General features: G+C 70.9%; 51 protein-coding genes and 5 pseudogenes (1 of these 56 only partly in view). 32 read left to right on the top strand and 24 right to left on the bottom strand.

Features of this window, described 5'->3' with window-relative positions; genetic code table 11:
• The 3 genes in view from JFB92_RS05285 to JFB92_RS05275 are tightly spaced (each overlapping or abutting the next) and all read right to left on the bottom strand, a layout consistent with a single transcriptional unit that may run on beyond the window.
• Positions 1-149, bottom strand: the beginning of a protein-coding gene (locus tag JFB92_RS05285; RefSeq protein ID WP_199035595.1) for a hypothetical protein. The gene continues 1,129 nt to the left of window position 1, outside the view; the window shows 149 of its 1,278 coding nt (coding positions 1-149); its start codon is at positions 147-149; its stop codon lies beyond the left edge, outside the window.
• Entirely contained in the window at positions 146-1,372 is a 1,227-nt protein-coding gene (locus JFB92_RS05280) for a sensor histidine kinase (RefSeq protein WP_199035593.1), read from the bottom strand. The genes JFB92_RS05285 and JFB92_RS05280 overlap by 4 nt, the downstream gene beginning before the upstream one ends.
• Positions 1,372-2,061 (bottom strand): response regulator, encoded by a 690-nt coding sequence (locus tag JFB92_RS05275; RefSeq protein ID WP_199035591.1) that lies wholly within the window; start codon positions 2,059-2,061, stop codon positions 1,372-1,374. Before JFB92_RS05275 ends, JFB92_RS05280 begins: the two co-directional genes overlap by 1 nt.
• A gap of 113 nt (positions 2,062-2,174) precedes the next feature.
• Between JFB92_RS05275 and JFB92_RS26845 the strand changes: the two are divergent.
• From JFB92_RS26845 to JFB92_RS25265, 4 genes and pseudogenes are all read left to right on the top strand, one after another.
• A pseudogene (locus JFB92_RS26845) lies at positions 2,175-2,618 on the top strand (TIGR04282 family arsenosugar biosynthesis glycosyltransferase); the annotation flags it as partial.
• 183 nt (positions 2,619-2,801) lie between these two features.
• Positions 2,802-3,467: a glycosyltransferase family 2 protein gene (locus JFB92_RS26840; protein WP_372451576.1), complete on the top strand. Its 666-nt coding sequence runs from the start codon at positions 2,802-2,804 to the stop codon at positions 3,465-3,467.
• A gap of 10 nt (positions 3,468-3,477) precedes the next feature.
• On the top strand, positions 3,478-4,251 hold the full coding sequence (locus JFB92_RS05265; protein ID WP_199035589.1) for an MTAP family purine nucleoside phosphorylase: 774 nt from the start codon (positions 3,478-3,480) through the stop codon (positions 4,249-4,251).
• A gap of 56 nt (positions 4,252-4,307) precedes the next feature.
• A complete protein-coding gene (locus JFB92_RS25265) occupies positions 4,308-4,880 on the top strand; it encodes a hypothetical protein (RefSeq protein WP_233162365.1) in 573 nt (190 codons plus the stop codon).
• A gap of 41 nt (positions 4,881-4,921) precedes the next feature.
• Here JFB92_RS25265 and JFB92_RS26835 read toward each other — a convergent pair.
• The 3 genes and pseudogenes from JFB92_RS26835 to JFB92_RS05250 form a co-directional block, all read right to left on the bottom strand.
• Positions 4,922-5,212 (bottom strand): annotated as a pseudogene (locus JFB92_RS26835) (HIT family protein); the annotation flags it as partial.
• A 90-nt stretch (positions 5,213-5,302) separates the two neighbouring features.
• The gene (locus tag JFB92_RS26020) at positions 5,303-6,445 is read right to left on the bottom strand and encodes a toll/interleukin-1 receptor domain-containing protein (RefSeq protein WP_199035585.1); all 1,143 of its coding nucleotides are present in this window, start codon (positions 6,443-6,445) and stop codon (positions 5,303-5,305) included.
• Positions 6,446-6,803: 358 nt separating this feature from the next.
• On the bottom strand, positions 6,804-7,490 hold the full coding sequence (locus tag JFB92_RS05250) for an HD domain-containing protein (RefSeq protein WP_199035577.1): 687 nt from the start codon (positions 7,488-7,490) through the stop codon (positions 6,804-6,806).
• Positions 7,491-7,949: 459 nt separating this feature from the next.
• Here JFB92_RS05250 and JFB92_RS05245 point away from each other — a divergent pair, with 459 nt between their 5' ends.
• The 6 genes and pseudogenes from JFB92_RS05245 (at position 7,950) to JFB92_RS05225 (ending at position 13,116) form a co-directional block, all read left to right on the top strand.
• Positions 7,950-8,408 carry an NUDIX hydrolase gene (locus JFB92_RS05245; RefSeq protein WP_199035575.1) on the top strand — a complete coding sequence of 153 codons (459 nt, stop codon included), beginning with the start codon at positions 7,950-7,952 and terminating at the stop codon, positions 8,406-8,408.
• A gap of 56 nt (positions 8,409-8,464) precedes the next feature.
• Positions 8,465-8,851: pseudogene (locus JFB92_RS26830) on the top strand (hypothetical protein); the annotation flags it as partial.
• Between the two features lie 51 nt (positions 8,852-8,902).
• Positions 8,903-9,346, top strand: coding sequence for a helix-turn-helix transcriptional regulator (locus tag JFB92_RS26825; RefSeq protein ID WP_199035617.1), 444 nt, complete (start codon positions 8,903-8,905; stop codon positions 9,344-9,346).
• 10 nt (positions 9,347-9,356) lie between these two features.
• Positions 9,357-9,767 carry a VOC family protein gene (locus tag JFB92_RS05235; RefSeq protein ID WP_199035573.1) on the top strand — a complete coding sequence of 137 codons (411 nt, stop codon included), beginning with the start codon at positions 9,357-9,359 and terminating at the stop codon, positions 9,765-9,767.
• Between the two features lie 104 nt (positions 9,768-9,871).
• Positions 9,872-12,283 (top strand): ATP-binding cassette domain-containing protein, encoded by a 2,412-nt coding sequence (locus tag JFB92_RS05230; RefSeq protein WP_233162361.1) that lies wholly within the window; start codon positions 9,872-9,874, stop codon positions 12,281-12,283.
• A 176-nt stretch (positions 12,284-12,459) separates the two neighbouring features.
• Entirely contained in the window at positions 12,460-13,116 is a 657-nt protein-coding gene (locus tag JFB92_RS05225) for a hypothetical protein (RefSeq protein ID WP_199035569.1), read from the top strand.
• Here the strand turns inward: JFB92_RS05225 and JFB92_RS05220 are convergent.
• From JFB92_RS05220 to JFB92_RS05190, 7 genes are read right to left on the bottom strand one after another with little or no spacing between them, the layout of a single operon-like run.
• Positions 13,094-14,104, bottom strand: a complete 1,011-nt coding sequence (locus tag JFB92_RS05220; RefSeq protein ID WP_199035567.1) for a sugar phosphate isomerase/epimerase family protein — start codon at positions 14,102-14,104, stop codon at positions 13,094-13,096. The two genes, JFB92_RS05225 and JFB92_RS05220, sit on opposite strands and share 23 nt — an antisense overlap.
• Positions 14,097-14,942, bottom strand: coding sequence for a sugar phosphate isomerase/epimerase family protein (locus JFB92_RS05215; RefSeq protein WP_199035565.1), 846 nt, complete (start codon positions 14,940-14,942; stop codon positions 14,097-14,099). Before JFB92_RS05215 ends, JFB92_RS05220 begins: the two co-directional genes overlap by 8 nt.
• Entirely contained in the window at positions 14,939-16,141 is a 1,203-nt protein-coding gene (locus tag JFB92_RS05210) for a substrate-binding domain-containing protein (RefSeq protein WP_199035563.1), read from the bottom strand. The genes JFB92_RS05215 and JFB92_RS05210 overlap by 4 nt, the downstream gene beginning before the upstream one ends.
• A 15-nt stretch (positions 16,142-16,156) precedes the next feature.
• The gene (locus JFB92_RS05205) at positions 16,157-17,173 is read right to left on the bottom strand and encodes an ABC transporter permease (protein WP_199035561.1); all 1,017 of its coding nucleotides are present in this window, start codon (positions 17,171-17,173) and stop codon (positions 16,157-16,159) included.
• On the bottom strand, positions 17,170-18,177 hold the full coding sequence (locus JFB92_RS05200; protein WP_199035560.1) for an ABC transporter permease: 1,008 nt from the start codon (positions 18,175-18,177) through the stop codon (positions 17,170-17,172). Before JFB92_RS05200 ends, JFB92_RS05205 begins: the two co-directional genes overlap by 4 nt.
• Entirely contained in the window at positions 18,174-19,637 is a 1,464-nt protein-coding gene (locus JFB92_RS05195) for a sugar ABC transporter ATP-binding protein (RefSeq protein WP_233162387.1), read from the bottom strand. The genes JFB92_RS05200 and JFB92_RS05195 overlap by 4 nt, the downstream gene beginning before the upstream one ends.
• 20 nt (positions 19,638-19,657) lie before the next feature.
• Positions 19,658-20,755 carry a Gfo/Idh/MocA family protein gene (locus JFB92_RS05190; RefSeq protein ID WP_199035558.1) on the bottom strand — a complete coding sequence of 366 codons (1,098 nt, stop codon included), beginning with the start codon at positions 20,753-20,755 and terminating at the stop codon, positions 19,658-19,660.
• Between the two features lie 107 nt (positions 20,756-20,862).
• On the opposite strand from JFB92_RS05190, the gene JFB92_RS05185 reads away from it, so the two are divergent.
• From JFB92_RS05185 to JFB92_RS05170, 4 genes are all read left to right on the top strand, one after another.
• Positions 20,863-22,053 (top strand): ROK family transcriptional regulator, encoded by a 1,191-nt coding sequence (locus JFB92_RS05185; RefSeq protein ID WP_233162359.1) that lies wholly within the window; start codon positions 20,863-20,865, stop codon positions 22,051-22,053.
• 62 nt (positions 22,054-22,115) lie between these two features.
• Positions 22,116-22,658 carry a maleylpyruvate isomerase family mycothiol-dependent enzyme gene (locus tag JFB92_RS05180; protein ID WP_199035557.1) on the top strand — a complete coding sequence of 181 codons (543 nt, stop codon included), beginning with the start codon at positions 22,116-22,118 and terminating at the stop codon, positions 22,656-22,658.
• 26 nt (positions 22,659-22,684) lie between these two features.
• Positions 22,685-23,221, top strand: coding sequence for a maleylpyruvate isomerase family mycothiol-dependent enzyme (locus JFB92_RS05175; RefSeq protein WP_199035556.1), 537 nt, complete (start codon positions 22,685-22,687; stop codon positions 23,219-23,221).
• Positions 23,218-23,610 (top strand): NUDIX domain-containing protein, encoded by a 393-nt coding sequence (locus tag JFB92_RS05170; RefSeq protein ID WP_199035554.1) that lies wholly within the window; start codon positions 23,218-23,220, stop codon positions 23,608-23,610. Before JFB92_RS05175 ends, JFB92_RS05170 begins: the two co-directional genes overlap by 4 nt.
• Before the next feature lie 748 nt (positions 23,611-24,358).
• Here the strand turns inward: JFB92_RS05170 and JFB92_RS05165 are convergent.
• The 4 genes from JFB92_RS05165 to JFB92_RS05150 all read right to left on the bottom strand — a co-directional run bounded on the left by JFB92_RS05165 (position 24,359) and on the right by JFB92_RS05150 (position 28,086).
• A complete protein-coding gene (locus tag JFB92_RS05165) occupies positions 24,359-24,814 on the bottom strand; it encodes a hypothetical protein (protein ID WP_199035552.1) in 456 nt (151 codons plus the stop codon).
• Positions 24,815-25,195: 381 nt separating this feature from the next.
• The gene (locus tag JFB92_RS05160) at positions 25,196-25,828 is read right to left on the bottom strand and encodes a GNAT family N-acetyltransferase (RefSeq protein WP_199035550.1); all 633 of its coding nucleotides are present in this window, start codon (positions 25,826-25,828) and stop codon (positions 25,196-25,198) included.
• Entirely contained in the window at positions 25,825-27,333 is a 1,509-nt protein-coding gene (locus tag JFB92_RS05155; protein ID WP_199035549.1) for an APC family permease, read from the bottom strand. Before JFB92_RS05155 ends, JFB92_RS05160 begins: the two co-directional genes overlap by 4 nt.
• Before the next feature lie 54 nt (positions 27,334-27,387).
• Complete coding sequence (locus JFB92_RS05150) at positions 27,388-28,086, bottom strand: GOLPH3/VPS74 family protein (RefSeq protein ID WP_199035548.1); 699 nt, start codon at positions 28,084-28,086, stop codon at positions 27,388-27,390.
• A 689-nt stretch (positions 28,087-28,775) separates the two neighbouring features.
• On the opposite strand from JFB92_RS05150, the gene JFB92_RS26015 reads away from it, so the two are divergent.
• From JFB92_RS26015 to pcaD, 3 genes are read left to right on the top strand one after another with little or no spacing between them, the layout of a single operon-like run.
• Positions 28,776-28,904: a hypothetical protein gene (locus JFB92_RS26015; RefSeq protein WP_269847800.1), complete on the top strand. Its 129-nt coding sequence runs from the start codon at positions 28,776-28,778 to the stop codon at positions 28,902-28,904.
• The gene (locus JFB92_RS05145) at positions 28,897-29,088 is read left to right on the top strand and encodes a hypothetical protein (RefSeq protein WP_199035547.1); all 192 of its coding nucleotides are present in this window, start codon (positions 28,897-28,899) and stop codon (positions 29,086-29,088) included. Before JFB92_RS26015 ends, JFB92_RS05145 begins: the two co-directional genes overlap by 8 nt.
• Positions 29,085-29,843: a 3-oxoadipate enol-lactonase gene (pcaD, locus tag JFB92_RS05140; protein ID WP_199035546.1), complete on the top strand. Its 759-nt coding sequence runs from the start codon at positions 29,085-29,087 to the stop codon at positions 29,841-29,843. Before JFB92_RS05145 ends, pcaD begins: the two co-directional genes overlap by 4 nt.
• A 156-nt stretch (positions 29,844-29,999) precedes the next feature.
• Here pcaD and JFB92_RS05135 read toward each other — a convergent pair whose 3' ends face one another.
• Together JFB92_RS05135 and JFB92_RS05130 are read right to left on the bottom strand one after the other, a co-directional pair.
• A complete protein-coding gene (locus JFB92_RS05135) occupies positions 30,000-30,479 on the bottom strand; it encodes a DUF1269 domain-containing protein (RefSeq protein ID WP_199035540.1) in 480 nt (159 codons plus the stop codon).
• A gap of 135 nt (positions 30,480-30,614) precedes the next feature.
• Positions 30,615-31,478 carry an alpha/beta fold hydrolase gene (locus tag JFB92_RS05130; protein WP_199035538.1) on the bottom strand — a complete coding sequence of 288 codons (864 nt, stop codon included), beginning with the start codon at positions 31,476-31,478 and terminating at the stop codon, positions 30,615-30,617.
• Positions 31,479-31,580: 102 nt separating this feature from the next.
• Between JFB92_RS05130 and JFB92_RS05125 the strand changes: the two genes are divergently transcribed.
• The 7 genes and pseudogenes from JFB92_RS05125 (at position 31,581) to JFB92_RS05100 (ending at position 40,006) form a co-directional block, all read left to right on the top strand.
• Positions 31,581-33,539, top strand: coding sequence for an AfsR/SARP family transcriptional regulator (locus tag JFB92_RS05125; RefSeq protein WP_199035537.1), 1,959 nt, complete (start codon positions 31,581-31,583; stop codon positions 33,537-33,539).
• A gap of 128 nt (positions 33,540-33,667) precedes the next feature.
• Positions 33,668-34,255 (top strand): annotated as a pseudogene (locus tag JFB92_RS05120) (lytic polysaccharide monooxygenase auxiliary activity family 9 protein); the annotation flags it as partial.
• Positions 34,241-34,504: a carbohydrate-binding protein gene (locus JFB92_RS27210; protein ID WP_504778701.1), complete on the top strand. Its 264-nt coding sequence runs from the start codon at positions 34,241-34,243 to the stop codon at positions 34,502-34,504. The pseudogene JFB92_RS05120 and the gene JFB92_RS27210, both read left to right, overlap by 15 nt.
• A 147-nt stretch (positions 34,505-34,651) precedes the next feature.
• Positions 34,652-36,136, top strand: a complete 1,485-nt coding sequence (locus JFB92_RS05115) for an ABC transporter substrate-binding protein (RefSeq protein ID WP_199035533.1) — start codon at positions 34,652-34,654, stop codon at positions 36,134-36,136.
• Between the two features lie 6 nt (positions 36,137-36,142).
• Positions 36,143-37,876, top strand: coding sequence for an ABC transporter permease subunit (locus tag JFB92_RS05110; RefSeq protein ID WP_199035531.1), 1,734 nt, complete (start codon positions 36,143-36,145; stop codon positions 37,874-37,876).
• Positions 37,873-39,273: an ATP-binding cassette domain-containing protein gene (locus JFB92_RS05105; protein WP_199035530.1), complete on the top strand. Its 1,401-nt coding sequence runs from the start codon at positions 37,873-37,875 to the stop codon at positions 39,271-39,273. Before JFB92_RS05110 ends, JFB92_RS05105 begins: the two co-directional genes overlap by 4 nt.
• 103 nt (positions 39,274-39,376) lie before the next feature.
• The gene (locus JFB92_RS05100; protein WP_199035529.1) at positions 39,377-40,006 is read left to right on the top strand and encodes a PaaI family thioesterase; all 630 of its coding nucleotides are present in this window, start codon (positions 39,377-39,379) and stop codon (positions 40,004-40,006) included.
• An 81-nt stretch (positions 40,007-40,087) separates the two neighbouring features.
• Here the strand turns inward: JFB92_RS05100 and JFB92_RS26820 are convergent.
• Both JFB92_RS26820 and JFB92_RS05090 read right to left on the bottom strand, forming a co-directional pair.
• Positions 40,088-40,348, bottom strand: a pseudogene (locus JFB92_RS26820) (DUF2218 domain-containing protein); the annotation flags it as partial.
• A 447-nt stretch (positions 40,349-40,795) separates the two neighbouring features.
• Positions 40,796-42,037 (bottom strand): cellulose binding domain-containing protein, encoded by a 1,242-nt coding sequence (locus tag JFB92_RS05090; protein WP_199035528.1) that lies wholly within the window; start codon positions 42,035-42,037, stop codon positions 40,796-40,798.
• Positions 42,038-42,292: 255 nt separating this feature from the next.
• On the opposite strand from JFB92_RS05090, the gene JFB92_RS05085 reads away from it, so the two are divergent.
• Positions 42,293-46,906: a tetratricopeptide repeat protein gene (locus tag JFB92_RS05085; protein ID WP_199035527.1), complete on the top strand. Its 4,614-nt coding sequence runs from the start codon at positions 42,293-42,295 to the stop codon at positions 46,904-46,906.
• A 27-nt stretch (positions 46,907-46,933) separates the two neighbouring features.
• Here the strand turns inward: JFB92_RS05085 and JFB92_RS05080 are convergent, their stop codons facing one another.
• Both JFB92_RS05080 and JFB92_RS05075 read right to left on the bottom strand, forming a co-directional pair.
• Entirely contained in the window at positions 46,934-47,950 is a 1,017-nt protein-coding gene (locus JFB92_RS05080; RefSeq protein WP_199035526.1) for a zinc-dependent alcohol dehydrogenase, read from the bottom strand.
• 46 nt (positions 47,951-47,996) lie between these two features.
• Entirely contained in the window at positions 47,997-48,806 is an 810-nt protein-coding gene (locus tag JFB92_RS05075; protein ID WP_199035524.1) for an IclR family transcriptional regulator, read from the bottom strand.
• Between the two features lie 49 nt (positions 48,807-48,855).
• On the opposite strand from JFB92_RS05075, the gene JFB92_RS05070 reads away from it, so the two are divergent.
• Both JFB92_RS05070 and JFB92_RS05065 read left to right on the top strand, forming a co-directional pair.
• Positions 48,856-50,568, top strand: coding sequence for an IlvD/Edd family dehydratase (locus JFB92_RS05070; RefSeq protein WP_307789024.1), 1,713 nt, complete (start codon positions 48,856-48,858; stop codon positions 50,566-50,568).
• Positions 50,569-50,599: 31 nt separating this feature from the next.
• Entirely contained in the window at positions 50,600-51,286 is a 687-nt protein-coding gene (locus JFB92_RS05065) for an SDR family NAD(P)-dependent oxidoreductase (protein ID WP_199035520.1), read from the top strand.
• Here the strand turns inward: JFB92_RS05065 and JFB92_RS05060 are convergent.
• Positions 51,280-51,846, bottom strand: coding sequence for a maltokinase N-terminal cap-like domain-containing protein (locus JFB92_RS05060; RefSeq protein WP_199035518.1), 567 nt, complete (start codon positions 51,844-51,846; stop codon positions 51,280-51,282). The two genes, JFB92_RS05065 and JFB92_RS05060, sit on opposite strands and share 7 nt — an antisense overlap.
• A 291-nt stretch (positions 51,847-52,137) precedes the next feature.
• Here JFB92_RS05060 and JFB92_RS05055 point away from each other — a divergent pair, with 291 nt between their 5' ends.
• From JFB92_RS05055 to JFB92_RS05035, 5 genes are all read left to right on the top strand, one after another.
• Positions 52,138-52,407, top strand: coding sequence for a metal-sensitive transcriptional regulator (locus tag JFB92_RS05055; protein WP_199035516.1), 270 nt, complete (start codon positions 52,138-52,140; stop codon positions 52,405-52,407).
• 76 nt (positions 52,408-52,483) lie between these two features.
• Positions 52,484-52,798 (top strand): rhodanese-like domain-containing protein, encoded by a 315-nt coding sequence (locus JFB92_RS05050; protein WP_199035514.1) that lies wholly within the window; start codon positions 52,484-52,486, stop codon positions 52,796-52,798.
• 75 nt (positions 52,799-52,873) lie between these two features.
• Positions 52,874-54,217: an MBL fold metallo-hydrolase gene (locus JFB92_RS05045; protein WP_199035512.1), complete on the top strand. Its 1,344-nt coding sequence runs from the start codon at positions 52,874-52,876 to the stop codon at positions 54,215-54,217.
• A complete protein-coding gene (locus tag JFB92_RS05040; protein WP_199035510.1) occupies positions 54,214-54,780 on the top strand; it encodes a rhodanese-like domain-containing protein in 567 nt (188 codons plus the stop codon). Before JFB92_RS05045 ends, JFB92_RS05040 begins: the two co-directional genes overlap by 4 nt.
• Positions 54,777-55,538, top strand: coding sequence for a sulfite exporter TauE/SafE family protein (locus JFB92_RS05035; protein ID WP_372451575.1), 762 nt, complete (start codon positions 54,777-54,779; stop codon positions 55,536-55,538). The genes JFB92_RS05040 and JFB92_RS05035 overlap by 4 nt, the downstream gene beginning before the upstream one ends.
• The last annotated feature ends 592 nt before the right edge of the window (positions 55,539-56,130 follow it).

The following is a 56,130-nucleotide window of genomic DNA, read 5'->3' as shown; positions in this document are numbered from 1 at the left end:
TGCCATTCCCACTCGCCGAACAGCGGCATGGCCCCGAGCTTGAGGCTCGTGTCGGTGATCGCTTCCTTCCACTGGCCCAGCAGCCAGGCGACGGCGAGCAGCGCCGCCCATCCGGCGACCGCCAGGGCGGCCCGTCTCCGGTCGGTCACCGGCCGCCCCCGCTCGGCAGTCGGACGGTGAAGCTGCATCCGCCCTCGCCGTTGGCGACGGTGACCGTCCCGGCGTGGGCCTCGATGAGGCCGCGGGTGATGGCCAGGCCGAGGCCGCCGCCCCGGTCGTCCCTCTGGCGGGCGTCGTCGCCGCGGAAGGCGATGTCGAACACGCGGGGCAGGTCGGATTCGGGGATGCCGCCGCACTGGTCGCCGACCCTGATCACGGCTGCGTCGGGCTCGCTCGCGGCCTCGACGGTGACCGTCCTGCCCGGCGGAGTGTGGCGGATGGCGTTGTCCAGGAGGTTGTCGACGGCCCGGCAGAACTCGCGGGCCGAGACCTCGACCGGCGGGGTGGGGCCGAGCCGTTCGACCATGCGCACGCCCTTGAACTCGGCGGCGGTCCCGGCCCCGGCCAGGGAGTCGGCGAGCGCGTCGCACAGGTCGATCTTCTCGCTGCCGAGGCGCAGGGAGCCCGAGTTGATACGGGAGAGCTCGAACAGGTCGTCGACCAGGGCCGTCAGCCGTTCGGCGTCGGTGCGGATCTGGGAGTGGTAGCGCTTGACGGTCGAGTCGTCGTCGACCACGTCGTCGTCGAGGGCCTCGGCCATGGCCCGGATCGTGGCCAGGGGGGCGCGCAGGTCGTGGGATACCCAGGCGATCAGTTCGCGCCGGGAGGCCTCCAGGGCCCGCTCGCGCCGCTGCGACTCCTCCAGGCGGCGGGAGACGTCGGCGAGTTCGGCGGCGAGGGTGGCCAGCTCGCCGGGGCCGGTGACGGCGGCGGGGGCGCGCTCGGCGCTGATGCGGCCGTCGTTGCCGACCATGGTGCGGGCCCAGTCGCCGACCTGCCGGGCCCCGGTTCCGATGTCGTCGCCGAGCTGCCAGGCCGCGCCGAGGGCGACGCCGGTGGCGACGGTCAGGACGATGAACAGCACGACCAGGTCGTGCAGGGAGATGAACATGGCCAGGGCCGCGGTGACGACGCCCGTGGCGGCGACCAGCACCGAGGACAGGGCGGCGGTGAGGGTCTGGACGCGGGCGGGGCGGCTGCGCAGCAGCCGCAGCACGACGCCGCCGATGACGCTGGCCACGGCCGAGGCCGCCGAGGCGATGGCGATCAGGACGATCACGTCCTGGGCCGGGAAGTCGAAGGCGATCGCGATCGCGCCGGCCACCATGATGGCGGTGACCAGGAACAGGGCCGAGCCCAGGTAGCGTCGCATCATGGCTCCCACCGGTATCCGACGCCGCGCACGGTTCTGAGGTGGCGCGGCGCCGAGGCGTCGTCCTCTATCTTCTCTCGCAGGCGGCGGACGTGGACGGTCACGGTCGAGGTGTCGCCGATGCGCCAGCCCCACACCTTCTCCAGCAGCTCCTCGCGCCGGAACGCCCGGCCCGGGTTGGCCAGGAAGCACACCAGCAGGTCGAACTCCTTACCTGTCAGGGCCAGCAGGTCGCCGCCGCGGCGCGCCTCGTGGGCGCGGGTGTCGATCTCGATGCCGCCGCCGGTGAGGTTGCGGGCCTGGTCGGCGCCGCCGGAGGCGCGGCGCAGGACCGCGCGGACCCGGGCGGCCAGTTCGCCCGGCGAGAACGGCTTGGTGACGTAGTCGTCCGCGCCGAGGTCGAGCCCGGAGATGCGGTCGTTCTCCTCGCCGAGGGCGGTCAGCATGACCACCGGGATGGAGGTTGCCTCCCGCAGCCGCCGGCACACCTCGAACCCGTCCATGCCCGGCATCATCAGGTCCAGGACCACCAGGTCGGGGCGGGTGCTCAAGGCGCGGCGCAGACCGTCGGCGCCGTCGGCGGCGTAATCGACCTCGAATCCCTCCCGTCGCAGGTAGCGGGCCACTACATCGGCCAGCGCGGCGTCGTCGTCAACGACCAGCACACGCGGATCGGCCTCGAAACTCATGGGAATACCTTGACCGATGCGGACCGCCTCCGTCACCTCGCCGTGCCGAACTTTCGCGAACCGTAAGGAATTTTCGCCGCCTGCCGGGCCGCGGGCTCCGTAGCATCGGCCAGATGAAGCCGACCTGTCTCCTCGTCATGGCCAAGGCCCCGGTCCCGGGCCGGGTCAAGACCAGGCTCTGCCCGCCGCTGACCGAGGAGGCCGCCGCGCGGGTGGCCGAGGCGGCGCTGGCCGACACCCTGGAGGCGGTGGCCGCCTGCGGAGCCGACCGTCGCCTGCTGGCCCTGGAGGGCGAGCCGGGGCCGTGGCTGCCCTCCGGTTTCGAGGTGATCGCGCAGGAGGGCGAGACGTTCAACGAGCGGCTGGCCTCGGCGTGGTCGCACGCGGGCGGGCCGAGCCTCCAGATCGGGATGGACACTCCACAGGTGACTCCCGAGTTGCTGGACGAGTGCCTGGCGGTCGTCGCCGAGCACGGTGCGGCGCTGGGGATGGCCGAGGACGGCGGCTGGTGGGCGATCGGGTTCGCCGATCCGCACCCGGAGGCGTTCAAGGAGGTGCCGATGAGCCGCGACGACACCGGGGCCCGGCAGCTCGAACGGCTCCGCGAGCTGGGCATGGACGTGGCCGAACTGCCGGTGCTGCGCGACCTGGACGACATCGGCGACGCGCGGGCGATCGCCGAGGCGGCCTCGGGGACGCGCACGGCCGGCGCGGTCCTGGCGCTGGACTCGCTCCCGGCGGTGGACGTGGTGCTGCCGGTCCTCAACGAGCGGGAGGCGATCCCGTGGGTGCTCGGGCGCATGCCCGAGCAGTTCCGGCCGATCGTGGTCGACAACGGCTCCGACGACGGCTCTGCCGAGGTCGCCGCAAGGCTGGGGGCCGAGGTCGTGGTCGAGCCCAGGCGCGGGTTCGGGGCGGCCTGCTTCGCGGGCCTGGTCGCGGCGACCGCGCCGATCGTGGCGTTCATGGACTGCGACGCCTCGCTGGACCCGGCCGATCTGCCGCTCGTCTGCGGCCCGGTGGCCCGGGGCGAGGCCGACCTGGTGCTGGGGGCGCGGCGGGCCGAGGCGGGGGCGCTGCCGGTGCACAGCCGGATGGCGAACCGGTACCTGGCACGGCGGGTGCGGCACCTGGCCGGGGCCGAGGTGACCGACATCGGACCGATGCGGGCGGCCCGGCGGGAGGCGCTGCTGGACCTGGGGATCACCGACCGGCGCTCGGGCTGGCCGCTGGAGATGGTGCTGCGCGCGGGCCTGAGCGGCTGGCGGGTCACCGAGTCGCCGGTGCCCTACCGGGCCAGGGTCGGAAAGTCCAAAGTGACCGGGACGGTCGGCGGCACCCTCCGCGCCGTCCGCGACATGCGCGCCCGGCTCGCCGAGGCCGGCCGGGCCGCGAGACGACGATGAGGAGCAGACTGTGAATCCGAACCTCCCCCGAGCCGATGTGGGCGTCTTCGGCGGCACCGGCTTCTACTCGCTGGCCGAAGCGGTCGAGACCGCGGAGATCGCGACCCCTTGGGGCGCGCCGAGCGCGCCGGTGACGATCGCGACCTTCCCCGGCGAGGTCAGGGCGGCGTTCCTGCCCCGGCACGGACCCGACCACCGCTTCCCGCCGCACCGGATCAACTACCGGGCCAATGTGGAGGTCATGCGCATGCTCGGCGTGCGGGCGCTGGTGTCCCCGTTCGCGGCCGGGTCGCTCCAGCCGGGCATCAGGCCCGGCGAGTTCGTGGTCTGCGACCAGATCGTGGACCGGACCTGGGGCCGGGCCTCGACCTTCTACGACGAGTTCACGGACGGCCCGACGCACGTCCCCTTCGCCGACCCGTACGACCAGGGCCTGCGCGAGGTGCTCCTCGAAGCGGCCGGCGAGGTCGGCGTGAGGGCCCACGACGGCGGCACGGTCGTGGTGATCAACGGCCCCCGCTTCTCCAGCCGCGCCGAATCCCAGTGGCACCGGGACGCCGGCTGGCACGTGGTGAACATGACCCAGTCCCCCGAGGCCCCTCTGGCGATGGAGGCGGGCATCCCCTTCGCGGGCATAGCCCTGGTCACCGACTACGACGCGGGCCTGGAGGGCGACCCCGACATAGAACCGGTGACCCAGAAGGCGGTCTTCAAGGTCTTCGAGGCCAACCTCGACAAGGTCCGTAACCTACTCACCACCGCCCTCCCAAGACTCGCCCCTTGACCGCTCGGTCCGGTCGGTCCGCGCAGAGGGCGAGGACCGCGTGCGATCATCGATTGATGAGCGGTCCACCACACCTCGACGATGACCAGCGAAAGCACCTCGACTTCATCCAGGCGGTGATCGCCAGGATGTCGGGGCTGTCATCGACGACGAAGGGGTGGGGTGTAGCGGTCTCAACGGCGGCCTACGGGGTATCGGCTGCGGGATCGATTCCATTATTCTCGATACTCGGCTTGACCGCGGTCGGCTTCCTCTGCTATCTGGACTGCCGCTATCTTCGAGAGGAACGCCTGTTCCGCTGCCTGTATGAGGACGCACGCCACGGAAGACTCGAAGTGTACTCAATGGATCGAAGCGCCTATCTCGCTTGCTGCACTTGGTCCTCGGTGCTCAAGTCGTGGTCAGTAGTCGGCTTCTACACGCCTTTGGCGATCGCCGGAGGCGGAGCGCTGGCCTGGTCGCTCGTGCGGTTAGCCGAGGGGCAGGCGGTTCTCGGTCCGATTCACCGCATCAGCTTCAGATTTCTTCGAATAGCCGAACCGACCGATCTGAGCCGCTCCTCTGACATCGCCGTCCGCGGGGGCCAAATGCTCGGCAGCCTGTCGCCTTCCCACCTGGGGACCAAGTGAATGTGCAGGTGCATCACAGTCTGCGAGGCGACCGCGCCGTTCGACTGGATGACCGAGAGCCCGTCGGGATCCAGGACGGATCGTATCGCATGCGCCACAGCCAGGCTGGCCTCTGCGAGTGCCCCGGCGAGCCCGCTCTCGAGTTCCCATATGTCGGGGACGTGTTCTCGCGGAATTATCAGGGTGTGGCCGACCGCCGCCGGGTGCCGGGGGAAGAATCCCACGGCGGCATCGGTTCGCAGGACTTCCTCTGTATCGCTCGAGCCGGAGCCGATTCGGCAGAAGTCGCAGTCGACGCGATCGGGGTCGCCCTCCAGATCTGCGGGACGCATCGGATTCCTTCCTGGCACGGACATCGGTCTACTATGCCTGACGGCGCCGACGCCTCCCGACCTCGTGGCGGCGGAATCGCGCGACGCGCGCTAGCGAACTCGACCGCCGCGGATTCCAGTCACCTTCTGTATGACCACTTCGGCGAACTCGCGCGGTGAGACGTGGTCGGAGGAGAGAAATCCGATAGTCGGGTTCAGACCCGGGACCTCCACATCTTCCAGGAAGTAGGGCAGGAGGTATCCCTGCTGTTGATTGTTCATCCGAGCCAGGACCGCCTTCCACTCCCAGTTTCCCGCCCACTTCGACTTCAGGAACGACTTCGACAGGACCGCCACCGCATAGCGACTGCGGCGGAAGTAGATGTCCTGGAGCGTGACCGCAAGGTCCTCTCCGAGCAGAGCATGCCTGAAATCGGTGTCGAAGAAGACCCGGAGCCCGGCTGCCACGAGGTGGTCGCGAATCTCCTGAGCCACCATTCGGTCCGGTCCCCCGAAGGAGATGACTATGTCGAACCGCCTGCGGGTCCGCGCCGACTCCGCCGACCTCAGGAACTCTCTCGCACTGATGTCGGCGGCCGAGAGGTCGCGGGCCAGCAGATAGACATTGAGCAGCCCCAGGGACGAAGCCCACGAACAGGCCGTCCCGGCGGTCCGGGAGGGACCGAGCCAGCCGTTCTCCGCCGAGTCGTATGTTTCTATCAGTCGGTCCGCTATCTGGAGATTGTGGCCGGACCGCACACCGCCCCACGCCCTCGAGCATGCGTACAGCAGCGGGCTCCAGGTCACCGAATGCCAGCGCGGCTGGAGTTCGTTCTGGAGGTACAAGTCTTCGAGTCGCAGGTCGCCCGCGTCGTCGACCAGGCACGACTGCAACCGTGCCTTGCACGCCAGATACTGCGTGTGCTGCGGACCGGTCAGTTCTCCCAGTTCGGAGATACGGTCCAGAGCCGAGACGGCGAGGACCATATTGGTCGGGGCCGTCGACGGCGCGACATCGAGCAGATGCCGGGCCGTCGACCGCAGGGGCTCTGCCACCACCTCGGCGGGCGCGGCGTCAGAGCGCAGCAGGCGGTCGAACAGCAGGACCGGATAGAAAGCGAAGGAGATGTCTTCGACGTCTCCTTCGCGGAGGAGCCAGGCTCCGGTACCGCGATCCTGGAATTCGAGCAGGCGCGACAGCGCTCTGCGATAGCGAGACGACCTGACGAATCTCGAATCGGCCGCTTTCGACACCCCTAGGAGAACCTGCGCGAGAGACCAGCTGGTCGTGCCGTCGTCGGGCTGCTCATCATGTCCTTTCAAGCGCCCGTCGGGGCCGATGAGCGAGTATCCGAGCTTCTGTGTGCGCCGGCGGACTTCATACGGTACACAGGGGATCGATGCCACACCGTTCAGCACTGCCCCGGCCGACGCCGAGGAGTGCTGATCCCGGCCGAATCGTCCGGCCTCGAATCGTCCTTCGCCGAGGAGGCAGCGTTCCAGCACCGACAGGCAGAGTTCTCGGAACGACTCCACCGAGAGTAATCTGGAAGCGGTATCGAAGACCGTCTCCGACATCGCACCTCCTCACTAGCGCGACCAAACGGAACGCTCAGGCGCGAGAATCCCATTCGGCATAGAACTGCTCGAGATACGCCTCCATGAATGCGTGCCGCTGCTCCGCAATTTCTCGAGCCGATTTCGTATTGAGTCGATCTTTCAGCAGGAGCAGCTTTTCATAGAAATGGTTGATGCTCGTCCCTCGATGATCGAGATACTGTTTGGTCGTCGAGTGATGCTGGACCGGTATCAAAGGGTCATGCAGGTCGCGGCCCTTACTGCCGCCGTATGTGAAGCACCGGGCTATACCGATGGCGCCGAGGGCGTCGAGTCGGTCCGCGTCCTGCACGCACTCACCCTCCAATGTCAGCGGCATCGTGACGGTGTCCGCGCCCTTGAATGAGATCCCCGCGACATTCCCGGAGACGAGTCCGGCCATATCCTCGTCCACGCCCTGCTCGAGGAGCCAACGCTTGGCCTCACGGGCACCGGACATGTCATCGCCGGTGAACTTGAAGTCGCTGACGTCGTGCAGTGCCGCGATGAGCTCGACGGTCTCGAGGTCGGCGCCCTCGGCCCTCGCCAATCGCTGCGCCATCCGGAAGACCCGCATCACATGGTGTAGGTCATGCCCGGTGGTGTCGCCTTCCAGTTCTCGGAAAGCATGATCAATTGCCGCTTGCACCAACTCGGTCGAACCATCGATTTCATTCGCATACTTGGCTTTGAAGGTACTCATCTCTATAGCTTATAACGAGATGCTCGATCACTCGGCACAGCCGCAGTTCGAGCGTGTTGGGACTCCCTGATCTGAAGAGTCGCAACACATCACAGTGGCCTTGAATTTCGCCGGGGAAAAGTGATCAAGCAGGGGCGGTTCCGGGCTATCGCGAATGAGGCACTTGGGACACGCGATACAGGAGTTCCAATCGTATTGCCCGTTCGATATGCGCATTTCCGGCTCTGAGCGGAGCCGACTCCCGCCGCACTGTCGCCGATCCGACAGCGACCGACGGACCGGATCCCGTTCGGCCGCAACACCGCGCCTGCCTCCCCGTCGCACAGATCTCCCGTGCCCTTGTGCGGCACCGCGCGAGGCTTCGAATGCCCGTGGCAGGATGAGGCCATGCCGATTAGCCACGCCCATCTGCGTAGCGTTCTCACCTCTTATCGGGAACGATGGCCCGCTGACCGGTCGTTGATCGATGAGCTGCTCATTCACGAGTATCCGCGGTGCCTCACGCGGCAGGCCATGTCCGGCCACTTCACAGCGTCCGCGATCATCCTCGACGGACGGGGACGCCTCCTCCTGGTCCACCACCGGTTTCACAAACGGTGGCTGCAGCCCGGGGGCCACCTCGAAGCGACGGACGAATCCCTCGTGGGAGCCGCGCTCCGGGAGGCCAACGAGGAGACTGGGGTCGATCCGATGGGTCTCGAGATCCTCGACCGGGACCCGATCCTGGTAGACGCCCATTCGATCCCGGAGAACCCGGACAAGGGCGAAGGCCCGCATCGGCATTTCGATGTCCAGTACCTTTTCCGGGCAAGCCGGACGGAACTCGACCCCAGTGCGGATGAGGTGCATGCCGCCGAGTGGCGACCGCGAACCGACCTCGACCGTCCGAGGCTGCTCGAGCGGATCGCCGGCCGATAGGACTGCTGCGGCCATCGGCCTGATCGGACTGATCGGCTTTCATCGGCCCGCTGTCGATGCCGACCGCCGGGCGCATCGTCGACCGGGGCCACGCCAAGGCCGTCATGACCGCCGGCCTGATGCTGTCGATCATCGCCTGGCTGGTGATGATCCCGGCCCACGACGGCCGGATCGCCTGGCTCATCGCCGGGATCGTCCTGATCAACGTCGGGCACACCTCCATGCTCAACGCCTCCCAGAGCACCTGCTACGAACTGCGTCCGGAGGCGCGCAGCCGCCTCAACGCGGTATTCATGACCCTGTTCTTCGCGGGCGGCGCGGCCGGCGGGGCCGCCGTGTCGCCCGTCTGGTCCGACTACGAGTGGATCGGCACCTGCGTGCTCAGCGCCGCCTGGCCTGCCTGGGCCTGCTCGCGGCCCCCTCACTCCGCCGGGACTGAACGGAGGGCTCCGAGGGGCGGACGGTCGTCGGCCGGTTGTGGCATCATCGTGCGTGTGGGCAGCAGATCGGTCGATGACCAGCGGCTTCGGGATCTCGCGTTGCTGCGGCGGGTGCGGGATCGGATGGACCGGGAGTACGCGCGGCCGCTCAACGTCGCTGCGCTGGCGCGCGGAGTCAACATGTCGGCCGGGCACCTCAGCAGGCAGTTCCGGGCCGCCTACGGCGAATCGCCGTACTCCTATCTCATGACGCGCCGCATCGAGCGCGCCATGGCGCTGCTGCGGCGCGGCGGCAAGTCGGTCACCGAGGTCTGCTTCGAGGTCGGATGCTCCTCGCTGGGCACCTTCAGCACCCGCTTCACCGAGCTGGTCGGCATGTCCCCCAGCGCCTACAAGGAGCGGGAGACCGACCCGATGGAGGGCATGCCGCCGTGCGTCGTCAAACGGGTCACCAGACCGATCAGGAATCGAGAAGCGCAGGTCCCCGGCGCTGCCTAGAGTTGCTGCCATGGACATCACGATTCACACCACGTTCCTGCCGCACGACGACCCGGAGGCCTCCCTGGCCTTCTACCGCGACACCCTCGGCTTCGAGGTCCGCAAGCAGGTCGAGTACGGCGGGATGCACTGGAACACCGTCGGCCCCGCCGGTCAGCCCGAGGTCAACCTCGTCCTGCACCCGCCGGGGGCCGAGCCCGGCATCACCGATGAGGAGCGCAAGACCATCGCCGAGATGATGGCCAAGGGCACCTATCAGAGCATCATGCTCGCCACCGGCGACCTCGACGACGTCTTCGAGCGCGTGCAGGCTTCCGGCGCCGAGGTCATGCAGGAGCCGACCGACCAGCCGTGGGGCTCGCGCGACTGCGCCTTCCGCGACCCGGCCGGCAACACGGTCCGAATCCAGGAGCGCGGCTAGCCGAAAACGTCGGACCCGGAGCGGATGCTCGAAACCGAACCAACCAGGCCAGGAAACCCCGGCGGGGCCGCGCGGGCGGCCCCGCCCTACGGATGGAGAGAAGATTGAGCAAGGCCAAGCAGGCGGACAGCGCACCCCACGCCGCCGACAGCCACGACCTGATCAGCGTCCGCGGCGCGCGGGAGAACAACCTCAAGGACGTCAGCGTGGAGCTGCCCAAGCGGCGCTTGACGGTGTTCACCGGCGTCTCTGGTTCGGGCAAGAGCTCGCTGGTGTTCGACACGATCGCCTCGGAGTCGCAGCGGCTGATCAACGAGACCTACCCGGCCTTCCTCCAGGGCTTCATGCCCTCGCTGGGCCGGCCGGAGGTCGACGTGCTCAGCGGCCTGACCACCGCGATCATCGTCGACCAGGAGCGGATGGGCGCCAACCCGCGCTCCACGGTCGGCACGGTCACCGACACCAACGCGATCCTGCGGGTGCTGTTCAGCAGGACCGGGACGCCGCAGGTCGGCCCGCCGACCGCCTTCTCGTTCAACGTCCCGGCGCGCAAGGCCAGCGGGGTCATGACCAACGAGGCCACCGGCGAGAAGACGGTCGTCAAGCAGGCGGTCTACCACGGCGGGATGTGCCCGGAGTGCGAGGGCCGCGGCACGGTCTCCGACATCGACCTCGCCGAGGTCTTCGACGACTCCAAGTCACTCAACGAGGGCGCGATCACGATCCCCGGGTACAAGGCCGACGGCTGGATGGTGCAGACCTACAGCGAGTCCGGCTTCCTCGACCCCGACAAGCCGATCCGCGACTACTCCGAGCAGGAGCTGCACGACTTCCTCTACCGGGAGCCCGGCAAGATCAAGGCCAAGGGCATCAACATCACCTACGAGGGCCTGATCCCCAAGATCCAGAAGTCGATGCTGTCCAAGGACGTCGAATCGCTCCAGCCGCACATCCGCAGGTTCGTCGAGCGGGCCGCGGTCTTCAAGTCCTGCCCTGCGTGCGGCGGAACCCGGCTCAGCGAGTCGGCCCGGTCCTCGAAGATCAGGGGCAAGAACATCGCCGACCTGTGCGCCATGCAGATCACCGACCTGGCCGAGTGGATCCGCGAACTCGACGAGCCGTCGGTGGCGCCGCTGCTGGCCGGGCTCCGGGACAACCTCGACTCGTTCGTGGAGCTCGGGCTCGGCTACCTGAGCCTGGAGCGCCCCTCCGGCACGCTCTCGGGCGGCGAGTCGCAGCGCATCAAGATGCTCCGGCACCTCGGTTCCTCGCTCACCGACGTCACCTACGTGTTCGACGAGCCGACGATCGGCCTCCACCCGCACGACATCCAGCGGATGAACGACCTGCTCATGCAGTTGCGCGACAAGGGCAACACGGTGCTGGTCGTCGAGCACAAGCCGGAGGTGATCGCGATCGCCGACCACGTGGTCGACCTCGGCCCGCGCGCCGGCGCCGACGGCGGCGAGATCGTCTTCGAGGGCGGCGTCGAGGCGCTGCGGGCGGCCGACACCCTCACCGGCCGGCACCTGGACGACCGGGCCACTCTGAAGGAGTCGGTGCGGAAGCACGCCGGGGCCCTCGAGGTGCGCGGGGCCTCCTCCCACAATCTCCAGGGCGTCGACGTCGACATCCCGCTGGGCGTGCTGACCGTGGTCACCGGCGTGGCCGGGTCGGGCAAGAGCTCCCTGATAGAGGGCTCGGTGTCCGGCCGGGAGGGCGTGGTGACGATCGACCAGGGCGCGATCAAGGGCTCGCGGCGCAGCAATCCGGCGACCTACACCGGTCTGCTCGACCCGATCCGCAAGGCGTTCGCCAAGGCCAACGGGGTCAAGCCGGCGCTGTTCAGCGCCAACTCCGAGGGCGCCTGCCCGACCTGCAACGGCAACGGCGTCATCTACACCGAGCTGGGCTTCATGGAGACGGTGGCCACACCGTGCGAGGACTGCGGGGGCAAGCGGTTCGAGGCCTCGGTCCTGGAGTACAAGCTGGACGGCCGCGACATCAGCGAGGTCCTGGCGATGTCGGTGGCCCAGGCCGAGGAATTCTTCGGCGAGCGTGCGAGCCGAAGCAAAGGGCGAGGTTCCTCCGGCGAGGCCCGCACGCCCGCCGCGCACCGGATCCTCGACCGGCTCGCCGACGTCGGGCTGGGCTACCTCAAGCTCGGGCAGCCGCTGACCACCCTGTCCGGCGGGGAGCGGCAGCGGCTCAAGCTGGCAACCCACATGGGCGACAAGGGCGGGGTCTACGTGCTGGACGAGCCGACCACCGGCCTGCACCTGGCCGACGTGGAGCAGTTGCTCGGCCTGCTCGACCGGCTGGTGGACTCCGGCAAGACCGTCATCGTCATCGAGCACCACCAGGCGGTCATGGCGCACGCCGACTGGATCATCGACCTCGGCCCAGGCGCCGGCCACGACGGCGGCCGGATCGTCTTCGAGGGCACCCCCGCCGACCTCGTCGCGGACCGCTCGACCCTCACGGGCGAGCACCTGGCCGACTACGTCAAGTCCTGACGGGGGCGCCTTCTGCTAGGCGCGGGCCGCGACCGGACCACCGCCACCACCTGGGCCGAGACCGCCACGCGGCTGGTCGACGCGATCGTGGCGCTCTCGGCGGCCCCGGTGACCGAGACCGCGTGAGCCTCGACGCGCGGGCATAATCGGGCTCGGCCCCCACGGAAGGAACACCCATGCCCGACGACGACGCGATCACGGTCAGAGACCGCGTTCAGTGGCCCGGCTGGTTCGGGCTGGCGCTGGGTGTCGTGACACTCGTCGTCACTCCGCTCGCCATGATCGACGCCGGGTCCGGCACGGTCTACTACTGGAACGAGGTCACGATGGGCTACGACGACGAGTCGTGGGCCTGGACCAGACCCTTGTACTCGGGCACGGCCGCGCTCGGTCTCTCGCTGGTGCTGGTGGTCTTCTCCTTCCGGCGCTCCAAGGTGCTGCGAGCCGACGCCGAGGGGGTCCGCCTGCACGGCAAGGGCAACGCCCACGTGAAGTGGGAGGAGCTCGACCGGGTCGTGGTGTGGCGCAGGAGGGTCAGGCGGTTCGGTTTCCTCCCCGGGTGGCGGCCGCAGGTGGGGCTGGTGCGGGACACCGAGCGGACCAGGGCCTTCCAGCGGACTGCGGACGCGAAGCGGTGGGGCCCCGAGGACCTTCGCGGCAACGGCGTCCCCGAGTGGCTGCCAGGAGGGATCCAGAAGCACAGCGCCAGGCTGTCGCACCGTCTCGCCCCGGAGGTGGCGGCGGCCGTGTCGCGGTTCGCGCCGCGCCTCCGGGTGGTCGACCAGCGGGCTCCGGGCCGGCCGGTGCCGGTCAGTTCTCCCGGTCGGAGCTGAACGCCGAGTCGAAGGACGCTTCGGGCTTGTCGAAGGCCAGGTTCCTCACGTATTCGACCGCCTCGGCCGCGCCCCGCAGGCGGTCCATGCCCGCGTCCTCCCATTCGACGGAGATCGGGCCGGTGTAGCCGATGGCGTTGAGGACGCGGAAGCAGTCCTCCCAGGGGACGTCGCCGTGGCCGGTGGAGACGAAGTCCCAGCCGCGGCGGGCGTCGCCCCACGGCAGGTGGGAGGAGAGGCGGCCGTTGCGGCCGTCGAAGCGCTGGCGGGTGTCCTTGCAGTCGACGTGGTAGATGCGGTCGCGGAAGTCGTAGAGGAACGCGGCCGGGTCGATGCCCTGCCAGACCATGTGGCTGGGGTCCCAGTTGAGGCCGAACGCGTCCCGGTGGCCGACCGCTTCGAGCGCGCGGTGGGTCGACCAGTAGTCGTAGGCGATCTCGGAGGGGTGGACCTCGTGGGCGAAGCGGACGCCGACCGAGTCGAAGACGTCGAGGACCGGGTTCCAGCGGTCGGCGAAGTCGGTGTAGCCGGCGTCGATGGTGGTCTCCGGGACCGGCGGGAACATGGCCACGTACTTCCAGATGGCCGAGCCGGTGAAGCCGATGACGGTGTCGACGCCGAGGGCGGCCGCGGCGCGGGCGGTGGTCTTCATCTCCTCGGCGGCCCGCCGCCGGACGCCTTCGGGTTCCCCGTCGCCCCAGACGTGGCCGGGAAGGATGTCCTTGTGCCGCTGGTCGATCGGGTCGTCGCAGACGGCCTGGCCGACCAGGTGGTTGGAGATCGCCCACAGGCCCAGCCCGTGCTCTTCGAGCGTCGCGCGGCGCCCGGCGGCGTAGCCGGCGTCCTCGGCGGCGCGGCGGACGTCGAGGTGGTCGCCCCAGCAGGCGAGTTCGAGTCCGTCGTAGCCCCATTCGGAGGCGCGACGGCACAGCTCCTCGAAGGGAATGTCCGCCCACTGGCCGGTGAAGAGGGTGATGGGTCTAGGCATCGGTCAGGCTCCTCAGGAAGTGCAGGCCGTCGACGGCGAGGGCGTCCTGTGTGGGCGCCAGTGGTCGCCAGATCGAGGCGGCGGTGGCGATGGTGGCGTTGTGCGCGGTGAACGATTCGATCACCAGCGGCCCGGTGTACCCGGACCGGTCCAGGGCGCCCAGTATGCCGGTCCAGTCGAGGTGGTCGCGCCCGGGCGTTCCGCGGTCGTTGGCGCAGACCTGGACGTGGCCGATGCGGCCGCTCGCGCGCTCGATCGCGGCCGGGATGTCGGTCTCCTCGATGTTGAGGTGGTAGACGTCCAGGGCCAGCGCGCAGCCGCCGAGGCCGTCGAGCGCCTCCAGGGCCTGGTCGACGGTGTTGAGGACGCTGGTCTCGTAGCGGTTGAGCGGTTCGACGGCGACGGTGACCCCGCGGGCGGCGGCGTACTCCCCCACCGGCGCGAGGTGCTCGCGCAGTTCGGCGTAGGCGGCGGCGCGGTCCTCGATCGGCCAGGTCCGGCCGACCGAGGCGTAGGCGGGGCCGGCGATGACGGTCGAGCCGACCGCGGCGGCGGCGTCGACGACGCCGCGCAGGTAGTCCTGGGTGTCGGCCACGGTCGCGGAGTCGGCCTCGACCAGTTCGCGGCCAGGGCCCATGACCAGGACGACGGTGGCGTCCAGGCCGAGCTCGGCGAGCAGGTCGGCGGCCCGGCCCGGGTTCCAGTCCCCGAGGTTCTCGACGGGGAGCTCGATCGCGTCGAAGCCCCAGTCGCGGATGGTCGGGGCGAGCCGGGCCAGGGCCTCGTCGTCAAGCGGCGAGGCCCAGACCCAGGTGTTGACTCCTAGCTGACGCCTCAACGGTCCCGCCAGGCGTCGGGGAAGCCGGGCAGGTCCTCGCCGCCGAACTTGGCGTAGTGCAGCGAGGGCATGTCGGCGTTGCGGTCGAGGTAGTCGTCCAGTTCGGCCTCGGTGATCGGCTCCTGGGGCAGGACCCACTCGGCGGGGACCTCCTCGCCGGAGAGGATCATGCTCGCGGCCAGGACCGGGGTGCGCCACTGGAAGTTGGAGTAGACCGGGGCGATGGCGGTCATGCCGGTCTCGTCCCACTTGCGCATGAACGACAACTCGTCCTCGCCGGACATGACCGGGTAGGGCTGTCCGGCGTCCTCGAACGCCTCGACGGCGGCCACGGCCCCGTCTCCGGCGTCCATCCAGATGCCGTCGACGTCGCCGCGCTGGAGGTACTGGGTGACGATGTTCTTGATCTCGGCGGCGTCGCCGCCGGTGAACTCGTTGCCGAGGATCTCCAGGTCGGAGTCGGCGAAGACCTCCTGGGCGGCGGCCCAGCGGTGTTCGAGGACGTCGACGCCGGGCAGGATGCGCAGCGCCAGCACCGTCGAGCCGGGTTCGAGCTCGTCGACCAGGAACTCGGCGGCGTCGGCGCCGAAGGCGTAGCCGCCGATCGGGTGGATGAAGGTGACCGCGCAGTCGGTGTTGACGCCGCGGTCGAAGACGACGACCGGGACGCCCGAGGCGCAGGCGGTCTCGACCGCGGGCGTGAGCGTGGCGGTCGTGGACGGGGAGATGATGATCGCGTCGCAGTCGCCGGAGTCGACGAACGCCTGGATGTCGGAGATCTGCTGATCGTCGTCGTCGGCGGCGTCGGAGTGCCGGAACTCGCCGATCCGGCCCTCGTCCTGGAGGACCTCGACCTGCTGCTGCATGGTGATCCAGCCGGTGACGCGCCAGGGGTTGGAGACCGAGGCGTTGGAGAAGCAGACCGTGTGGTCGCCGCCCTCCTGGGCGTACTCGGCAGTGTCGACCCATTCGGGTTCGATGGCCTGGAGCCAGGGCGCGGCGGGGTCCCCTTCGGGCTCGATGCCGCGCTGCTCCAGTTGGCGATCGTATTCGGCCTGGTCGAACCATTCGTCGCCGCTTTCGGCGGTGGACTGGTCGTCTTCCGGTGCCGGTTCGTCCGGTGTCTCGCTGGTGCAGGCGGTCGCGGCGAGCAGGCCGATGGCGGCCGCTGCGGCGAGGGCTTGGCGGGTTCTGTGCATGGTCGGACCTTCTTCTTATGAGGGAGTTGCGGTTAGTGGCCGGGCCTCGCGTTGAGGCTTGCGGGACGTGAGTCGGCGCTGCCTGGCGGCGTAGGCGACGGCGGCGATGATGATGGCGCCCTGGACGCTGGGACGCAGCGAAGCCGGGAGCGCGAGCTGGTTGAACAGGGTGAACAGGGCTTCCAGGGTGAGGGCCCCGCCCATGGCGGCGACGACCGAGCCCTGGCCGCCGCCGAGCACGACGCCGCCGAGGACGACGGCGGTGATGACGGTGAACTCCATGCCCTCGCCGACCTGGGCGCTGACGCCGGCGAAGCCGCCGATGAGGATGCCGGCGACGGTGGCCGAGAGTCCGGAGAGGACGAAGGCGGTGGTGCGGACGGTGTCGACGCGCCCGCCGGAACGGGCGGTGGCGAGTTCGTTGTCGCCGGTGGCGATGAGGACTCGTCCGAAGCGGGTGCGCATGAGCTGGACGGCTCCGGCGCCGAGGGCGAGCATGATCAGCAGCGCCCACGGGATCTGGCCGAGCAGGGGGACGTTCTCGATGCCCATGCGGCCGGCCTCGCGGAAGGACTCCGAGAGGCTGCCGGTGGGCGCGCCGCCGGTCCACAGTCGGATCGCTCCGTACAGGACCAGCAGCATGCCGAGGGTGGTGATGAAGGACTGGACCTTCAGGGCGGTGGTGATCAGGCCGTTGGCCAGGCCGACGGCCGCGCCGAACAGGAGCATGAGCCCGATGACGGGGAGGGTGCGGGACTCCTCGCCGTCGATCAGGCGCGCGGCGATGACGACCTGGGCGCCGACCAGGGCCCCGACCGAGAGGTCGAAGTTGCCCGAGACGATCACGAAGTACTGGCCGGCCGCGAGGATCACCAGGGGCGCGGCCTGCTTGAGGAAGGCCATCAGGGAGGGGGCCTCGAAGAATCCCGGGTTGACCGCGGCCACGACCGCGAAGATCGCGATCAGGAGCGCGAAGACGGTGCCGGTGCCGCCTCCGGCGAGCGCGGCGGCGGCGCTGCGCAGTCGGCTCATGCGGGCCTCCCGGGGGTCGGTGCGGCGTCGGCCGCGGTGAAGCGGGGCCGGCGGGCGCTGCGGTCGATCTGGCGGCGGGCGTAGATGGCGACGGCGGCGATGATGATCGCGCCGCGCAGGACGTCCTTGGCGAACGGGTCGACTTGGAGGACGTTGAACACGGTGTCGAGGACGGCCAGGATGGCGACTCCGGCGACGGTCCCGGCGACGCCGCCCCGCCCGCCGAGCAGGAGGGTGCCGCCGAGGACGACCGCGGCGATGGCGTCCAGTTCGTACAGGTTGGTGTAGACCTCGGCCGAGCCGGTGCCGAAGCGGGAGGCCAGGAGGAGCCCGGCGAGCCCGGCGCACATGCCGCACAGGATGTGGGCGGTCATGAGGGTGCGGTCGGTCCGGATGCCGGACATGCGGGCGACGTCGATGTTGCCGCCGACGGCGTACATGTGGTGGCCGGTGCGGGTCGAGCGCAGGAACCAGATCCCGGCGGCGGCGACGGCGAGCATGACGAGGGTGGAGACGGGGATGTGGGCGATGCCGTCGTAGCCGAAGCGCTGGAAGTCGCGCGGGACGTCTCCGGCGGGGCCGCGGTACTGGGTGTCGAGGTAGCCCTTGATGATCAGGCCGACCCCGAGGGTCGTGATGAACGGGTTGACTCCCAGGTAGGCGACAATGGCGCCGTTGGCGGCGCCGACGAGCCCGGAAACGAGGAGGACCGCGGCGATGCCGAGGGGGATGTTCGCGACCTGTCCGTCCATGGTGGTGGCCGCGACGAGGCTGGACAGGGCGGCGGTGTAGCCGACCGACAGGTCCAGGGAGCGGCACAGGATCACCAGGGTCATGCCGATGGCGAGGAAGCCGGTGAGGCTGGTGCGGGTGAACATGTCGCCGAGGTTGGCCGGGCTGAACAGGTTGCCGCCGTCGGCGGCGACGGCGATGCCCCCGACGGCGACGACGCCGAGCAGGGCGAGGTAGATCAGGGCGGTGGTGTCGAGGCGGCGGACGCTCATCGGGGGCTCCGTCCGGTCGCGTAGGCCATGACCTGCTTCTCGGTGGCGCCGGCGGGGAGTTCTCCGGCGATGCGGCCGTCGTGGAGGACCGCGATGCGGTCGGCCAGGCCGATGACCTCGATCAGTTCGGAGGCGATGAGCAGGACGGCCAGTCCTTCGGCGGCGAGGGCGCGGATGGCGGTGTAGAGCCGGTGCTTGGCGCCGACGTCGATGCCGCGGGTGGGTTCGTCGAGGACGATCACGCCCGGTTCGGTGGCGAGCCATTTGGCGACGACGACCTTCTGCTGGTTGCCGCCGGAGAGGTATCTGACCTCCTGGTCGGGTCCGCGCGCGACCAGGTCGAGGCTGGAGAGGATGCTGGGGATCCTCTCGACGCGGGCCCGGGAGTGGGCGCGGCGGTTGGCGTCCAGGACCATGCGGGCGTTGGCGCGCACCGATTGGCGCAGGGCCAGGCCGTGGGCCTTGCGGTCCTCGGTGACCATGGCGATCCCGGCGGCGATGGCCTTGCGGGGTCCGGTGAGCTTGACCGGTCGGCCGTCGACGGCGACCGTCCCGCGGGTGAAGGGCGCGATGCCGAAGACCGCTTCGGCGATCTCGGTGCGGCCCGAGCCCTGGAGTCCGGCCAGGCCGACGATCTCTCCGGCGCGGACGGTGAGGTCGATGCCGTCGAGCCAGGCGTTGCCGCCGCCGCTGATCTCCAGGCGGACGTCGCCGTGGTCGGTGTCGGGTAGCGGTTCGGGGAAGGCGGCCTCGATGCGGCGTCCGACCATGAGGGTGACCAGGTCGTCGGGGGTGATGTCGGCGGCGGCGACGCTGTCGACCAGTTCGCCGTCCTTGAGGACGGTGATGCGGTCGCACAGGTCGAAGATCTCGCGGAGGCGGTGGGAGACGTAGAGGACGGCCACGCCGCGTTCGCGGAGGCGCTCGACGAGCCGGTAGAGCAGTTCGACTTCGGCGTCGGCGAGCGCGGCGGTCGGCTCGTCCATGCACACCAGGTCGGCGCCCTGGCTCATGGCCTTGGCGATCTCGGCGATCTGCTGGTGCGCCACGGACAGGGATCCGACCTTGGCGCCGGGGGCGAGGTCGTCGACGCCGAGGTCGGACAGGAGGTCCGCGGTGCGCTTCGTCATGGCGCGGCGGTCGATCATGCCGCGGCGTCTGGGTTCGCGGCCCAGGAAGATGTTCTCGGCGACGCTGAGGTCGGGCAGGAGGTTGAACTCCTGGAAGACGGTGGCGACTCCGGCGTGCTGGGCCTGGAGGGGGTGGGTGAAGGAGACGGCGCGGCCGCCCAGGGTGATGGTGCCGGCGTCGGCAGTGTGTACGCCGGCGAGGATCTTCATCAGCGTGGACTTGCCGGCGCCGTTCTCCCCCACCAGGGCGTGGACCTCGCCGGGGCGCACGTCGAGGTCGACCGAGCGCAGGACCCGGACGCCGAGGAACGATTTGTCGATGCCGCGCATGGTCAGCACCGTCGATTCGGTCACTGGGCCACCTCCACCCACTGGCGGTTCCGGGCCGAGGCGGCGACGGCCTCGGCGATGCGGGCGGCGCGCAGTCCGTCGGCGAAGACCGGTAGCCCGTCGGGGGCGCGTCCGGCGACGGCCTCGCCGACGTCGGCGACGAAGTCGTCGAAGCATTCCCGGTAGCCCTGGGGGTGCCCGGCCGGGACATGGGCGAGGCGGGCCGCGTCGGGGCTGAGGTGGTCGGGGTCGCGCATGACCACGGCGTTGGCGCCTCGGCCGCCGACCCACAGGGTCTCGGGCTGCTCCTGGTCGAAGGCGACGGTGTTCTCGGTGCCGGAGACTTCGAGGTAGAGGCGGTTCTTGCGTCCGGCGGAGACCTGGCTGACGACGGTGGAGCCCACCATGCCTCCGGCGGTGGCGAACTGGAGGATCACGATGTCCTCGGTGGACACGGCGCGGCCGCCGCGGCGCTCGTTGGCGGTGGCCAGTTGGGCCGAGACGGCGCTGATGCGGTCGCCGGTGACGAATTCGAGCAGGTCGCACCAGTGGGATCCGATGTCGCCGAAGGCCCGCAGGGCCCCGCCCTTGTCGGCGTCGACCCGCCAGTTGTCGTCGTCGGGCCGCAGCAGCCAGTCCTGGAGGTAGGAGCCGTGGGCGAGGGTGAGGCGGCCGATCCGGCCGGCGGCGACGCGGGCGCGGGCCTCGCGGACCATCGGGTGGAAGCGGTAGACGAAGGGGACGGCGGCGACCACTCCGGCCGCGGCGGCGGCCTCGGTCATGGTCTGGGCCGAGGCGGCGTCGACCGCCAGCGGCTTCTCGCACACCACGTGCTTTCCGGCTTCGATCGCGGCCAGCGCCAGGGGCGCGTGGAGGTGGTTGGGGGTGCACACGTGGACGACGTCGGCGGCCTCGATCAGCTCGGCGACGTCGTCGAAGACCGCGTCGGCCCGGAGCGAGGCGGCGGCGGCGCGGGCGCGCTCGGGGCTGGATCCGGAGATCCCGGCGACCTGCCCTCCGGCGGCGGCGATGGCGCGGGCGTGGACCCTTCCCATGAAGCCGGTGCCGATGATGGCGGCGCGGTACGTCGTCGGCCTGCTGATTGTGACTGGAGCCATACGGTGAGCCTAGGGCGGACTTATGACATCGAGCAAGCAAAAGTTGTGCGTCGTTATGAAATAGTTACGTCATCTCGACGTCGCAGAAGGTGTGATTCACTAGCAGAATGACGGAAGATACGGCCGCAACGCACCGACCGGCGGCTCCGACCGGGGCCGGCCCGCTGCTCCAGCTGCTGCGCGACGGCACGCCCCGTACCCGGTCGGAGCTCGCCGCCCTCACCGGCCTGGCCCGCTCGACCGTGGCCGGTCGGGTCGACGCGCTCCTGGCGGCCGGGCTCATCGCCCCATCCGGCGAGACGGCCTCGACCGGCGGCAGGCCCCCGGCGACGTTCGCGTTCAACCCGCACGCGCGCATCGCCCTCGGCGCCGACCTGGGCGCGACCCACGCCCGGTTGGCGATCACCGACCTGGCCGGGACCGTGCTGGCCCAGACCAACGCCGACCTCGACATCGCCCTGGGCCCGGAGGCGGTCCTGGACTGGGTGGTCGACCACGGCCACAAGCTGCTCGACGAGGTCGAGCGGCCCGCGTCGGACCTGCTCGGGGTCGGTATCGGCCTGCCCGGGCCGGTCGAGCACTCCACCGGGAAGGCCGTGAACCCGCCGATCATGCCCGGTTGGGACGGCTTCGACGTGCCCGCGTACGTGCGCGAGCGGTGGCCGGTGCCGGTCCTGGTCGACAACGACGTCAACATCATGGCCCTCGGCGAGCACTTCACCTCCTGGTCCGAGGCAGAGCACCTGCTGTTCATCAAGGCCGCCACCGGCATCGGCTGCGGCATCATCGCCTCCGGGCGCGTCTACCGGGGCGCCCAGGGCGCGGCCGGGGACATGGGGCACATCAAGGTCGCCGGTTCCGAGGAGGCGCTGTGCCGCTGCGGCAACACCGGCTGCCTGGAGGCCGTGGCCTCCGGCGCGGCCATCGCGGCGCGGCTGAGCGAGCGGGGCATCGAGGCGCACGGCTCGCTCGACGTGGTCGAACTGGCGCGCTCGGGCTCGGTTCCGGCCCTCAGGCTCATCCGCCAGGCCGGCCGCGACATCGGCGAGGTCCTGGCCGGGGCGGTCAACTTCTTCAACCCGTCGGTCATCGTGATCGGCGGCTCCCTGGCCCTGGCCGGGGACCACCTCCTGGCGGGCGTCCGAGAGGTCATCTATCAGCGATCGCTCCCCTTGGCCACCAGGCATCTGCGCATCGCCGCAGCCCGCACCGGGGAGACCGGCGGCGCGGTCGGGGCCGGCGTCATGGTCATCGAACACGCCCTCGACCCCGACCGCCTGGACCTCCTGCTGCGCTAGCGGCGAGCGGCCGCCTGGCGCCGGACCTTCCTGTGCGGCTGGAAGATGGCTAGGATGCGGCCATGACCACTCAACGAGCCGAGCTGCTGCGGGTGCTCCGCGTCGCCACGGGACGGCTGATCACCGCCACCGCGCGGCTGACCGACGCCGAGGCACGCGAACCCTCACTGCTGCCGGGCTGGAGCCGCGGGCACGTCCTGACCCACGTCGCGCGGAACGCCGACGCCATGCGGAACCTGCTCTCCTGGGCTCGTGACCGCATCGAGACCCCCGCCTACGTGCGCGCCGACGTCCGCGACGCCGAGATCGAGGCCGGGGCCGGCCGCTCGGTCGACGACCTGCGCGACGACGTGGCCGAGAGCGCCGAGGCGTTCGCCGCCGACGCCGAGATGCTCACCGACGCCGCCTGGCGCACCGAGGTCCGGGTCTTGGACGGCCCGCTCTTCCGCGCCGAGCTGCTGCTGCCCCGGCGGCTGACCGAGATCGAACTGCACCACACCGACCTGGGCGTGGGCTACGGCGCCGCCGACTGGATGCCGGAGTTCGCCGCGCTGGACCTGCCCGAGCCGATGCGGTCGTGGAGGGACGAGCGCCGGGGCTGGTGAGCCCGAACGGGGACTACGATTCGGGAGTGGATACCGAACGCGCCCGAATCATGGAATGCATCGACGAGGCGACCGACCGCCTGATCGCGACGGTCGACTCCCTGAGCGACGAGCAGGTCCACGAGCCCTCGCTGCTGGAGGGCTGGACCCGCGGTCACGTGGCCACGCACGTCGCGCGCTCCGGCGACGCGCTGTCCAACATGCTCATATGGCTCCGCACCGGCCGGGGCGTCCCCGGCTATCCGAGCGTCGAGGTGCGCGAGGCCGAGATCGAGGCCGGAGCCGGCCGGACCGGCCGCGAGCTCGTGGCCGACATCGCCGAGTCGGCCTCGGTCCTCACCGGTGAGATCGCGGCCAACGAGGACTGGGAGACGCTGATCGAGACCCCCACGGGAGTCCAGATCCCGGCGGTCGAGATCCCGTCCCGCCGCCTGGTCGAGGTCGAACTGCACCACACGGACCTGGGGCTGGGCTACACCCCGGAGCACTGGACCGACCTGTTCGCGTCCATCGACCTGGGCGAGCCGATGCGCACCTGGAGGGCCGATAGGCTCGACCGGTGAGCGAACTGCAAGCCGTCGTCGCGGTCATCCGGCGCGGCGAGAAGATCCTGATCATCAAGCGCGGCCCCGAATCCCGCAGGCAGGGCTACTGGGGACCGCTGTCGGGCACTGTGGAACCCGGTGAGACGCAGGCCGAGGCGCTGGTGCGGGAGATCCGCGAAGAGGTCGGCCTGGAGGCCCGGGCGGGACGCAAGGTCTGGGAGTCGGTCACCGACGACGGCCGGTACGTGCTGCACTGGTGGACCGCCGAATCCGAGACCGGCGAGCCGGAGCCCGACCTCCACGAGGTCAGCGAGGCCCGCTGGGTCACGTTGGCCGAGTACTTCGAACTGGAGCCGATCTTCTCCGGCGACAACGAGTTCTTCGAGCGAGTCCTCCCGAGTCTCTGACCTCGGAGCGGTGCCGCCGCGAGGTCGTCGGCGGCGTCGAGGATGCCGCCGGGCCGCCCGATGGACATCATCACCGCTCGCGACTCGTCGCTCGCCTGGACGTAGGGGCCGAGATCGGGGAACATCCGAGTGAAGCGGTCGGCCCGTGCCTGGAGCGGACCGGGTCCGTGCTGGGCCTCGGCCAGCCGGGAGGCCCCGAGCCCGAGGACTCCGGCCGCCCCGACGCCGACGCCCCCGAGGAACACCCGCCGCGAGAACTGCGCTCGGGCCCGTTCGCGTCGCCGTCTGGTCGAGTGCATTCTGTGGTGTGCGGACATGGCCGCCTGCCTCTCGTCATTCGAGGGAGCTTGCACATGGCACGAGGGCACTGGCACCAGGAGGTCCGAGGCGGCGCGCCCGACGAGAGCGCCCGCGACAGCAGATTGTATTTACTGCCATCAATAGACTATTTCCGATATGCCATCATGACAAGAGGTCAGACCGACAAATTTCAGTCCCGATAAGACATTCCCGCCCCAACCGACACCCTCCGCACCAGCCGGCGGAACCGCCCCTACTGACGTGCTCGTTTCAATCTCGAGTGGCGGCCTGGGTTCTCCCGGTTTGTCCTCGATCATGGGAGGTGGCGCCGGGCCGGGGGTCTGACTGAGCTGATGCGGCAGGCCGGGCGCGAGAGCGCCCCCTCCCGTGCGGCGTGGACCGACACGGGAACGGGCGCTCTTTCGCTCGGGCTTCTGAGGTTCCGAGATCAGGTGCGCCCGCCGTCACCCCAGTGACAGACTGCATAAGGATCCTTCGAGTCGCACACATAGAGTTTCACCGACAACCCTTCCGGGTAGGCCAGGTTGTGCCCGAGGCAGGTGCTGGTGCCCCTGCTCTCGAGTGTCCTCTTCGGGTAGCCGTAGACGTGCAGGTCCACTTGGGTTCGAGCGCCGTTCGGGTAGTAGTCACAGATCACGAGCCACTCGCCGTAGGCTTGGAAGGTCGCGCTGAAGGACTGCCCTTCCGAGTTCCAACACCTGGCCCAGGAGTCGTATCCGCCTGTGTCCTCTGCGGAAGGGTACGAGTCGTCGTCGCAAGGCAGGATTAGAGCGCCGACGTCCCCGTCGGTGGGGTCTCCTGGCTCGGCCGCAGCGTACAGCGGCCCGGAGAATGCGAACAACATGACCGTCGCGGCGAACACGACGAGGAGCCGTTTTCTCATCGACTACTCCCTTGCTGAGATTTCCTTGGTCTCCCTCAGCATGGACGACCCCGGCACGCCGACCGCACGTCCGAGGCACGACCTCGGCACGGCGTACCTCGACAAGGCGGATCCGTAGGCACGGCACGCTCGCCTGGATCGGTCCCGGTATGCCGTGGGTCATCCGAAAGGAGGTCGACGGCCGCCGCCTTCACGGCGCCCCATCCTGGACGCCCCTGCCCAAGCCCATGCCCGAAGAATGGGACCGGTCGGCCGCTTGGAAGGCTTCTTCCGGGGGCTAGGAGGATGCCGAGGAGGCGTGGGCGCAGAACGCGGCGAGCAGGGCCTGGAGGATCCACGTTTTGGCCCCGGCACGGCCTCGCGGCCGTGCCGGGGCGGAGGTCAGCGGCACATGTCCGCGAGCGGACGCCGCCACATCGGGAACATCGACGGTCCGCCGGGGAGCTTGAGCTCCTGTTCGGACCGTTCGAAGCCGTGCTGGCCGTACCAGGCCGTCAGGCGGTCGTTGGCCGCCTCCAGGTATCCGGCGACCCCGGCCTTGTCGAGCCGGTCCAGCCCCAGGCGCAGCAGCACCGAGCCGATGCCCTGTCGCTGGCTGGACGGGTCGACCGCGCAGAACAGCAGGTGGTGGTGCGGCGAGTCGACCGGATCGGGATGGTGGCTCTCGAAGGCCGCGTCGAGCGCCTCGAACCGCGGCAGGTGGGGCCCGCACAGTTCTTTCAGGCGCCGGTCGTAGTCGTCGGCCGGCGCGACCGACCGCTTGGTGTTGTCGTGCCACACGGCGACTCCGACGGGGTGTCCGGTGTCGTCGAGGACCGCGTCGACATGGCCTTGCCCGTTCAGGGCCGGGGCCACGAGCATCTCGAACTGCCCGGCCATGATCCGGAACCGCTCGGCCTTGTCGTCGGGAACGAGCCATTCGGCCACCGTGAGGGTGTTGAAGGCGGCCGCTACGCGCTCGGCGACGGTGCGCGCCGAGCCGGTGTACCCGCTCTGGATGATCACGCTGCTCACCGCACCGCCTCCTGGACGGGTTCGGGCTCGGCCGCGCCCTCCTCGATCGCGGCCCGCGGGCCGTCGCCGATGCGGCGGTACAGCTCGGGCCGGGACGAGCGCAGGATCAGGCCCCACACGACGCCGATCACCGCGACGGCGGCGTAGATGGACAGGACCGCCGTCGGCAGCGGCGAGTCGGGGCCGACGCCGAGCAGGTCGGGGAAGGACACGACGGCCATCGTGGTGACCCCCAGCAGGATCAGCGTGGACAGCACCGGGGCCCAGCGGCTGCTCCAGGCGGTCTCGCCGCGTCCGTCGCGGGCGAAGAACGCGACCACGGCCGCCGAGGCGAGGGTGACCAGCATCAGGATGCCGAAGCCGCCGGAGGTGCCGAACAGGTAGAACAGGTCGACCAGCGGGTCGAGGTCGGCGACGGCGTAGACGACGAGCACGATCAGCGCGACCGCCGACTGGACCAGGGAGGACCGGGCCGGCGCCCCGGTGCTGGGCGAGGTGCGCCCCAGCGACCTCGGCAGGACGTTCTCGCGCCCCAGCGCGAAGGCGTACCGGGCGACGGTGTTGTGGAAGGAGATGGCCGCCGCCACGACGCTGGTCACCAGCAGGACCTCGGCGGTGGTGGCCACGGTCGGCCCCATCTGCTCGGCGACGAGCCCGAAGAAGACGCCGATGTCGGCCTCGCGGGCGGCGGCGACGATCTGGTCGGAGCCGACCGCGACGGTCATCGACCAGGCGGCGATCGTGTAGAGCACGGCCAGGATGAGGATGGCCAGCACGGTCGCGATCCGCACGGTGCGGCGCGGGTTCTTGGACTCCTCGGCGTAGACGGTCGGCATCTCGATCCCGATCATGCCCAGGAAGCCCAGGACCAGCAGCGCGCCGGCCCCCGAGGCGACCAGGAGGGTCGGGTCGAGTGCGTCGAGGCTGAACCCGCCCTCGGCCGGGTGGCCGAGGTTGGAGGCGCTGAAGATGACGATGATGGCCATCTCGGCGGCCAGCAGGACGGCCAGGAACTTGCTGTTGAGGTCGACCGCGCGGGTGCCGAGGACGGCCACCAGCGCCCAGAGCGCCAGCGCCGGAACCCACCAGGGCGCGGCCCAGCCGGTCGCCGATTCGATCAGCGGCGCGGCCGCCTGCCCGAGCAGGCCGTAAAGGCCGATGGACAGTCCGGTGTAGGCGACCAGGGCGATCAGGGAGGCCGTGACGCCGACGACCGGCGACAGGCCCTTGGCGGCGAAGGCGTAGAACGCCCCGGCGTTGGAGATGTGGCGGGCCATGGTCGTGTAGCCGATGGAGAACAGCACCAGGATGGCGCCCATGACGGCGAAGGCCACCGGGATGCCGAGCTGCCCGGTGAGGGCCCAGCCGGTGACGGTGACCCCGGCGATCACGGTCAGCGGCGTGGCCGCGGTCAGCGAGAAGTGAAGCAGGCCCATGACGCCGAGTCGGTCGGCGGCGAGGCGGTCGGCGATGGAGCCGACCATGGGTTGTGGGGTGACGGACACAGAGAAGTCCCTTCTTGTTCCGATCAATCGTTTGGGATGGGAGGGGGGATCGGTTCACGGACGTCCGGTCATGGCGGCCTCGCCGATGAGGACTCCCAGGTGGCCCAGGAGTCTTCGGACGGCGGGGTCCAGACCGGCGGCGACCGCCTCGATGCGGCGGCGGCCGGTGTCGGTGTCGGCCAGGCGCTGCCCGAAGCCCATATGGGAGAGCAGGCCGGTGAGGAAGGCGTCGCGCCCGGTCGGGGCGTCGAGCTCTTCGCGGTTGAGGGTCTGGTGGATTCTGGCCAGCGGCCAAGCGGCCGCGGTGGGGTCGACGGGCATGTAGGCCGTGCGGCGGCCGAGCAGGCCCTGGCGTTCGATGTCGATCAGGCCGCGGGAGGCCATGCGCTCGGTGACGCGGGCGAAGATTCCTCCGGTGCCCATGCCCTGCTCGGTGAGGTACTGGAGCCAGGTCTTGACCGGCTGCGGGGTGTGCTCGGCCTTGACCGCCTCCCAGACCTCGAGCGTCAGGACCGTGGAGGGCGGCTGCGCGGTATAGGACATGACCAGCAGGTCTTCGACGATCTGGACGCGGGCGAAGGCGAGCAGCTGCCCGACCAGGCAGGCCGAGAGGCCGAGGCCGATGATGCCGGGCCTCGACATCGGTCTCCAGGTCATCTGGTCGAGGCTGCACAGTACGAGCTCGTCGGCGAGCTCGAGCGCCGCCGCCCGCTGCGCAGGGCTGCCCAGGGGTGATTCGTGGGGTGGATTCATGGACTTCAATCGAGTGGGTTGCTGTTCTCGGGGTATGTGCGCTGTGTCGCAGAGTGGCCTACTGTGTACAGCTAACCGCCCGTTGTCGGTCTTGGCAACCCCTCGAGCCAAAGAAATCCGCATGTGCGTTTTGCCGCACGATCGTTTTAACGGTATTAGACCTCGTAGTCGCCATAGGGCAGGCCCACGTAGTTTTCGGCGAGCGCAGTGGACTGTGACCGGTACTACACCACGTGGTCGAGCTTGGCACGCTGGAGACGGCGGCGCTGTCGACGATCGCTTCACCGCGGGTGGGCTCCAGGAGTCCGGCCACGCACCGAAGCAGCGTCGCCTTCCCGCGGTCCGCGGGCACCACCAGGCAGAACAATCCTTCCTCGGCGACCTCGAAGACGAGCGACGCAATTGCAGTGAAGATCCCGGTATCGGTTGAATAGTCCTTACCGAGATCATTGGCTTTCAGCACCATGGAGTCTTATCTCCACATCTTATGATACTGATTCAGGATGCTTCGGTCGAAAAGATGGAACATTGCAGCCAGGGCCCCTCCGAGCAGGCCCAGCAGGAGCGCGCCGCTCCACATGGCCGGGACGCGGTAGCTCGTCTGGAAGACCGTGGGCCAATGCGCCACCGGCTACCGTTAGGACATCGTCCTGCGCGGACCGGACCCTGTTCGAGGAGGTGGACGACTGATGGCGGAACAGGAACTCACTCCAGCCCAGACCGTGGGCCCCTTCTTCGGCTTCGCACTGCCCGACGGCGGCCTGCGGTTCGACATCCGCCCGCAAGGGCCGCAGGAGAACGTGTTCTTCGATGTCTGAACTGTTCGTCGCCGTCTTCGCGCGAGGCAGGACCGCCGAGGCGGTCTCGGACGCGGCATGGATTGAGGCGATGCTGCGCGCCGAGGCCGCCTCGGCCCATGCCGCCGCCTGGCTGCGCGAGTCCCTCGAGAACCTGAACATCCACCCAGAAGCGATGGAACGCAACCTCAGGGAGGCTGAATGATTCCCAGTTACAGCATCACCGGCTCCGGCTACCCGGTGGTCCTGGTCAATTCGCTCGGGACCGTCCGCGAGATGTGGGGTCCGCAGGTCGAACCGCTGTCCAAGCGGTTCCAGGTGGTCCGCTTCGACGCCCGCGGCCACGGCCCCACCCCGGCCCCGCTCGGCGAATGGACCGTCGACGACCTCGCCGGCGACATCACCGACCTGCTCGACGGCCTCGGCATCGAACGCGCCCACGTCGTCGGCGTCTCCCTGGGCGGGGCGACGGCCATGCGCCTGGCGGTCCGCGACCCGGACCGGGTCGACCGGCTCGTGCTCGCTTCGGCCGCACCGAGATTCGGCACGCCCGACGCCTGGCGTGAACGCGCCGCGACCGTGCTCGACTCCGGCACCGCCGCCATCAGCGGGGCCACCATGGACCGCTGGTTCAGCCCCGGCTTCCAGGCCGAGCGTCCAAAGGTGGTCGCGCAGTTCCGCGAGGCGTTCGACGCCTGCGACGCGCGCGGCTACGCCGCCTGCTGCGGGGTTCTCGAACGGCTCGACCTGAGCGACCAGGTCGACAGGATCGCCGCACCGACCCTCGTGGTCGGCGGCTCCGACGACCCGTCCACGACCGCCGCCGACGCCCGGGCCCTGGCCGCCCGCGTCCCCGGTGCCCGGCTCAAGCTCTACGAGGGAGCCCGGCACCTGCTGACCGCAGAGGCCGCCGAGGCGTTCAACGTCGACCTGATCGACTTCCTCGATGAGGGCGCATGAGCGATCGCCTGGTGGCCGAGTTGCGCGAGTCGGCCTCGATCACGTAGATGGGCCGGGTGCTGCCGGCGACCGCGGCCCGCATCGAGGCGGATCTGGCGGATGGGTCGCTGACCGGCCGGTCACGCGGCCTGGAGGACTATCGCGATCCCCGGGCCGCTACTCGGCGAAGGCTTGGCGGAGCTTGGCCTCCTGGTCGGGGCTGAGGCTGGCCGAGACCAGCTCGCCGTCGGCGAAGGCGTCCTTGAGCCGGTCGCCCACTTCGTTCTCCGAGAGCAGGAACAGCGCCGAGGTGCCGGGCGCGACCTCCTTGCCGACCCGCTCGATGAAGTCGGCCTCGATACCGACGTGGGCGAAGTGGCCGGCGACGCCGCCGAAGACGGCCCCGGCCGCCGCGCCGATGAGCGGCATGAAGAACAGGATGCCGAACAGCAGCCCCCACAGCGCGCCCCAGGACACCCCGGCCCCGGTGAGGTTGGCCAGCTGGCGGGTGCGGGGCTTCTTCGCGTCCGGTGGCCAGGAGACGGTGGCCGCGTCCAGGACGGTGATCAACTCCTTCTTGCTGAAGTCGATGAGCCGACGCTCGGAGCGGTCTGCCGCTTCCGGGTCCTTGAATCTCCATACGCTGAGCGTGGCCAAGCTCCATCCCCAATCCGACTGGTGGCGATCATGTGAAGCTTTCCAGAACCCCGACCGGCCCCGCATCGGCGGGTCGGGGCGAACACCGGCACCCCCCGCTGCGCTGGTGGAGAACCTCCGCCTTCCGGCGGCGGGTCAGACCGGCAGGGCCCGCAGCACCTCGGCGACCTGTGCCGGGGCCTCCTCGGCCATGAAGTGCCCGGCGGTGGTGGTCCGGTGGTCGAGGTCGGGCGCCCAGGAGCGCCACAGGGACTCGGCGTCGAAGCCGAGGACCGCGCCCCAGTCCTGCTGGACGACGGTCACCGGCATCTTCAGGTGGTTCCCGGCAGCGCGGTCGGCCCGGTCCAGTTCGAGGTCGACGCCGGCCGAGGCGCGGTAGTCGGCCGCGATGGAGGGCACCGCCTCGCGGCCGGCCCGAAGGTAGGCCGCCCGGACCTCGGGCGGAATCGCGGCCGGGTCCTTGGTCCAGGTGTCGAGGAAGTATCCGAAGAACTCGTCGGCGCAGGCGGCGATCATCCGCTCGGGCAGGCCGGGCGGCTGGGCCATCAGGTACAGGTGGAAGGCGACCGCCGCGTCGGCTCCGCGCAGGACCGACCACATGTCCAGCGTGGGCAGCGTGTCGAGGACGGCCAGGCCGGTGACGGCTCCCGGATGGTCGAGCCCGGCCCGGAAGGCGACCAGTGCGCCCCGGTCGTGCCCGGCGAGCGCGAACCGCTCGAATCCGAGCCGCCGGGCCACTTCGACGATGTCGCGGGCCATGGTGCGCTTGGAGTAGGTCTCGGCTCCGGCCGCGGGCTTGTCGCTGTCGCCGTAGCCGCGCAGGTCCGGGCAGATCACGGTGCGGTCCGCGGCGAGGTCGGCGGCGACGTGTCTCCACATCAGGTGGGTCTGCGGGAAGCCGTGCAGCAGCACGATCGGGTCGCCCGAGCCGCCGACGGCGACGTTGAGCGAGGTGGCGCCGTCCACGGGGACGCGCCGGTACTCGAAGCCCTGAATCATCGTTTCTCCTTCGCTGTGGTTCGACCGGTCGAGTCTGTCCGGGGCCGATGAGCATCCGATGAGCGCGCTATCGTGACAGGCTCTCAACTGGAGGCGGGAGCAGTGGGACGGATCGAGTTCGGCATCCTCGGCCCGGTCGCGGCCTGGACCGGGGCGCGCGAGCCGCTGGACCTGAAGGGTCCGCGGCACCGGGCCCTGCTGGCCAGGCTGCTGATCGCGCGCGGCCGGGTGGTGCCGGTCGACGTCCTGGTCGGCGACCTGTGGGCCGAGCCGGCATCCGGGGCCCTGGCGTCCGTGCGGACCTTCGTCGCGGCGCTGCGGCGCGCCCTCGAACCCGACCGGAGGCCCCGGAGCCCGGCCCGGCTGCTGGTCACCGACGGGCCCGGGTACGCGCTGCGCGCCGAGGCGGACGCCGTCGACGCCTGGAGGTTCGAGGACGCCCTGGCAGCGGCGGCCGCGGCGGCCCCGCGGCGCGCGCTCGACCTGCTCGAACCGGCCCTGCGGTCCTGGCGGGGACCGGCGCTCGCCGGACTGGAGGACGAGTGGTGGGCCGCCGGCGAACGGGCGCGGCTGGAGGAGCTGCGTCTGGGCGGCGTCGAACGGCGGGCCGAGGCGCTGCTCGCCCTGGACCGGCCCGCCGAGGTCGTGGCCGACCTGGAGGCCCACGCCGCCCAGCATCCCTGGCGGGAGGAGGCGTGGCGTCTCCTGGCGCTCGCGCTGCTGCGCGGCGGCAGGCAGGCCGAGGCCCTGGAGGTGGCGCGCCGGGCCTCCGACACGCTGCGGGACCGGCTCGGTCTCGATCCCGGGCCGGGGCTCCGGCGACTGGAGGCCGACCTGCTGCGGCGGACCGGACCGGCCGATCAGTCCACTGAGGTCGACAGGGTGTGGGCCGAGGCCAGCGACGCCTACGACCGCATCGTGACCGGCGGGTCGCGCTCCCGCCTGGAGTCGACGGTCGGGCTGCTTCGCAGCGCGGCCGTCACCGGCGCGGCCGGCCTGGAGGCGGGTCGCGGGCAGCGGCTCAAGGCGATCGAGGCGGCCGAGCGACTCGGCGACCCGGTGCTGACCGCGCGCGTGATCGGCGGTTTCGACGTGCCGGCGAACTGGACCCGGTCCGACGACCCGGCGCTGTCGGCGCGAGTGGTGGCCGCCGCCGAGCGCGCCCTGGCCGGGCTCGGGGACGGCGCGGGCGAGGCGGTCCGCGCCCGGCTTCTGGCGACGGTCGCCGTGGAGTCGCGCGGCACCGGGGAGCGGCGGGCGCGCGAGGCCGCCCTGGAGGCCGAGCGGCTGGCCCGGGGCCTGGGCGACGCGGCGCTGCTGGCGTTCGCGCTCAACGGCCGCTTCATGCAGTCGTTCGGCCGGACCGGTCTGGCGGGCGAGCGCGATGCGATCGGCGTCGAACTGGTCGCGCTGTCGCGGCGGCACGACCTGCCGAACCACGAGATCCTCGGCCGCCTGGTGCGGGTCCAGGCGCTGAGCGCGCTGGCCGACTTCGCGGCCGCCGACGCCGAGGCCGAGGCCGCGGACCGCCTGGCCGAGGAGCACGAGCGCCCGCTGGTCGGGGTGTTCACCGGCTGGTACCGGGCGATGCGCTTCGCGGCCCGCGGAGGGCCGGTAGCGGAGTCCGAGGGCCGCTACCGGGACGCGGCTGCGGCGCTGGCGGCGGCGGGGATGCCGGGGGTCGAGAGCGGTCTGCTGCCGCTGGCGCTGCTGTGCCTGCGGGTCTGGCGCGGCGAGCCGGTCGGGTTCGACGACCGGACCGACTGGGGCCCTTACGGGCCGTGGGTGCGGCCAATGATCCTGCTCGGACGGGGCCGGCGGAATGAGGCGGGCGAGGCGCTGCGGCGCGTCCCCGCTCCCCCGCACGGGCTCGTGGCCGAGGCCCTGTGGTGCCTGACCGCGCGTGCCGCTGCCGACCTGGGCGACGCCGAGGCGGCGGCGCGGACCCGCGCCGCGCTGGAACCGGCCGCCGCCGAGCTCGCGGCGGGGACCGGCATGCTCACCGCCGGTCCCGTGGCCGACTATCTGAGTGACCCGCGGACCCGCCCGTTATATCGATAATGTTAAATCCACTGGTCAAGCTGTTATGCCGGGAAGCTCCGCGCAGGACCACTATAGGCGAATTATTAGGAAAGTCTCTTGTGTGATAGACAGGTTCACGACTGACCCACGATCGACTGGAGCGATCCATGAGACGTTCACGCAAGATCGCCCTCGCCCTCAGCGGCGCGGGCGCACTGGCCATCGCGGCCACCGCAACCGCCATCGCCTGGGGACACGGCTACGCCGCCGACCCACCGAGCCGCTCGGCCCTGTGCGCCGACGGCGCGGTGTCCGACTGCGGCGCCATCTCCTATGAGCCCCAGAGCGTCGAAGGCCCCCAGGGCTTCCCCGAGGCCGGCCCCGCCGACGGCGAGATCTGCGCCGGCGGCAACCAACGCTTCGCCGAGCTCGACGACCCGCGCGGCGGCCAGTGGCCCGCCACCGAGGTCTCCGGCGGCGACCGCACCTTCAGTTGGACGATGACCGCCCCGCACTCCACGGCGTCGTTCGAGTACTACATCACCACCGACGGCTGGGACCCCGCCCAGCCCCTCACCCGCGCCGCGCTGGAGGCCGAGCCGTTCTTCGTCGACCACATGCACGGCGCGCAACCCGACCACGAGATGTCCCACTCCGTGCCGCTCCCCGACCGGAGCGGGCGGCACCTGATCCTCGGCGTGTGGACCATCGCCGACACCACCAACGCCTTCTACTCCTGCATGGACGTCGACTTCGGCGGCGGGGGCGGGGGCCCCGAACCCACCGAGGAGCCCTCGGACACCCCGTCCGAGGAGCCTTCGGACGCGCCCACGGACGAACCCGAGGGCTGCGAGGCGGCCGCATGGGACTCCTCGGCGACCTATGTGGCCGGTGACGCCGTCACCCACGGCGGCACCGCCTACACCGCGAAGTGGTGGACCCGGGCCGAGGAGCCCGGCACCACCGGCGTATGGGGCGTCTGGGAGGCCGCGGGATCCTGCTGACCCGCAACCGATCCCACACCCCATACGGGGGCGGGCGGCGTACAGGGAATGTGACCTGTAACAAGCAGTCGCCACTCGGAAATGAACACGGTTTTCATTTCGGTAGTGTGCCGTTCGCACCCCGCGCTCTCGTCCCCAGGAGGCCCCGTGCCCATCTCCCGCCGCTCGATCATCACCGCCGCCTCGGCCGCGCCCCTGCTCGGCCTCGCCGCCTGCTTCTCCGAATCCGGGGACGGCGCCGACGCGTCCGGGCGCATCCGGGTCGCCCACATGCAGCCGCCCCGCTCGGGCCTGACGCCGCTGTCCGACGACGCCTTCAAGCTCTCACGCTGGTCGTGCGCCGAGACGCTCGTCGTCCTCGACGAGGAGGGCAACGCGCTGCCGTCCCTGGCCACCGAATGGACCCAGGACGGCGCGAGCTGGACGTTCACCGTCCGGGAGGGCGTGGTCTTCCACGACGGGACCGACCTGACCGCCGAAGCGGTCGTGAACTCCCTGAGCGTCGCCGCCGCGGCCTCCCCCAAGCCGCGCATCCTCGACGGCGTCGACCTGACCGTGGAGGCCGACGGGAACACGGTCACGGTCACCACCGGCGAGGCCGACCCGCTGCTGCCGCAGCGCCTGTCCTCGCCCCAGCTCTCCATCCTGGCCGAAGCCGCCTACGAGGGCGACATCGTCGACCCGGTCGGGACGTGCACCGGCGCGTTCGTGCTCACCGCGGTCGACTCCACCGTCTCGGCCACCCTGGACCGCAACGAGGACTGGTGGGGCGGCGAGGTCGCCTCCGCCGGGATCGACGCGGCCTTCGTCCCCGACGGGACGGCCCGCGCGGGCAGGCTCCGCTCCGGCGAGTCCGACATCGTCGAGGCCGTCCCGGTCTCCCAGGCCGGGCTGCTGGAGCCCGACCAGATCACCGAGGTGCCGATGCCGCGCACCTGCACGCTGTACCTGAACTGCTCGGACGGGCCGTTCGCCGAGCCGGGCGTCCGCGCCGCCGCCCGCGAGGCGATCGACGCCGCCGAACTCGTGGAGGGCGTCTACGACAACCGGGCCGACCTCGCCGAGGGCCTGCTCGGCCCGGCCGTCCCGTGGGCCTCCCGCCGCGAGGGCCGCACCGAGCCGACCGCCGCGGGCTCGGCCGAGGGCGTCTCGATCACCTTGGGCACCTTCACCGACCGGGCCGAGCTGCCCGAGGTCGCCCAGGTCCTCCAGCAGCAGCTCCAAGACGCCGGGTTCACCGTCGAGCTGGACATCCGCGAGTACACCAACATCGAAGCCGACGCCCTCGACGGCGCCTTCGACGCGTTCCTGCTCTCGCGCGCCACGGTCCTGGACTCCGGCGACCCGGTGGCGTACATGCAGTCCGACTTCGGCTCCGGCGGCTCGTTCAACCTCTCCCAGTTCGGCGACGACGGCGTGGACGCCGCCCTCGACGAGGCCGCGCAGACGCCTCCCGGCCCCGAGCGCCAGACGGCGATCCTGGCCGCCGAGACCGCGATCCTCAACGCCGACGCGGCGATCCCGCTGCTGCACGAGCGCGTCATCCAGGGCGACGCGACCGACGTGGTCGGCTCGATCAAGGACCCGCGCGAGCGCGAACTGGTCGGCCCCGACACGCATCTGGCCGAGTAGCGGCCCGTGAAGTCGGCCATCGCCCGCGCGGTCACGCTGATCGCGCTCCTGACCGCCGTCGGGCTCCTGCCGTGGCTCTCGCGCAACGACCCGGCGCTGACGGTCCTGCGCGCCCAGTCCGCCGAGCGCGAGCCCACCCCCGAGGCGCTCCAGTCGATCCGAGACGACCTCGGGCTCTCCGACGGCCCGCTCGTCCTCCTCGGGCGGTGGGCCTCGGGGCTGGTGCGCGGCGATCTGGGCATCTCGTGGGTCTCCGGGGGCGAGGTGGGGCCCTCGGTCGCCGCCGGGCTGGCCACCTCGTTGACGCTCATGGGCGCCGCGTTGCTCGTCGCGCTGGCTCTGGCGGCCGCGCTGTGCGCGCCGACGCTGGTGCGCGGGGCGCGCGGGACGCTGCCGGAGGGCCGGCCGGGCGGGGCCGTCGGCGCGGTCCTGGTCGCGCTGCCGGAGTTCCTGCTGGCGACGGTGGGCCTGATCGTGTTCGGCGTGTGGCTCGGATGGCTGCCGACCTCCGGGTGGGCCGGGCCCGAGAACCTGGTGCTGCCCGCGTTCGCGCTGGGCGTCCCGGCCGGGGCGCTGCTGGGCAGGCTGACCGGCGACGCGCTTCCGGCCGCGTTCGGCGAGCGGTGGGTGGGCCTGTGGCGCACCGCCGGGGTCTCCGAGCGCCGCATCGCCTTCGGTGTGCTGCGGCGGGCGCTGCCGACACTGCTGCCGCAGCTGGGCCTGGTGGCCGTGGCACTGGTGGGCGGGGCGGTCGCGGTCGAGTCGATCTTCGGGATTCCCGGCATCGGCCGGACCACGCTCGGCGCGGCCGCATCGCAGGATCTGCCGATGTTGCAGGGCAGCGTGCTGGCGCTTCTGTTCCTGGGGCTGGGCGCGGGAGCGCTGGCGAACCTGGTGCGGCGGCGCATGCTCGGATCGGGGCTGCGGGACGAGGCGCTGAGCCTGCCCGCGCCCGCGGCCGGACCGGCCGCGGGGCGGCAGTTCGTCGTCCCGGCGGCGATGGCGGTGCTGCTGGTCGCCGTCATCGCCTGGGGCCTGTTCCGGGATCCGCTCACTGTGGACGTGACCGCGAAGCTGCTCGGGCCGTCCTGGACGCATCCGCTGGGCACCGACTCGCTGGGCCGCGACGTGCTCGCCCGGCTCGGGCACGGCGCTGCCAGCACCGTCGGCACGGCGATGGCCGTGTGCGCGTTCGGGTTCGTGCTCGCACTCGCGTTGAGCCTGGTTCCGCGGGCGGCCGTGGGCGTCGCCGACATCGCCAACGCGCTCCCGCCGGTCCTGGCGGGCATCCTGGTCGCGGCCGTGATCGGCCCCGGCACGGCCGGTGCGGCGATCGCGACCGCGCTGCTGTCGTGGCCGAGCCTGACCGCGCACGCCTCGGCGCTCACGCAGGAGGCTCGGGCGGCGGGGTATCTGACCGCGCAGCGCGCGCTGGGGGCGAGCCGGTCGTGGATCCTGTTCCGGCACGTGCTGCCGGAGGTGGTCGGGCCGCTGGCCCGGCACGCGGTGCTGCGGCTGCCCGGCACCGCGCTGGCCATCGCCTCGCTCGGGTTCCTCGGGCTCGGGACGCAGCCGCCCGCGCCCGAGTGGGGGCTGCTGCTGGACGAGTCGCGGGCCTATGTGGAGACCGCTCCGGCCGCCGCGCTCGCCCCGGCGGTGGCCTTGGCCGCGCTCGCGGCGCTGGCGGTGTCCGCGGCCGGTCTCGTCCGGGCGCCGAGCAGGAAGCGGGTGGCGTTGTGAGCGAACCGGTGCTGTCGTTGCGGGACCTGCGGGTCGCCGTGCAGGGCTTCGAGGCCGTGCGCGGCGTCTCGTTCGCGGTCGAGCCCGGGGAGGTCGTGGCGCTGGTGGGCGGTTCGGGGGCCGGGAAGTCCCTGACGGCCAAGGCGGTGCTGGGGCTGCTGCCGCACCGGTCCGAGACCGGCGGCGCCGTCCGCGTCGCCGACGGCGCGGGCCTGGGCTATGTCCCGCAGGAGGCGCTGACGGTGCTCAGCCCGGTCCACCGGGTCGGCGACCAGATCGCGGCCGCGATCGCCTCGGTGCGCGGCCTCGGGCGGGCCGAGTCGCGCCGAGAGGCCGTGTCGGCGCTGGAGGCGGTCGGCGTGCCGGAGCCGGAGCGGCGGGCCCGGGAGTTCCCCCACCAGTTCTCCGGCGGGATGCGCCAGCGGGCGGTGATCGCGATGGCCACGGTGGGCGCGCCGGGGCTGATCATCGCGGACGAGCCGACGGCCGCCCTGGACGCGGGCACGCAGCGCCAGATCATGGACCTGCTCAAGGATCGGTGCGACCGGACCGGTGCGGCGCTGCTGCTGATCACCCACGATCCGGTGGTCGTCGGCGAGTACGCCGACCGGGTGCTCACGATGGCGGGCGGGCGCCTGGTCGAGTCGCGCGCGCCGCTCGCGGCGGTGCCGAAACCGCGCCGGGCCCTCGGCGAGGCCGCGCCCGTGCTCGAGGTCGAGGACCTGGTCGTCGCCTACGGTTCACATCGCGCGGTCGACGGGGTGTCCTTCTCGATCCGGACCGGGGAGACGCTCGCGCTGGTCGGCGAGTCCGGTTCGGGCAAGTCCTCCACGGCGAGCGCGGTCCTTCAGCTGCGGCGGCCCGAGGGCGGCTCGGTGCGGTTCGAGGGCCGCGAGCTGACCGGCCTGGGCGAGCGGGAGCTGCGGCGGGTCCGTCCCCGCATCCAGCCGGTGCTCCAGGACCCGTACGGGTCGCTGAGTCCGCGGCTGACCGCCGCGCGGGCGGTGGCCGAACCGCTGCGGGTGCAGGGCCGGTGGGACGGCCGGGCCGGTCCGGCGCGGGTCGCGGAGCTGCTGGAGCTGGTCGGCCTCGGAACCGAGCTCGGACAACGATATCCGCACGAGTTGTCGGGCGGGCAGTGCCAGCGGGTCAACATCGCCCGCGCCCTGGCCGGCGATCCGGGGCTGCTGGTGCTGGACGAGCCGACCTCGGCCCTGGACGCCGACCTCCGCGACGGCGTCATCGAACTGCTCGTCGACCTCCAGGAGCGGCTCGGCCTGGCCTATCTGTTCATCTGCCACGACCCGCGGCTGGTCCAGTCGTTCGCCCACCGCGTGGCGGTCATGGAGGCCGGAGCCATCGCCTACGTCCACCATCCGGCGCACGAGCGGACCTGACGGGCGGGGCGGTCGCGGGCGCGGCGCCGGGAGTGAGAGCCTTCGGTAAAGTTACTCACCGGTACCCTTCGCGGGCGCCGACCGTGATGCAGAGGAGGACCGCATGACCGACGAGCAGCGCGAGGCCGTGGCCGCGCTCGGGAATCAGGTGCGGCGGTTGAACGAGGCGGCGGTGCGGGCCGTCGCCGCGCCGGAGGAGCTGCGGCGCCTGGCCGACCGGGCCGGGGAGCTGGCCGCCGAGCTGGAGAAGGAGCAGCGCCCTCTCGGCGTGCTCTCCGATCTCGACGACCTGGCGTCCGGATCGCGCGCCTTCAGCCCGGTGACCGGGGACGGGAACCCCGTCGCGCCGCCGGTGCCGATGGAGCGCATCGACAACGGCGCCCGGGGGCGCTTCACGCTGGGCGCGGCCCACGAGGGCCCGCCGGGCTTCGCGCACGGCGGGGTGACCGCCATGATCCTCGACGAGTTCATGGGCTGGACCGCTGGGCACACGGGCAATCCGGCGATGACGGTCGGGCTCCAGCTGTCCTACTCCCAGCCGGTGCCGCTCGGCGTCCCGCTGGCGGTCGAGGCCGTCCTGACCGGGAGGAAGGGCCGCACCATCCTGGTCCAGGGCAGGATCGCCGCCGAGGCCGACCAGGAGGCGCCCATGGTCGAGGCCGAGGGAACGTTCATCGAACTCGAGCCGGACCACATCCGCTCGCTGTTCCCCGGCCTCACGCACCTCCTGTAGGGCCGCTTCGGATCCGGCCCAGCCCATGCGGCCCACGTCATGGGGCTCGGCCGCCGCGCGCGCTAAATGCCAGCGGACCCGCAGGTTGTCGTCGTGGCCGAGCCGTTCGAGGTAGACGCCGAGGGCGTCCCGGAGGCTGCCGAGCGAGGGGCCGTCGTCGGCGCTGACCAGTAGGGACAGCTCCTCCGGGCCGTAGTTGAGCAGGCCCTCGCCCCGGCCGAAGGTCAACCGGTAGCCGCCCGGCAGCGACTCGACCGCGACCTTCTGGCCGAGGCGTTCGGCGAGCTGGTCGGCGTAGCGGGCGGCCCGATGCGTGGCGATCCTGGCCGTGGAGACCAGCATCGTGCCGCGCTCGCCGCGAATCGACGCGCCTTCGATCATTCCCGTCCTCCCTGTGTACGTTGCGAGTTGGTGTTCACGATGTGCCGGTGCGGCGCCCGGCCGGGGCGGCTCCCGCGAGGAGTCTCCGCGACTCGGGGCCGGGTATCCGATGCGCGCCTTGTTCATCCCATGAGGACAGTACACACGCCGAATCCCCGACGACCGCCGTCCGCCGACTCCTCGAATGAGCGAACGGTGCGCGAGGCGACGGCGACGCAGAGCAGCGCGGAATAACCGGTCGGCGAGCTCGCCCGCCCGATTGCAAAGGGGCTCGATCAGCAGATTAAGCGGGAACCCGGAGGTTTGTCAATGACGACAACAAATATTTGCCTCCGTGACCGGAGAGCGGGTTCCGAGCGCGGAGGCCCCGGCGCCGGGCCGCATCGGCCCGGCGCTTCGGCGGTAGTGCTAGAGCGCCGGCTCGCAGGCGCGGCCGTTGCCGTAGACCTCGATGAGCGGGGCCGGGTCGCTCGATCCGCTGACGATGAAGCCGACCTCGACGGTCCCGCCGACCGGTACCGGGCCGTTCCAGGAGGTGTTGGTCAGCTCGGCGACCGATCCGTTCTGCGTCCATTCGGCGTTCCAGACCGACTGGATCACGCGGCCGTCGGGAAGGGTGATGACGACCGTCCAATGGTGCAGCGGCTCGACCAGCGGCGTTATGGCGACCGATCCCATGTAGCCGTTCCCCCAGTCGGCGGTGACCGCGAAGGTGTACTCGCAGTAACGCTCCTGCTCGGCCTGCGGCTCGATGGTTCGGATCGAGTCCTCCAGGCAGCCGGTCATCGCCCCTTCGTGGTCGAAGGCGCAGACCTTGGCGACCACGTAGTGGACATCGATGTCCGCGTCCGGGTCGGAGGGCAGGAGGCGGCTGAACTCCTCTGCCGTCTCGACCGGTTCATAGGAGACCTCGGTCTCCTCTACCACCGAGTCGTGGTGGTTGGCGGTGAAGAGGACCCGGTACTCTCCGGCCGGTTCGATCGGGTCGCAGGGGTATTCGGGGGCGATCAGTTCGAGGACGGCGGTTCCCTCGACGCGCACGCGCCTCGGGTCGATCCACTGGAGCGTGGCGTCCACGGTCGCCCGGTGGCAGGCGTCGGGAACCTCGAACTCGTGGAAGTACGGTTGAGCCTCGTCCGCTCCGCCGTCGGGCCGGACGGTGACCTCGTCGCCGCAGCGGCCCTCCCAGCTCGATCCGTCCTCGCGGCGCTCCTGGCACACGGCCACGGTGAGGCGGTCGAACGCCGTCGCCCCGGAGAAGTCGAACTGGTACTGGCCCGGCGAGGCGGCGGCGTCGATCGGCTCGATGTGCTCCGCGACGGCCGCGCCGCCCGCGTACGCGGTGAACTCGATCTGGCGGTCGGCCGGGATCACCGGCAGGCAGTACCCCGGGGCGCCGGGCGTCTGGACCACGCGGGCCTCCCCGGAGATCTCGACGCGGTGGTCCTCGCCCGGGTGGGTGGCCCGCCACAGGGCCTCCCCGCCGGTCTCGAAGATCGTGCAGCCGTCCTCGCCGGCGTCCTCGGCCTGGAAGGGGCGCGGCGGCGGCTCGGGGTGGTCGGCGCTGGCCGGGGCGGCGAGCGCGCCGGACAGAAGCAGGCCCGCTGCGATGGCCAGGCCGCCCCTGAGTAGGAAACGGGGTGGTCTCATGGGATTTCATCACTCCACTGAAGATAAATAGATGCGTATAAATATTCCAGGCTGTACGGCCCCAGTCAACTCATCCCTTCGTCCATTTGCGGCCGAGTCCAGGGGCAAACCCGTCCGAGTAACGGATTCGGTCTTGCGCGGATCGTAGTGATTCGGTTGCAATAGAGGAGCGGACACCGATGCACGGGGAGGATCGGCCGACCCTCGGCCGATCCGCGGCGTCAGGCGCCCGAATCGAGCGAACGGAGTCAGCCGGTGGATGCCGAACTCCTCAAGATCCTGCGCGGCCTCTGCATGTACAAGGAGGTGTGGGACCGCGAGGACGAGATCGACCTCGCGGATCCCGCGAGCCGCCTCGAATACCTCCGCGTCTGCCGCGACACCGAGCGCTTCGACAAGGCCCTGCCGCTCATCGAGTCCGTTCCCGACACCGACCCGATCCCGCTCTCGGAGCGGCTGGCGGTGCTCGACCGGCTCGGTGACAGCGAGCGGCTCCGCACCGTGCTCGACACCGCGCTGGGCCGGCTCGCCGCCGCCCCGGACGGATCGCTCCCCGACCCGTTCCTCACCTGCGCGGCCGCCCGCGCACAGGCCAGTTTCGGGCGGCTCCGCGAGGGACTGCGGGTCATGAGTCCGTACGCGGACCAGATGCACTCCAGGGCGCCGGTCTTCTCGACGTACATGTTCCTGTTCATCCGCCTCGGCTGGTACCGCGCCACCCACAAGCTCATCCAACGCGTCGGCGACCTCGTGCACGAGCCCGAGGGCCCGACTGCGGCCACTCGACAGATCCGGCGCCTGGTGAGCGGCGCCCGAGCGCTCGGCCGCATCGGCGACGTCGAGACCGCCCTGGCGCTGTTCGACCGCGCTCACTGGATCGCCGATCGACCCGACTTCAATCCCGCCGGCATCCACTACCCGTGGGTCTGGCGCTGGCACGCCTACCTGCTGCGCACCAACGCCCTCTGGGAGCAGATGGACGAGTTGAAGCAGCGGGCGCGGCAGGCGCCGCTGTGGGTGTCGAACAGGAATCCGCTGCCGCGGGCCATGGTCGCCGACTCCTCGCCGTTCCAGGTCGAACTGGCCATGCGGGTGATGAACCTGTTCGACGGCACCGAGAGGGAGGCGTTAATCGAGGCCTCGGGCAGACTCGACGACTCGGAAGCGGCCATGGGCTCCTCGGCGGATCTGATCCAGGCCAAGGGCGAGATCCTGCACCAGCTCGACGACGAGCAAGGGCTCCTCGCCCTCACCCGAGAGCACCCCTACAGCGTGCCGCCGCGAATCGAGTACGTCCGCATGCTGACCGATCGCGGCATGCTCAATGAGGCCTCCGAGGCCCTGGAAGGAATCCTCGGAGACCGGCCCCGCAATCCAGAGGCGCTCCAGCTGCGGGTGGCCGTGGACGCCGACCGGCTCGCTCCCGATCCCGACCGGAAGCGACGCGTCGAATCGGCCCACAAGCTCCTCGATGAGTTCCCCGTGGACGCGCCCGCGCTCGCGATCACCGCCGAGCGACTGGCGCAGAACGGCCACTTCAATGACTCGGAGGCACTGTTCCAGCAGCTCACCCGCTACAACCCCGTCTACGGCCTCGGCTGGGCCGGGCGGCTCCGGGCCGCCACCTGGAATCACGACTGGGCCCTGGTCGCCCGGATCGAGAAGGAGTTCGAGGAACGCCGGATACCCGAGGAGGACTTCGCCGTCGAGGGCCTCGACGAGCTCTACGGGTACTGGTTCGAAGTCGCGCGCGCACTGGCGAGGGCCGCCCAGATCGACTTCGACGCCGCCGACGAGTGCATCGCCAGGGCCACCGGCTACTGGCGGCACCGCGACATCCGACCGGAGTTCAAGAGCCATTCGAGCGACCCGCTGTGGGCCTGGACGGTCGAACGCCTTCGTTGGCGCCGCCGGACCGACGCCGCCGCCGACCGCTGCGTCAGCTTCGTGGACCAGGCGCCTCGAAACCCCTACTTCCTGGTCAAGTACGGATGGGTGCTGCTCGAACGCCACGACTTCAAGGGAGCCGAGGCACAGTTTCAGAAGGCCCTGAAGATCCGGCCCGGGTCCAGCGGCGCATGGAAGGGACTGCTGCGGTCGCTGCGGTTCCAACTGCGGTTCGCCGAGGCCCACGAATACGCCGAGCGCGCCAGGCTGATCCTGCGGCCCGATCCGGACATCTGGTGCGAGCACGCGGAGCTGTGCCTGGCCGAGCACGACACCGAGCGTGCGCTCGGCCTGCTCGACGAGGCGATCCGCTTCGCGCCCAACCACGTCAACACGCTCGCGATGCGGGTGCGGTGCCTGTCGATGCGCCGGGACCACCAGAGCGCGATCGCCGAGGCCGAGTTCGCGCGGTCTCGGCGCCGCGACAGCGTCGAGATCCTCGAGGCGCACTGCAAGGCGCTGCTGCGACACGGACGCGACAAGGAGTCCCTGGAGGTCATGAAGGGGGCCCGCCGCGAGTTCGAAGACTCGCGGGGGCCCTCCGGTCCGGCCGGACCGGAGCGCGGCGATCTGTCCATCGAACTGCTCAGCGCGAGCGTATTCGCGCAGTGCGGCGCGGACCTGCCCAATTGCCGGGAGGTCATCGAGCGACTCGGGCGGCACGAGACGTGCGCGACCGCGATCGGCACCGCCGCCGGCCTCTGGCGTCTCCACCTCGAGCTGGCGGAGGCGAGTGACCTGGTGACCGGCTTCCCCGGCTGGGAGGGAGAATTCGAACTGCTCACCGAGTACGCCGAGATCGCCGCCGCCTACGGACCCGAACGCCCTCCGGCGGGATCCTCGGCGGATCGAGTCGACGACCGCGACGGCTACAGCCTCGCGGACTACCACCTCGCCCGGGCCAGGCACTTCGATCCCTACTCGATCTCGACGTTGCAGCGCCAGGTGCACCTGTGGAACGCCCAGCAGCGGTTCGACGACTCGCTCGCGCTGCTCACCGACGCCGGGCGGAGGTTCGGCGAGCATTTCATGGTCGAGCTGCTGACGGCCGAGACCCATGTGCTCCGCGGTCGCCCCGACGAGGCGATCCGGACCTCCGCTGCGGTGCTCGACCTGTTCGAGAGCCGACGCCAGCAGCCGATCAGGATGCGCAACGCGCACCTCCGCGCCGTCCGCGCCACCGGAGATCTGGACCGGGCGCTCAGGCTCGCCAGGGAACTGGTCGAGGACTGCCCCGCCAGTCGCAGGGCCCATCTGGCGCTGGCCCGGAGCCTGGAGGACTTCAACGAGTCCTCGGAGGCGCTCGAACACCTGGAGCGCAGCCTCCTTGAGCTGCCGCTGTACCCGCCAGTAGGCGAGAACGCGGCCCTCTTCTGCCGCCTGCGCGGCGAGTACGAGCGCGGCCACGAACTGATCAAGCGGGCGCTGAGGCACTACGACTACGACATGACGCCGGAGGCGGTGTTCAAGCGTGCGGATGCCGGTCTGCTCGCCGAGCTGGCGCTGACGCTCCCGTGGGTCGGCCTGGAGGACGAGGCGAAGAAACGCATCGGGGACCTCCGCGAGCGAACCGACGTCTACGCCAAGAGCCTCGGATACATCAGCTCAGGCTGGCACGAGGTGCGCGCCAAGAACCCGGACGAGGCGATCGAGGAGTTCGGGCGGGCACTGGCCACCGGGATGTGCGCGAACGAGGCGCGCTACGGCCTGGCTCAGGCGTACATGGTCAAGGCCGACCGGACGCATGACAACGACCTCGGCAACACGCTGCTCCATCGGGCGCGGGCCCTCGCGCAGCAGAACATCGACGCCGCCGACTCGGAGCGGTCGCTCATCCTCGCCGGGCGGGCCTGCTACCAGCTCGGCGACTGGAAGGAGGCCGAGGAGTGCTTCCGCGCGTCCATCACGAAGCACCGGGTCCACGGCGCCCACCTGGAGCTGGCGGTCGTCCTCAACCACATGGGGAGGCTGGAGGCGGCGCTCGCGGCCACCGAGGAGGGTCAGCGATGGGCGGCGGCGGACCCACGGCTCCTGGCGGTGCTCGGGCTCACGAAGCTGAGGATGGTCGTCGAAGAGCGGCATGACGGGAAGCTCCTCAAGGAAGGGGTCGGCGACATCGACCGGGCGCTCGACGCCGCCCCCACCGATCCGACCGTGCTTTCGGCGGTTGTCTACGCGGCCAACCACACCGACCTCTACCTGCCCACGACCGCGTACTCGTATCTGGAGAAGGCACTCGATGACAAAGTGAACCGGGCGAGCTTTTCGACCATGAAGCACCTGTACCTGATGCTGGCCGAGCTGACGCTCCGGTACCGACGGATCGACGGTCTTCGCCTGCGGTGGACGCGGGGTCCGCGGAGGTGGGCCGAGCTGGCGCTGGCCTATTCCGACGAGCCCAGGGCCCGGGCGATCGCGAAGTCGTTCTGGCCCAGGCGGCGGACCGCCAAGATCGCGGAGCGTCCCGTCGGGAAGGGGATGCAGGGCGAGGCGGGCGGGATCCAACGGCGTACCGAGGTGCCGCCGTGGCCGCGGTACACCGTGATCGGGGTGGGACTGGTGGCGTCGCTGGTCGGAGTCGTGGGCGCGGTCGTGCCGAGCGGCGGTCCCGAGGCGGTCTACGCCGCCGCGGTCGGTGCCGCGCTGGCCGGGTCCGGCTTGTTCGCCAATAGGTTGAGCGGGTTGGCCTTCCGCGGGCTCAAGGTCGACATCTCACCGGCGACCGAGATGGCCGGCACGCTGAGCCTGCCGGCCGAGCCGCCGATGCGGTCGGTGGTCATGCCGCAGACGCCGGTGAACCGGTCGGACGGGCAGTGGCGGCTCTCCGAGTCGCACCGCCAGCTCCTCGGCCCGGCGGTGGGGCCGATGATCACCGGGCACTACACGTACCGCGACGCGAACTTCCCGTGGAAGACCCGGTGAGCGGCCCGGATGTCGGCCGTGCGGGCCTCAGATCCTGCGGGGGTCGATGTGGATCTTCGGTCCCGGTCCGGCCTCGGGCGGGCGTTCGCCCGCCAGGACCGGGCCGGCTCCGGCGAGGCCGACGGTGGCGGCGATGAGCGGGCGCGGGTCGACCGAGCCTTCGGCGTAGGCGCCGATGGTGGCCTCCAGGCCTGGCGAGGCCGAAAGGACGCCCACGGCGGTCACGTCTGCGAGGACGAGCGCGCGGGTGTCGATGCGGCTCGGGACCGAGGCGAGTCCGATATAGACGACCGTGCCGCCCGGTTCGACCAGTTCGAGCGCGAGTTCGGGGAGGTGGGCGGCGTTTGAGGCGTCGATGATCGCGTCGAAGGGCAGGTCGGGAACGGTCGCCTCGGTCCAGGTGTGTTCGAAACCGAGGCTCGCGGCGAAGGCCGGCGAGCTCTCGGTCAGGCCCATCAGGTGCACTTCGGCGCCGGTCGCCCGGGCGAACATGGCCGTCAGCAGCCCGATGGTGCCCGGCCCGAGCACCAGGACCCGGTCTTCGGGGCCCGGGTCGGCCCCCTGGACGGCGCGCAGGGCGTTGCCGCCCGGCTCCACCAGGGCTCCGAGCGCGGCGTCGACCGCCTCGGGCAGGGCGTGCAGCGAGGAGGCCGGGACCGCGAGGCGTTCGGCCAGGGCCCCGTGCCTGCCGCCGCGGATGCCGACCTCTTGGCGGCGTTCGCACACGTGCTGGAGTCCGCGCCGGCAGCGGCGGCAGGTGCCGTCGCCGAGCATCGTGTCGCCCATGACGCGGCGGCCGATCCAGGCCGGGTCGACCCCTTCACCGACGGCGGCCACGCGCCCGGCCCACTCGTGGCCGAGCCGCATGGGGTACGACGAATGCCCGTCGTGGAGGTACTGCATCCCGCCGGTGTAGAACTCGACGTCGGTGCCGCACACGCCGACCCGCTCGACCTCCACCACCGCCTCACCGGGGGCGGCCTCCGGTTCGGGGACCTCCTCGATCGAGTACTCCCGGGGTCCGGTCAGGACGAACGCGCGCATCGGCGGCTCCCTCCGGTCGCGTCGGCGGCGCCGAAGGGCCGGGCGGTCATCGGTTGCCCTTTCCCAAGGGGCCGAGCAGTTCGCGGATCTCCTCGACTGAGGCGGCGAGCCGCTCCAGCGGGGTCCGGTAGGTCAGGGCGCTGACCGAGACCGCGCCAGAGGGCAGGCTCGGCGAGTCGGTGTAGACCGGCAGCGCAATGCAGCACACGCCGGTCTCGCTCTCCTGGTCGTCGACGGCGTAGCCGCGCTCGCGGGTGGCCCCGAAGTCGCGGTGGAGCTCGGCTGCCGTGCACAGGGTTCGCGGGGTGCGGCGGCGCAGCGGCACCGCGCCTATCCACTCCTCGACGGCCGCGAGCGTGTCCAGCCGCAGCGACAGCAGGAGCTTGCCGACGCCGGTGGCGTGCGCGGGGTTGCGGCCGCCGACGGTCGAGGTGAGGCGGGCGGCCCCGGACGGAGGGTCGGCCTTGGCCCGGTAGACGACGTCCCGGCCGTCGAGCACCGCGTAGTGGGCGGTCTCGCCGAAGCGGCGGGCGAGGGCCTCCAGCACCGGGTGCACGCGGACGTGGTCGGGCCGCGCCTCGTGGTGGGCGAAGGCGATCCGCAGGAACTCGTCGCCGAGGAGGTAGCGGCCCCGCTCGTCCTGATCGACCAGGTCCGCCCGGCTCAGGGAGGCCAGCGCGCGGTGCACTGTGGACTTGGGGCTGGCCATGGCGCGGGTCAGCTCGTCGAGCCTGATCCCGTCGGGGTGGCGGGCGACCTCTTTGAGCACGGCGAGCACCCGGTCCGAGCCGACCAGACGCGCCTCAGGCGCGGCCCGGGGGGCTTCCGTTTCCGTGGAGTCCTGCGTATGCTTCATGACGTTCCATAGATTAGACCATTGTTCCGATTATCGGGAGGAGAGGTTCGTGAGCCTCCGCAGCGACCAGTGGTACGCCGGTTCCGACCGCAACGCCTATATCCACCGGGCCTGGATGCGGCGCGGTGTGCCGGGCGACGCCTTCGACGGGCGTCCGCAGATCGCCATCGCCAACACCGCCTCGGACCTCAGCCCGTGCAACCGGCACCTGTCCGAAGTCGCCCGGTCGGTCCGCGACGGCGTGCACGAGGCCGGCGGCATCCCTCTGGAGCTGCCGGTGATGTCGCTGGGCGAGACGCAGGTGCGGCCCACCGCGATGCTGTGGCGCAACCTGGCGGCGATGGAGACCGAGGAGATGCTGCGGGCCAACCCGATCGACGGCGTGGTACTCCTCGGCGGCTGCGACAAGACCATTCCGGCGCTGCTGATGGCGGCGGCCTCGGTGGACCTGCCGGCGGTGGTCGTCCCCGGCGGGCCGATGCTCAACGGCACCTTCCGCGGCGAGCTGCTCGGCTGCGGCACCGGCGTGTGGAAGCTGTCGGAGGAGGTGCGGGCAGGGACGCTCACGCAGGAGCAGTTCGTGAAGTCCGAGTCGGCGATGATCCGCAGCCGGGGGCACTGCAACACAATGGGCACGGCCTCGACGATGGCCCTGGTAGCCGAGGCCCTGGGGATGGTCGTGCCGGGCTTGGCGGGGACTCCGGCCCCGGACAGCCGCCTGCTGGAGGCCGCGCACGGCACCGGCAGGCTGGCGGTGGAGATGGTCGCTTCGGGCCGTACGCCCTCGACGTTCCTGACCGAGGGGTCGTTCCGGAACGCGATCGTGGCCTTGGCGGCGATCGGCGGCTCGACCAACGCCGTCGTGCACCTGCTGGCCATCGCCGGGCGGCTGGGGATCGAGCTGACGCTGGACGACTTCGACCGGATCGGCTCCCGCGTCCCGGCGCTGGCCGACCTCCAGCCGGCCGGGCGCTTCCTCATGGAGGACCTGCACCGAGCCGGAGGGTTCCACGCGGTCCTGCGGGAGGTCCGCGACCTGCTCGACTCCGAGGCGGCGACGGTGACCGGGCGGCCGCTGACCGACTACCTCGACGAGGCCGAGATCTGGGACCGCGAGGTCATCCGCATCCGCGAGAAGCCGCTGGTCGCCGAGGGCGGCATCGCCGTCCTGCGCGGCAATCTCGCCCCCGACGGCGCGGTCATCAAGCCCGCCGCGGCTTCGGAGCACCTGCTCCAGCACCGCGGCCGGGCGGTGGTCTTCGACTCCATCGAGGACTTCCGGGCCCGCATCGATGACCCCGACCTGGATGTGGACGCCGACTCGGTGCTGGTGCTGCGCGGCTGCGGCCCCAAGGGCTACCCGGGGATGCCGGAGGTCTCGAACATGCCGCTGCCGAAGAAGCTTCTGGCCCAGGGCGTGCGTGACATGGTGCGGGTGTGCGACGGGCGCATGAGCGGCACGGCCTACGGCACCGTGGTCCTCCACGTCTCCCCCGAGGCCGCCGCCGGAGGACCGCTGTCGCTGGTGCGGACCGGCGACGTCATCAGCCTCGACGTGGCCGCGCGCCGCATCGAACTCGACGTTCCCCGAGACGAGCTCGCGGCCCGCACCCCGAACCAGGCCACGCTCGACGGCTACGCCGCGCCGAAGCGGGGTTGGGAGCGGCTCTATATCGATCACGTCAACCAGGCCGACCGCGGCGCCGACCTCGACTTCCTGGTCGGCTCGTCCGGTTCGGAGGTGAGCCGTGAATCCCACTGAGCCTCAGAACGATCCGAACAGGAGCGATGCCATGGCCGCCGGAACCGCCAGGACCGCCGTCGTCACCGGAGGCGCCAGCGGCCTCGGCGCGGCCGCCGCAGCACGGCTGCGCGCCGACGGCCTCAAGGTGACCACGCTCGACCTCGACGGGGCCGACCTCAATGCCGACGTCACCGACGCGGCGGCGTTGGAGCGCATAGCCGAGGAGGTCGGGCCGGTCGACGTGCTGGTCAACTCGGCCGGAGTCATCGGACCGAACGCGCCGCTGGTGGAGACCGAGCCCGAGCAGTGGCGGCAGGTGCTGGACGTCAACGTGGTCGGCACGGTGAACACCATGCGCGCCTTCGTGCCCGGCATGACCGAGCGCGGCTGGGGCCGGGTGGTCAACTTCGCGAGCATCGCCGGCAAGGACGGGAACCCGAACCTGTCGATCTACTCGGCGTCGAAGGCCGCGGTCATCGCGCTCACCAAGTCGGCGGGCAAGGAGTTGGCCACCAGCGGGGTCCTGGTCAACGCGATCGCACCGGCCGTGTTCGCCACGCCGATGAACGCCGACACCGCCCCGGAGGTGCTGGCGCACATCACGAGCCTGATCCCGATGAAGCGGGTCGGCCGCCCCGAGGAGGCGGCCGAGCTGGTGTCGTTCCTGGCCTCGGAGAGGGTCAGCTTCTCCACCGGCGCCGTGTACGACCTGACCGGTGGCCGCGCCACCTACTGAGGGGCGAGCGAGAAGAACACCCCTCGCTCGGCCGTCCCGTCCGGCCAGGTCCATCCGGCGACGACATGGGCCGAGGTCGGCGTGCCCTCCTCCGGGCGCAGGACGCGGTTGTATCGGAGGTCGGTCCCGCCGCCGGTGCCGTGGACGGTGACGGTCGGGTCGGGGGTGTCGCTCTGGGACTGGTGCTGGGGTTCGGCCTCGCCGCGCAGGAGGGCGAGCAGTTGCGCCGTGACCACCGGGTCGTGGGCGCCGTCGTAGATCCACCGGGTGCCGAGCACCCCGTGCTCGGAGGTCCCGACGAGCGCCTCGGCGGGGGCGCCTTCGATCGGCGCGCCGCGGTAGCCCATAGGCGCCAGGTAGGCGACGGGTTCGGGCCCGGCGGAGTCGACCACGACCTGGATCTCGATGCCGACTTCGCCTTCGGGGTCGTCCAGGCGGAAGCCGCCGCCCTTGTGCAGTTCCGGTGCTCCCCCGCCCGCGTACCAGGGCTGCTTCGGCAGCCAGTCGGTGAGCAGTTCCAGCTTGGTGGGGGTCATGGTGGTGGCGTGGATGGTTGCCATGCGTTGTCCCTCAAGGTAGGTCCGGCTCCGTCGTCCGACGGGGCGGGGTCGAGTGTAGTCGCGCCGGGCGCGCTGCCGGATGCTGTGACTGGTGTCTTTCTCATCCCCAGAGAGGGTCGACATCTCCACTGGAGCCGTCCGCGACCTCACCGATGGACGCGCGATCTAATGAGTTCGGGAGGCATCGGCGGGAACCCGTGCGCCGGATGGTTCAGGGACGGCAGCGCCACCGGTCAGTGACCCATCGCACAACAGTAGACGCGAATATACCCCTGGGGGTATGTTGGGCCAATGCAGATGAACGAAGCGCTGGCGGGCGATGCCCTCAACCGGCTCAAGCGGGCCCAGGGGCAATTGGCGGCGGTGGTCGACATGATCGAGGACGGGGACGACTGCCAGAAGGTGCTGACACAACTGGCCGCGGTGTCGAAGGCGATCGACCGGGCCGGCTTCAAGCTCGTGGCCTCGGGCCTGCGGGAGTGCCGCCGAGCCGCTGAAAACGGCGAACAGGAGCCGCTGACGGAGCAGGACCTGGAACGCATGTTCATGGCCCTGGCCTGACATGGTGCGCCCGGCGTACGCCGGGCGCATATTTTTCGAGATCAGATACCCCCTGGGGTATAGAAGGGATTTAGCTGTGCCGATCGAAGAACCACTGCACCGCTTCCGCGCCGCCCACGGGCGCGGTGAACCCGTCGTCGATGTCCGCGAGCCATCAGAGTACGCCGCAGGCCATGTGCCCGGCGCACTGTCGTTCCCGCTGGGGCGCCTTCACAACGCGCTCGACGAACTTCCCGCCGGGCGGCTCCACGTCGTGTGCGCCAGCGGCAACCGCAGCATGGTCGCCGCCGACCTGCTACGCCACATCGGGCGCGACGCGGTTTCGGTAGCAGGCGGCACCGCCGCCTGGAGCCGTGCCGGCGGCCGCCTCGCCTTCGGCACCGCCGCCTGATACGCCTGGCTTTCAGCGCCAATTTGTCAATCTATTATACCCCCCGGGGTATGAATGAGAACTCGAGAGGAATCCATGGAGATCATCTCCTTCCCGACCCCAGGGCTCGGGGACACCAGCTATCTGCTCGTCCATGACGGCACCGGTGTCCTCGTCGACCCGCAGCGCGACATCGACCGGTTCCTGCGCGAGGCGGAGCAGCGCGACGTCGAGTTGCGCTTCGTCCTGGAGACCCACTTGCACAACGACTACGTCTCCGGCGGTGAGCAGGCCGCTCTGCGCTCGGGCGCCGAACTCGTGGTCCCGGCCGCAGCGGCTCCCGCCTACCGCCACACACCCGCGTTCCACATGGAGGACATCAAGACCGACTCCGGCTTGAGGCTGCGACCGATCCACACCCCTGGCCATACCCCTGAGCACACGAGCTACCTCGTGCTCATCGACGGCGAGCCCAAGGCGGTGTTCTCCGGCGGAAGCCTGCTCGTGGCGGCGGCAGGACGCCCCGACCTCCTCGGTCCCGAGCGCGCCGAGAGCCTCGCCAGGCTCCAGCACGGATCCGTCCAGCGCCTCGCCGACCTGCCGTCGGACGTCGCATTGCTGCCCACGCACGGGGCAGGTTCGTTCTGCACCACCACCGGCGCGTTGCGCACGACTTCGACCATCGGAGAAGAATGCGAGTCGAACCCGCTGCTCTCACTGCAGACGGCCGACGAGTTCGCCGAGCGTCTCATGGCCGCACCGGCTCCGATCCCGGCCTTCTACCGGTATATGGGTCCGGCCAACACTCTCGGCGTCCCGCCGATGCCGCCGACCGCTCCCCCGACGATGCGATCGTCCGACCTGGACGGCCTGCCCGAGGATGCCGTGATCGTCGACCTCCGGGACCGCCGGGCTATGGCGGCGGGGTTCGTGCCCGGTTCGGTGCTCATCGAGTTCGGCGAGGATCTCGGGTCGTGGACCGGATGGCTCACTCCCCGAGGCGCACCGCTGGTCCTGGTCGCCGAAGCCGACCAGGACCTGGCCGAGGCGGTCACGCAGCTCGCCCAGATCGGCCTCGACAACGTGGTGGGCGCGGTCACCGATCTCGGCAGTGCCGCCACGGCCACCTTCGAGGTCTTGGGCCTGCAGGACTTCCTGCGCCGGCTGCGCGAACCGGACGCCCAGCTGCTCGACGTGCGCATGCCATCCGAGTACGAGCAAGCAGCAGTCCCGGGCGCCGCCCGGCGTTTCCTGCCGGATCTGTTCACCGCGGGGGTTCCCGAAGCGCTCGACTCGAGCCGGCCGGTGCTGGTCGCGTGCGGGTCGGGCCGCCGGGCCGCCATCGCAGCGGGCCTGTTGCATCGCGAGGGCTACCGGCCGATCGTGCTCACCGGAGCCGGCATCCCCGACCTCGCCGCCGCACTCGAAGGAGCGAAATGACTTCCATCGATCCGGTCTCGGCCCGTGAACTGATCACTGCCGAACCCGACACGCTCGTCGTCGACGTCCGAACCGCCGCCGAATTCGCGGGGACGCACATCCCCGGAGCGATCAACCTCCCGCTCGATCAGGTCGACGCCCACTTGCAGCGCATCGTCGCCGACGCGGGCGGCCACATGATCCTGGTCTGCCATAGCGGCCGCCGCGCCTCCCAGTGCCAGACCACACTCGCCGCGGCCGGGCTGCCGGGCACCGCGGTGCTTGAGGGCGGCATGGTCGCTTGGACCGCGGTCGATGGGCCGGTCGTCTCCGGGAATGGCCGCTGGGACCTCGAACGGCAGGTCCGGCTGGCGGCAGGGACACTGGTGACGGTCTCGATACTTGCGAGCCTGCTCTGGACTCCGATTCTGGTCCTCGCCGGGATCGTCGGCGCGGGTCTCACGTTCGCCGGTCTGAGCGGATCCTGCCTCCTGGGGGCACTGCTGGCGAAACTGCCGTTCAATCGTTCCGGCGCGCCTTCGGTCGAAGACTCACTGCGCCGACTGTCGAAGGCCCCTGAGTGAGCGCCGCACTCGTTGCCGCGCTGGTGGCCGCCGTCGCCATTGGCATCCTGCTGGGTCTGCTCGGCGGCGGCGGCTCGATCCTCACCGTCCCCGCGCTGGTCTACCTCGCCGGTGTCGAGGCGAAAGCAGCGATCGCGATGTCGCTGTTCATTGTCGGCGCCACATCGTTGGCCGCGATAGGCGTCCACGCTCGCGCCGGACGCGTGCGGTGGCGGACCGGACTGCTGTTCGGGGCGGCGGGCATGGTCGGGGCCTACTCCGGCGGCCGGATCGCCGAGTACGTCCCCGGTCAGGTTCTGCTCGGAGGCTTCGCAGTGATGACGGTGCTGACCGCCGTCGCGATGATCCGCCGCCGGACCGATCCCGATCCCGAGGTCGCACCAGCCCGCCGACCGATCGCGCGGATCCTTGCCGAAGGCATGGCGGTCGGACTCGTCACCGGGTTGGTAGGGGCCGGCGGCGGATTTCTCGTCGTACCGGCGCTGGTGCTGCTGGGAGGGCTGCCGATGTCGGCGGCGATCGGTACCTCGCTGCTGGTCATCGGCGCGAAGTCCTTCGCGGGACTGGCCGGATACCTGCACGCGACTGCGATCGACTGGCCGCTCACGCTCGCCATGACTGCGGTGGCGATCGCAGGAAGCCTGGTGGGAAGCGGCCTTGCCGGTCGGATCGATCCGGCCCTCCTGCGGCGCGGGTTCGGGTGGTTCGTGGCAGTCATGGGCATCGCTATGCTCGCGGGGCAACTCACAGCCGCCTGACCCGAGCTCGGGACCGCGATCCCGCGGGCACGGGAAGAGGGACCAGGCTGAAGTCGCTCTCCTCTTCCCCGCTCCGCTCGATCAACGGGCTCATCGCCTGGTGCTCGGTGTGTGCAACCGCCGCTTGGCCACCAGATCCTCCGGCGACAGCCTGACAATGTGGACACGGCCGGGCAGCAGCACGGACAGGGCCACCGCGAGGTCGATGAACTACTGGAGGACCGCCTCGGCCACGGGTGCGCGCAGTCCGGCAGCGGCGGACACGGGGTCGCCGCGACCAGGACCGCGACCGCTCGGAGGGCCGCGTCGGACATCGCCCAGGCGAGCGCGGCGATGGCCGGTGTCAGCCTGCGAACCGGTCGGCGACGCGCACGAGCGGAGGTGACCACCGCCGCGAGCAGGGGAGCTTCGGCCGACTCGAGGTCCGCGCGCCGTGGCGAGTGCGGCCGACCTAGGAGGGACGCGGGGGGGGACAAGCGTCCCGAGGGCCACCGGTAGGCACCGTTTCGGGTCATCGCGGGGCAGGTCGAATCCCCACCGATCGACCGGCCCCGCAGGCTCACCCGGTCGGCTAATCGGGGTTGGCGATGAC

Origin of the sequence: Glycomyces salinus (assembly GCF_016428645.1) — a bacterium.
Taxonomy (GTDB): Bacteria; Actinomycetota; Actinomycetes; order Mycobacteriales; family Micromonosporaceae; genus Glycomyces; species Glycomyces salinus.
This window is presented reverse-complemented; position numbering and strand designations above follow the sequence as displayed.

What these genes read in the sequence shown, in the direction of transcription:
- JFB92_RS05195 (WP_233162387.1), bottom strand. Translation starts at nt 19,637, where the DNA reads ATGCGCGGCATCGACAAATCGTTCCTCGGCGTCCGGGTCCTGCGCTCG.
- JFB92_RS05055 (WP_199035516.1), top strand. Translation starts at nt 52,138, where the DNA reads ATGCAGATGAACGAAGCGCTGGCGGGCGATGCCCTCAACCGGCTCAAG.
- JFB92_RS05145 (WP_199035547.1), top strand. Translation starts at nt 28,897, where the DNA reads ATGTCTGAACTGTTCGTCGCCGTCTTCGCGCGAGGCAGGACCGCCGAG.
- pcaD (WP_199035546.1), top strand. Translation starts at nt 29,085, where the DNA reads ATGATTCCCAGTTACAGCATCACCGGCTCCGGCTACCCGGTGGTCCTG.
- JFB92_RS25265 (WP_233162365.1), top strand. Translation starts at nt 4,308, where the DNA reads ATGAGCGGTCCACCACACCTCGACGATGACCAGCGAAAGCACCTCGAC.
- JFB92_RS05045 (WP_199035512.1), top strand. Translation starts at nt 52,874, where the DNA reads ATGGAGATCATCTCCTTCCCGACCCCAGGGCTCGGGGACACCAGCTAT.
- JFB92_RS05200 (WP_199035560.1), bottom strand. Translation starts at nt 18,177, where the DNA reads ATGAGCGTCCGCCGCCTCGACACCACCGCCCTGATCTACCTCGCCCTG.
- JFB92_RS26015 (WP_269847800.1), top strand. Translation starts at nt 28,776, where the DNA reads ATGGCGGAACAGGAACTCACTCCAGCCCAGACCGTGGGCCCCTTCTTC.
- JFB92_RS05220 (WP_199035567.1), bottom strand. Translation starts at nt 14,104, where the DNA reads ATGCCTAGACCCATCACCCTCTTCACCGGCCAGTGGGCGGACATTCCC.
- JFB92_RS05165 (WP_199035552.1), bottom strand. Translation starts at nt 24,814, where the DNA reads ATGAGAAAACGGCTCCTCGTCGTGTTCGCCGCGACGGTCATGTTGTTC.
- JFB92_RS05190 (WP_199035558.1), bottom strand. Translation starts at nt 20,755, where the DNA reads ATGGCTCCAGTCACAATCAGCAGGCCGACGACGTACCGCGCCGCCATC.
- JFB92_RS05075 (WP_199035524.1), bottom strand. Translation starts at nt 48,806, where the DNA reads ATGAAGCATACGCAGGACTCCACGGAAACGGAAGCCCCCCGGGCCGCG.
- JFB92_RS05185 (WP_233162359.1), top strand. Translation starts at nt 20,863, where the DNA reads ATGACGGAAGATACGGCCGCAACGCACCGACCGGCGGCTCCGACCGGG.
- JFB92_RS05275 (WP_199035591.1), bottom strand. Translation starts at nt 2,061, where the DNA reads ATGAGTTTCGAGGCCGATCCGCGTGTGCTGGTCGTTGACGACGACGCC.
- JFB92_RS05150 (WP_199035548.1), bottom strand. Translation starts at nt 28,086, where the DNA reads ATGAATCCACCCCACGAATCACCCCTGGGCAGCCCTGCGCAGCGGGCG.
- JFB92_RS05235 (WP_199035573.1), top strand. Translation starts at nt 9,357, where the DNA reads ATGGACATCACGATTCACACCACGTTCCTGCCGCACGACGACCCGGAG.
- JFB92_RS05130 (WP_199035538.1), bottom strand. Translation starts at nt 31,478, where the DNA reads ATGATTCAGGGCTTCGAGTACCGGCGCGTCCCCGTGGACGGCGCCACC.
- JFB92_RS05205 (WP_199035561.1), bottom strand. Translation starts at nt 17,173, where the DNA reads ATGAGCCGACTGCGCAGCGCCGCCGCCGCGCTCGCCGGAGGCGGCACC.
- JFB92_RS05090 (WP_199035528.1), bottom strand. Translation starts at nt 42,037, where the DNA reads ATGAGACCACCCCGTTTCCTACTCAGGGGCGGCCTGGCCATCGCAGCG.
- JFB92_RS27210 (WP_504778701.1), top strand. Translation starts at nt 34,241, where the DNA reads ATGGACGTCGACTTCGGCGGCGGGGGCGGGGGCCCCGAACCCACCGAG.
- JFB92_RS05250 (WP_199035577.1), bottom strand. Translation starts at nt 7,490, where the DNA reads ATGAGTACCTTCAAAGCCAAGTATGCGAATGAAATCGATGGTTCGACC.
- JFB92_RS05180 (WP_199035557.1), top strand. Translation starts at nt 22,116, where the DNA reads ATGACCACTCAACGAGCCGAGCTGCTGCGGGTGCTCCGCGTCGCCACG.
- JFB92_RS05040 (WP_199035510.1), top strand. Translation starts at nt 54,214, where the DNA reads ATGACTTCCATCGATCCGGTCTCGGCCCGTGAACTGATCACTGCCGAA.
- JFB92_RS05060 (WP_199035518.1), bottom strand. Translation starts at nt 51,846, where the DNA reads ATGGCAACCATCCACGCCACCACCATGACCCCCACCAAGCTGGAACTG.
- JFB92_RS05100 (WP_199035529.1), top strand. Translation starts at nt 39,377, where the DNA reads ATGACCGACGAGCAGCGCGAGGCCGTGGCCGCGCTCGGGAATCAGGTG.
- JFB92_RS05065 (WP_199035520.1), top strand. Translation starts at nt 50,600, where the DNA reads ATGGCCGCCGGAACCGCCAGGACCGCCGTCGTCACCGGAGGCGCCAGC.
- JFB92_RS05210 (WP_199035563.1), bottom strand. Translation starts at nt 16,141, where the DNA reads ATGCACAGAACCCGCCAAGCCCTCGCCGCAGCGGCCGCCATCGGCCTG.
- JFB92_RS05280 (WP_199035593.1), bottom strand. Translation starts at nt 1,372, where the DNA reads ATGCGACGCTACCTGGGCTCGGCCCTGTTCCTGGTCACCGCCATCATG.
- JFB92_RS05080 (WP_199035526.1), bottom strand. Translation starts at nt 47,950, where the DNA reads ATGCGCGCGTTCGTCCTGACCGGACCCCGGGAGTACTCGATCGAGGAG.
- JFB92_RS05225 (WP_199035569.1), top strand. Translation starts at nt 12,460, where the DNA reads ATGCCCGACGACGACGCGATCACGGTCAGAGACCGCGTTCAGTGGCCC.